Origin of the sequence: Streptomyces sp. L-9-10 (genome assembly GCF_004151105.1) — a bacterium.
GTDB lineage: Bacteria > Actinomycetota > Actinomycetes > Streptomycetales > Streptomycetaceae > Streptomyces.
The window spans coordinates 148,158-205,314 of the sequence record NZ_PHRF01000162.1 but is presented as its reverse complement, the minus strand read 5'-3'; the positions used below and the strand labels follow the sequence as shown (position 1 = coordinate 205,314).

Genomic DNA, 57,157 nt, shown 5'->3' with positions numbered 1-57,157 from the left:
CGCTTCAGGGAGTTCGCCAGTTCCGCCACGCTGCTACGCTCGTGCATGACAGCACAGAATAGCGCTACTCCCCCTGACTCGATATCAGTCGGCGGCCACGGCGAGGGCCGCATCGGCCGCGGTACCGGTAGCACGCCCGGCACGCCCCCCGCGTCCCCTGCGTCCCCTGCGTCGCCTGCGTCCGGCGCACCCGGCTCGACCCGTACCCAGGGCACCTCCGGCACACGCGGCGGCACACTCCTCGCCGTGCTGGGCGTCGTCGCCTTCTCGCTCACCTTCCCGTCCACCGTGTGGGGCCTGGAGAGTTTCGGCCCCTGGTCCCTCGTCGCCGTACGCAGCGCGCTCGCCGCGCTCATCGCGGGCTGCTTTCTGCTGGCTCTCCGCGTCCCGGTCCCCGCCCGCCGGCACTGGGCCGGGCTCGCGGTCGTCGGCGGCGGGGTCGTGGTGGGCTTCCCGCTGCTGACGACGCTCGCGCTGGAGACCTCCACCACCTCGCACGCGGCCGTGGTCGTCGGACTGCTGCCGCTCACCACGGCCGCGTTCGCCGCCGTCCGTACGGGAAGGCGCCCCTCCAGGGCGTTCTGGCTGGCGGCTCTCGCCGGCGCGGCCGTGGTGATCGCGTTCGCGGTGCGGCAGAGCGGCGGGGTCCTCTCCTCCGGGGATCTCTATCTCTTCGGCGCGCTGCTGGTGTGCGCGGCGGGCTATACGGAGGGCGGCAGGCTGGCGGGGGTGATGCCGGGCTGGCAGGTGGTGGGCTGGGCGCTGATCGGCTGTCTGCCGTTCGCGGTGACGGGCGCGGCGGTGGCACTGTCCTTCGAACCGGCGCGGCTGACGGCCCACGGCGTGATCGGACTCGGCTGGGTCGCCGCGGGCTCGACGTTCTTCGGTCTCTACGTCTGGTACCGGGGGATGGCGTCGATCGGCATCGCGAGGGCCAGCCAGCTCCAGCTCGCGCAGCCGGTCCTCACGCTGGTCTGGTCCGTACTGCTGCTGGGCGAACACCTCACCCCCGCGGCGCCGGTCGCGGCCGTCGCGGTGCTCGTCTGTATCGCCGTCACCCAGCGCGCCGGCACCTGACCGCGCCCGGACGAGCGGGCGAGGGATCAGCGCGCCCGGATGGGCACGCCCGCACGGGCGCGGCCGGACGACCGCGCCCCGCCGGGCGGGCCCGGGAGTCCGGCCGCGCCCGGCCCGTTCCGGCACGCGCTCGGCTCATTTCGCCGCGCGCTTCCCGTAATGGTCGGCCACCACCCTCGTCATCGCCCCGATCGGATCCGCGCCGACCTCCTTCGCCGAGAAGAAGCAGTGCCCGCGCGCTCCCGCGTACTTCTTGGCGAGGGTCAGATGACGGGACAGCTCGGCCGGGTCCTGCCAGGCGGCGGGCTGGGCCGGATCGCCCGCCTTGTAGAGGGCCTCGCCGAGGTACAGATCGACGCCCGTCCCCCGTACGACGCCGTCCCACCAGGCCAGCAGCTTCGCGTAGTCGGCGGCGGCGAAGCCGATGTTCCAGTACAGCTGCGGGGCGATGTAGTCGATCCAGCCCTTCTTGATCCAGCCCCGGGTGTCGGCGTACAGATCGTCGTACGTCTGCACCCCGGCCCGGGTGTCGGAGCCGAGCGGGTCCGTGGCGGCGTTGCGCCACACCCCGAACGGGCTGATCCCGAACCGCACATGCTTCTTGATCTTCTTGATCCGCTCGGCCGTCTCCCGCACCAGCCGGTCGGTGTTGTCCCGCCGCCAGGCCGCCTTGTCCGGGAAGCCCGCGCCGTACCGTTCGTACTCCGCGTCGTCGTCGAAGACCTGTCCGGCGACGGGGTACGGATAGAAGTAGTCGTCCCAGTGCACGGCGTCGATGTCGTAACGCCTGACCGCGTCGAGCATCGCGTCCTGGACGAACGTCCTGACCTCGGGCAGACCCGGGTTGTAGTAGAGCTTCCCGCCGTACGGCAGCACCCAGTCCGGGTGGACCCGGGCCGGATGTGTCGCGATGAGCCGCGAGGGGTCGGTGTGGTTGGCGACCCGGTACGGGTTGAACCAGGCGTGCAGCTCCAGTCCGCGCGCGCGTGCCTCCCGTACCGCCGTGCCCAGCGGGTCCCAGCCGGGGTCCTTGCCCTGGGTGCCGGTGAGGTACTGCGACCAGGGCTCGTACGGCGAGGGCCACAGCGCGTCCGCCGTGGGCCGTACCTGAAAGACCACGGCGTTCAGCCCGCGGGCGACCGCCGTGTCCAGATGCCGGAGCAGCTCGGCCTTCTGCCGGTCGGCGGTGAGACCCGGCACCGAGGGCCAGTCGCGGTTGGCGACGGTCGCGATCCACATCCCGCGCAGCTCCCGGCGCGGAGCGTGCCGCCGCGGTACGGACGCGGCCACGGCCGCCACGTCCCCGGCGGCGACGAGCGAGGTCACCACCGCTGTAGCCGCCGCCACGAACTCTCTTCTGCCGATCTGCCCCATGCGCCGTCCCCTGCGTCAGTCCGCGCGGCCGGGTCACCGGGACCCGGCCCGCCGTACGGGCTCAGCATGCCCGCCCCGGCACCCCGTCCACACACCCTGGCGGAGTAACGTCCTGTCCCGAGGCGGGCGCCGGAATCGCACGGGGGACCTGCCGGGACACGGACCAGCGAAAGGCACGATGTGACCGACACCCTGACCGATATCGCCCGCGTCGGAGTGGTGGGCTGCGGCCAGATGGGCGCAGGCATCGCGGAGGTCGCCGCGCGCAGCGGCCTGGAGGTCAAGGTCGCCGAGACCACCGGCGAGGCCCTGGAGATCGGCCGTACCCGGCTCCAGAACTCCCTCTCGAAGGCCGCGGAACGCGGCAAGATCACCGAGGCGGAGCGGGACGAGACGCTCGGCAGGCTCAGCTTCACCACGGACCTCGGGGAGTTCGCCGACCGCGATCTCGTCATCGAGGCCGTCGTCGAGAACGAGCAGGTCAAGACGGAGATCTTCCAGGTGCTCGATCAGGTCGTGACGCGTCCGGACGCGATCCTGGCCTCCAACACCTCCTCCATCCCGCTGGTCAAGCTGGCCGTCGCGACCTCACGTCCCGACCAGGTCATCGGCATCCACTTCTTCAACCCGGCCCCGGTGCAGAAGCTGGTGGAGCTGATCCCCGCGCTCACGACCTCCGACGAGACGATCAAGCGGGCCGAGAGTGTCGTCCAGGGGGTGCTGGGCAAGCACGCGATCCGCGCCCAGGACCGTTCCGGGTTCGTGGTGAACGCGCTGCTGATTCCGTATCTGCTCGCCGCGATCCGGATGTTCGAGTCGGGGATCGCGAGCCGCGAGGACATCGACAACGGGATGGAGCTGGGCTGCGCTCATCCGATGGGCCCGCTCAAGCTCTCCGATCTGATCGGTCTGGACACCGTGGCGTCGGTCGCCGATTCGATGTACGCCGAGTTCAAGGAGCCGCTGTACGCGGCGTCTCCGCTGCTCCAGCGGATGGTGGACGCGGGCAGGCTGGGCCGTAAGACGGGCGCGGGCTTCTACACGTACGAGTGACGGTCACAGAGGGTGAAGAAATTCGCACGGCGTGTGCGAAGGGTGCTCGCATATGCCATTCACACACCCTGCTGCCCCGCGCGTAAGGGGAGTTGACTCGGTTCCGCTTGGTCCCGGCACCACCGGGGCCCGGCGAAGAACCGTTGGACGACTTTCCCGAACAGGAGCGGATTCGTGACCACCCCCTCTGACCATTCCGTGGTCGGCGAAGAGTGCGCCGAGTTACGGCGCGGCCTCGACGTCGGTCTCGCCAGGACCGACGGCAGGCTGGCGTTACTGGCCCAGCGCAACGACCAGACCGACAAGGATGTGACCGATCTGGCCGCGCGCGTCGCGGCTCTGGAGCACGCCAGGTGGCCGCTGCCCGCCGTGGCGGCGCTCTGCTCGCTCGGAGCGCTGGCGGTGGCGGTCTGGCAGTCCCTGGGCCGCTAGCCGAGCCAGGGGCGTGTCGCCCTGGGGCATGTCGCCCTGGGGCATGTCGCCCTGGGGCATGTCGCCCTGGGGCATGTCGCCCTGGGGCATGTCGCCCTGGGGCATGTCGCGAAAGCGGCGCCGTCCGCCCGCAGTGCGGGCACGGCACGGCTTTCGCGACACCCCCTAGCCCAGCCTTAAGTGATGGAGCATCAGCAGCCCGGCCGTCATATTGGCGGCCGGGATCTCACCCCGGGCGATCATGTCGGGCACCAGCTTGAGCGGGACCCACTCCCGGCGCGAGGACTCGAAGTCGTCCTCGGGATGCCCGATGTACGTGGCGTCCTCCGTCCAGTAGAGATGGTGCCTTGCGTCGGTCAGGCCGTTGGACGGCTCGACCGTGAGCAGATGCCGGAGAGGTCCCGGGCGCCACCCGGTCTCCTCCTCCATCTCCCTGGCGGCCGCGGTCTCGATGTCCTCGCCGTCCTCGACGACCCCCGCGGCCAGCTCCCAGCCCCAGCTGTCGGTGATGAAGCGGTGCCGCCAGAGCATCAGCACCTCGTTGGCGGAGTTGACCGCGGTCGCCACGGCGACCGGGCGGAGCCGGATGAGGAAGTGGTCCAGATGCCGGCCGTCAGGGAGTTTGACGTCCGCGAGATTGACCCGGAACCAGCGGTTCTCGTACACGGTCTGTTCGCTAAGTTTCGTCCACTGCACGTTTCTGCCACCTTCCGACAAGTTGATGGCAATATCGCAGCAGCAGTCTCGGTGAACGGGAACGTGCCGGGGGCTCATAAAGGGGCTCACAGAGGAACGCGCAGCGCGCCTTCGATCAGCTCCGCCGTCTCCTCCGCGTCCGTGGATCCGCTGGCCACCAGCTGTTCTCGTACGGCGCGCAACCGGTCTCGCAGGCGCTGGGACTCCATCCCCCGCGCGCGCTCGGCCATTTCGGCCGCTGTCCTGGCGGCGCGGTCGGCCTCGCCCTGCCGCAATTCGATATGGCTGAGCATCGCCAGCCGGTGGACCCGGCCGCGATCGTGCGCCGGGGTGTCCACGGCCGCCGCCGCGTGCGCCCGCGCGGCCGCCAGATCACCGAGGCTGAGCAGCGCCTCCGCCACCTGTACGTTCACCAGGCCCGGCTGTACGTAGCCCGTCTCGTCCGGCTCGTGCCCCGGCCGGATGCGTTCCGCCTCCGTCTCGGCACGCCGGATACAGCCGAGCGCCCCGCTGCCGTCACCGAGATGCGCATACGACTTGGCCTGCATCGCGTACAGGTCCGCCGCGAGCGCCGGGGTGATCTGGCGCCCGGCCGTCCGCAGCGCCGCCTCGGCGAACGCCACGGCCTGGCGGTACTCCCCCATGTGCAGTGACTGGTTGACCAGCAGCGCGATCACATACGCGCCGAGGCCCCGGTCGCCGCTCGCCTTGGCCAGCCGCAGCGCCTGGTGGAAGTAGCGCTGGGCGAGCCCGTGCGCGTCCGAGTCATAGGCGCAGATACCGGCCACCGCCACCAGACCGCCGGTGGCGCGGTGCAGTTGGCGGCCCAGCGCGTCGCTGTACCCGCCGCGCAGCAGCGGAGCGGTCTCGGCGTTGAGGAAGCGCACGATCCTGGCGCGGGTGGCGACTCCGCCCGCCCGCCGGTACATCAGCTCGTAGTGCGCCCTGGCCGACCGCAGCAGCTTGATGTCGGCCGGGCCGACCTTGTTGCGGCCGCTGCGGGAGACATCGGCGTCCTCGGGAGGGTTCTCCCACTCCCAGACGGGCATCACGGCGGGCGTCCCGGTGACGGTGGGGGCGCCCACTATGTGCGGACGTTGCTGTTCGTCGCAGCGCCACAGCGCGGTGGCCCGCTCCACGAAACCGGAGAGCGGGGTGCCGTGCGGTACGAGCGACTCCCCCGTCACCCCGAGCCCGATGTCGTCCAGCGTGAGCGAGCGGTGCAGCCGCTCGCCCAGCACCGCGCAGATCAGGTCGGGCACTTGGCCGCGCGGCCGCTGTCCCTTCAGCCACCGTGAGACGGCGGTGTGTTCGTAGCGCAGGGCGAGACCTCTGGCCCGGCCGGCTTGGTTGACCCGCGCGGCGAGACCGGCATGGGAGATACCCGCCTCGTCGAGCAGGGAATCGAGCAGAGAATTGGGGTGCATGAGTGCCCCTCCGGTGGCTCGGCCGAACCAGCGTAGTGGAACGGGAAACGCACGGGGTGTGAACGTAATGCCCGGAAACGCGCCCCGTGCACCCTCCCGCCGGGAAAGCGGGACCTGTTGACTGAATCGCCTCGCAAAAGAGGCGCCGGGCCGCCGGCTCCCCCTCGTACAGTGCGGTGGCCCGCAACCGCGCCGTCCGCCCTGCCGACCTGCCCGACACTCCGCGGCAGAGTGGACGGCGCGTGTACGGGACCGCCCGTACGGGACCGCGTGTACGGGGCAGGGAGATCGCGAGGCCGGGCATCCGGCAGGGTCTTCCGGCAGGGAGCGTCCGACCGGGGGGAGCGTTCGACGGGGGGCGTTCGAGGGAGGGGATTCGCCGTCATCCCGGGCCGGGCGCGTGAGTGGTGGCCTCCCTCGCGGGGACCCACGTACGGCACAGGCCCGGTCCGCCGGGCTGCGCGGGCACACGCGAGGAATCGCCCACCGGTGGGCGGTCGTTGCGCAGCACGAGCAGCGCCATGTCGTCGGTGATCCGCCCGCCGGTGTGCCGCAGCAGCGCCGCGTGGACCGTGCGCACCACGGCGGCGGGCGCCAGGGGCGGGCCCGCGGCGGCCTCCGCGAGCGCTTCCTCCAGAGCGAAGAACCGTCCCGCGGAGTCCCGGGCGTCCTCCGCCCCGTCGGTGTGCAGGAACAGCGCCTCACCGGGCAGCAGCGGACCGCACTGATACGGCAGCAGATCGGCGGGCAGCGGAAAGGCGCCCAGCGGCGGCAGCGGCTCGCCCGACGCCAGCCGCGCGGCGCCGCGGCCGAGCCGATAGGGCCAGGGATGGCCGCAGTTGAGGGCCCGTACCTCCGCGTCGGCCCCGATCTCCAGCAGCAGTACGGTGACGAACTCCTCCGCCGACAGGGAGTCCGGCTCCTGCCCCGCGGCGGCGGGCGGCTCCTGGCGCGCCAGCTCCCGCAGATGGCGCTGGTGGGCCCGGTCGAGCCGGCGCAGGACGCCGTCGAGCCCGGCCTCGTCATGGGCCGCCTCCCGGAAGCTGCCGAGGACCGCGGCCACCGCCCCGATCGCGGGCAGTCCATGGCCGCGCACATCCCCGATGACGACCCGCACCCCGTAGGCCGTGGCCACCGCCTCGTACAGATCGCCGCCGACATCGGCACCGCGCGAGGCGGAGAGCTGGCGTGCGGAGAGCGCGAGACCGTCCAGCCGGGGCGGCAGGGTCCTGATCAGCACCTCCTGGGCGGCCCGCGCCACGGCCTTGACCTCCCGCAACTCCCGGGCCGCCCGCCGCCGTACGCGGATCAGCAGATACGCCACCACCAGCAGGAAGACGACGCAGGTCACGATGCGCGAGAGCAGGTCGTCGCGGTCCGCCGCCGGGCGGGTCAGCTCCCAGGTGATCACCGCTGTGAGCAGACCGCCCGGGATCGCGCATTCGACAAGGCCCCAGGAGGCCGGCGCTTCCGCCTGCGCGTCCTCTGTCGCCTTGGTCCGGTTCATCCGTCGGCCTCCCTCGGCCGTCCGGCCGCTAAGCCGTGGGGCGTACGTCGACCGTCTCGGCCGGATCGATTGTGTCGATCACGGAAGCCCCATGACGTGACACGCCAGGACTTCTCACCCGAATGAGTGAGGGGCGCATCCGATGATCCGGATGCGCCCCTCACGGGCCGAGAGCCAGTACAGCGACGGCGCGCGGCAGGGTGGTCACGCGCCGCGCAGGACCGCCCCGGTCCGTTCGGCGGCGAGCGCGACGGCCGCGTCACGGGCCGCCGTGGCCTCGTCGACCGTCAGTGTGCGGTCCGCCGCGCGGAAACGCAGGGCGTAGGCAAGGGACTTGTGCCCCTCGCCGATCTGCTCGCCGGCGAACACGTCGAACAGCCGCAGGGACTCCAGGAGTTCCCCGGCGCCCTCGCGCAGCGCCCGCTCCACCTCGGCGGCCGGCACCTCGCCCGGTACGACAAGCGCGACATCCTGCGTCGCCACCGGATAGGTGGAAATCCGCGGCGCCTTGATGACACCGGTGCCCGCGCGCTCCAGCAGGTCGAGATCGATCTCCATGGCGCAGCTGCGCTCCGGCAGGCCGAGCGCCTTCACGACGCGCGGGTGCAGCTCTCCGGCGTGGCCGAGGAGCGTCTCCTCACCGTCCACGGCGGCGAACAGCGCCGCGCAGCGGCCGGGGTGCCACGGCTCGTACTGCCCGGCCCGTACGGTCAGTTCGGCCCCGGCCTCGCGGGCGACGGTACGGGCGGCCTCGACGGCGTCCGACCACTGCGCGGGGCGTCCCCTGCCCCACCAGCCGGCCCGCTCGCGCGCCCCGGCCAGCACGACGGCGGCGTGCCGCGGCTGGCGCGGCAGCGCGGCGTCGAGCGCCGCCGCCTCCTCGTCGGTCGGCCGCCGGTCGACGGGCAGCCGTACCGGCACGGTCTCGTGGCCGGTGGGCAGGAAGACCAGTCCGGTCTCGAAGAGCGCCAGGTCGTGCGAACCGCGGCCGTCGTTGCGCCGCAGCGCCGTGAGCAGGCCCGGCAGCAGCGTGGTGCGCAGCGCGGGCTCCTCGTCGGAGAGCGGGTTGACGAGCGTGACCGTACGGCGCCGGTCGTCGTCGGCCGGCAGCCCGAGCGCGTCGAGCGCCGCGTCACCGAGGAACGGGTAGTTCAGCGCCTCGACATAACCGGCGCCGGCCAGGGCGCGGCCGACGCGGCGGTGCAGCCGCTGGCGCTCGGTGAGTCCGCGGCCGGACGGCGGGGTCGGCAGCGTCGAGGGGAGGTTCTCGTACCCCTCGAGCCGGATGACCTCCTCGGCGAGGTCATTGGGCTCGCCTAGGTCGGGGCGCCAGGACGGGACGGTGACGACCAGCTCGTCCTGGCCGTAGACGTCGCAGCCGATCTGCTGGAGCCGCCGTACGACGGTCTCCCTGCCGTAGGTGACACCGGCGACCCGGTCGGGGTGGTCGGCGGGCATGGTGATGGTGTGCGGCGCGGAGGGCGCGATGATCTCCGTGACGCCGGCCCCGGCGGAGCCGCCGGCGAGCAGCACGAGCAGGTCGACGGTCCGCTGCGCGGCGGCGGCCGCGGCCTGCGGGTCGACCCCGCGCTCGAAGCGCTTGGACGCCTCGGAGGCCAGCTTGTGGCGGCGCGCGGTACGGGCGATGGAGATCGCGTCGAAGTGCGCGGCCTCGATCACCACGTCGGTGGTGCCCTGGGTCTCGCCCGTTTCCGGGTGGGCCGTGGTGTCGGCGATCTCGGTGTTCGCGCCGCCCATCACGCCCGCGAGGCCGATGGGCCCGCGGTCGTCGGTGATGACCAGGTCCTGGGCGTCCAGCACCCGCTGGACGCCGTCGAGCGTGGTGATCCTCTCGCCGGCCCGTGCACGGCGGACGCCGATGGCGCCCTCCAGCCGGGAGCGGTCGTACGCGTGCAGCGGCTGGCCGAGCTCCAGCATCACGTAGTTGGTGATGTCGACAGCGAGCGAGATCGGCCGCATCCCGGCCTTCTGGAGCCGGCGGCGCAGCCAGATGGGGCTCTGCGCCTCCGGGTCGAGGCCGGTGACCGTACGGGCCGTGAAGCGGTCGCAGCCCCTCGGGTCGGCGACCTTCACCGGGTGGCCGTACGAGTTGGGCGCGGGCACGTCGAGCAGCGCCGGGTCCCGCAGGGCCAGTCCGTACGCGATGGCGGTCTCGCGGGCGACCCCGCGCAGCGAGAGGCAGTAGCCGCGGTCGGGCGTGACGGCGATGTCGAGGACCTCGTCCACCAGCTCCAGGAGCGCGATGGCGTCGGTGCCGGCCTCGTGCTCGGGCGGCAGCACGATGATGCCGCCCTCGCCCCAGCCGGAACTGCCGCCCATGCCCAGCTCGTCGCCGGAGCAGATCATGCCGTGGGACGTCCTGCCGTACGTCTTGCGCGCGGCGATCGCGAAGTCGCCCGGCAGGACCGCGCCGGGGAGGACCACGACGACCTTGTCGCCGACGGAGAAGTTCCGCGCGCCGCAGACGATCTCCTGCGGCTCGCCGGTGCCGTTGGCCGTGCCGACATCCACCGTGCAGAAGCGGATGGGCTTCTTGAAGCCCTCCAGCTCCTCGATGGTGAGCACCTTGCCGACGACGAGGGGGCCCTTGAGGCCCGCGCCGAGCTGCTCGACGGTCTCGACCTCAAGACCGGCGGAGACGAGCTTGGCCTGGACGTCACGGCCGGTCTCCGTCGCCGGCAGGTCGACGTACTCCCGCAGCCAGGAAAGCGGGACGCGCATCAGATCTCCATCCCGAACGGCCGGGTGAACCGGACGTCACCCTCGACCATGTCTCGCATGTCTTCGACGTTGTGGCGGAACATCAGCATCCGTTCGATGCCGAACCCGAAGGCGAATCCGCTGTACTTCTCGGGGTCGACACCGCAGGCGATGAGCACCTTGGGGTTGACCATGCCGCAGCCGCCCAGCTCGATCCAGCCCTCGCTGCCGCAGGTGCGGCAGGGCCGGTCGGGGTTGCCGACCGAGGCGCCGCGGCACACGTAACAGACCATGTCCATCTCGGCGGACGGCTCGGTGAAGGGGAAGAAGTTCGGACGGAGCCGGGTCTTCATGTCCGCGCCGAAGAGCGCCTGGACCATGTGGTCCAGAGTGCCCTTGAGGTCGGCCATGGTCAGGCCCTCGTCGACGGCGAGCAGCTCGATCTGGTGGAAGACCGGGGTGTGCGTGGCGTCCAGCTCGTCGGTGCGGTAGACCCGCCCCGGGCAGACGATGTACACGGGCGGCTCGCGGTCGAGCAGAGCGCGCGCCTGGACCGGGGAGGTGTGGGTACGGAGCACCACACCCGAATCGTCGCCTTCTGTGCCCTCGGGGCCCTGGACGAAGAAGGTGTCCTGCATCTGGCGCGCCGGGTGGTCGGGCACGAAGTTGAGCGCGTCGAAGTTGAACCACTCCGCCTCGGCCTCGGGGCCCTCGGCGACCTCGTAGCCCATGGCCACGAAGACATCCGCGACCCGCTCCATGAAGCCGGTCAGCGGGTGGCGGGCGCCGGGCGGGGTGCGGTCGTACGGCAGCGTGACGTCCACCGCCTCCTCGACCAGCACCCGGGCGTCCCGCTCCGCCTCCAGCTCGCTCTGGCGGGCGGCGAGGGCCTTGTTGACGGCGCCGCGGGCCTGGCCCACGCGCTTGCCCGCCTCGGCCTTGGCCTGCGGGGGCAGGGCGCCGATCTCCCGGTTGGCGAGGGCGAGCGGCGAGGTACCTCCGGTGTGCGCGGTCTTCTCGTGCGCGAGCGCGTCGAGATCACCGGCGGCGGCGAAGGCGGCGAGCGCCTCGTCCCGCATCCGCTCGATCTCTTCCGGTTTCAGTGCCTCGACCTCGACTGGGTCGTACGACTTGTTGGGTGCCGACATCTCTTCCGTACTTCCGTTTGGCTGGCGAAACGACCCTGCTCGATCACTGGGGAGCGCGAAGGCGCGCGAAGGTGCCAAAAGTCGAGTCTAAAGGTCGTACGAAGGTGAAGAAGCCCGTGGGCCGCTCAGGACAGGTAGGCCGGAGCGCCGACGGGCAGGATAAACCGGAACTCGGCACCGCCGCCGGGTCCCCGGCCGACGGTGATCGTCCCGCCGTGCGCCTCGACGATGCCCTTGACGATATACAGGCCGAGGCCGGTCCCGCCGCGCTTGCTCCCCCGCCAGAAGCGGGTGAAGACGCGGCCCATCGACTCCTCGGGGATGCCGGGACCCTCGTCGCACACGGTGACGGCCGTTCCCTTCTCTGGCTCCGTCTCGGTTTCCGGCCGCGCCGCGTGGCTGAGCGTCGCGGCGGCCACCTCGATGGTGACGGTTCCCTCGCCGTGGCGCACCGCGTTTTCCAGCAGATTGCCGAGCACCTGATCGATCTTGTCGGGATCCGCCCACAGATCGGGCAGCGGCTGCTGTATCCGTACGAGGAACCGGTCCGGCGACTGGCCCGCGGCGGTGTGCGACTGGACGTGGCGTCCCACGGCCGCGCCGATGTCCACCGGCTGCCGGCGCACCTCCAGCCGGCCCGAGTCGATCCTGGAGATGTCCAGCAGTTCCGCGATCAGCCGGGTGACCCGGTTGGCGTCGGCGTCGACGGTCTCCAGCATCAGCCGCTTCTGGTCGTCGGTGAAGCGCTCCCATTTGGCGAGCAGCGTCGCCGTGAACCCCTTCACGGAGGTGAGCGGGGAGCGCAGCTCATGGGCGACGGTCGCGATGAGTTCGGCGTGGCTCAGTTCGGTACGGCGTCGCGCCTCCGTGCCCCGGATGGAGATGACCAGCCGGCGTACCGGTCCGGTCGGGTGCGCGCGGACGTAGCGGGCGGAGACCAGGACCTCCCGGCCGCCCGGCAGCAGCAGATTGCGCTCGGGCTGGCCCACCCGGGTGGCGAGCCCGCCGTACGGGTCGGTCAGCGCCCACCAGCGGCGGCCCTTCAGGTCCTCCAGCGGCAGCGCCCGTTCCAGCGGGCGGCCGAGGGCGTCGGCGCACGGGACGGCGGTGATCCGGGCGGCGGCGGCGTTGAAGCAGATCACCTTGCCGGTCTCGTCGGCGACGACCAGCCCGTCGGGCAGTTCGTCGGGGTGGATCCCCCAGTCGCCCGTGCCGATCCGCTCGTCCACACCGGTCCGCTCGTCCGCGCCGGGCGGCTCACCCGCGCCGGTCCCGTACGGGGGCGGTAAGGCTCCCTGGACCGCGGCGGGTCCGCTCGCCCCGACACTCATCCCCGCATCCCACCTCTTCCGCGTAGCTCAGTGGGCCCCAGAAAGCGCAACAGTACTAGCTGAACGTGACGGAGCGGGACCCCCTCAGCACGTACCGCGCACGCGCTGGGCGCGCGCCGAGGCATAGAGACATACGGCCGCGGCCGTCGCGAGGTTCAGACTCTCGGCCTTTCCGTGGATCGGCACCCGTACCACCGCGTCCGCGAGGGCGCGGGTCTCGGCCGGCAGCCCCCAGGCCTCGTTGCCGAAGATCCAGGCGGTGGGCCCGCCCATGGTGCCCGCGTCCAGTTCGTCGTCCAGGTCGTTCTCGCCCGCGCCGTCGGCGGCGAGGATCCGTACGCCCGCGTCCCGCAGCCCCCGGACGGCCTGCTCGACGGGGACGCCGACGGCGACCGGCAGATGGAAGAGCGAGCCGACGGACGCCCGGACCGATTTGGGGTTGTAGAGATCGACGGAGGCGTCGGTGAGGACGACGGCGTCGGCGCCCGCCGCGTCGGCGCAGCGCAGCACCGTACCGGCGTTCCCGGGGTCGCGGACATGCGCCAGTACGGCGACGAGCTGGGGCCTGGCGCGCAGGATCTCCTCGAAGGGCGAGTCCAGGAACCGGCACACCCCGAGCAGCCCCTGCGGGGTGACGGTCTGGGACACCTCGGCGAGTACGGCGTCGGGCGCGAGGTGCACCCGGGCCCCGGTGGCGCGCGCGGCCTCGACGATGTCGGCGTACCGCTCGGCGGCCTCGACGGTGGTGAACAGCTCGACGAGCGTGGGCTCGCCGCCGTCACCGCGATGGAGCACCGCTTCCCGTACGGCCTGCGGCCCCTCGGCGATGAACCGGCGTTCCTTGCCGCGGAAGGCGCGCTTGGCGAGTCTCCTGGCGGCCGTGACGCGCGGGGAACGCGGGGAGATCAGCTCGGGGGTGCCCATGGACGGCGTTATCTCACTTCTCGTATGAGGACGTACGGGTACGGGCGACGTACCGGACGCCGGGGTCCGGACGGACGCGGAGGGAGGTGCGGAACGCGCCGGACCCGCAGGCGCGATGCCTGCGGGTCCGGCGGGAAGTACGGCGGCCTTGACGGGATCAGGCGGCGGCCTTCGGGGCGTTGACGTCGCTCGGGAGGGCCTTCTGGGCCACCTCGACGAGCGCGGCGAACGCGCTGGAGTCATTGACGGCCAGCTCGGCGAGGATCTTGCGGTCCACCTCGACGTTGGCGGCCTTCAGACCCTGGATGAAGCGGTTGTAGGTGATGCCGTTGGCGCGGGCAGCGGCGTTGATCCGCTGGATCCACAGCTGACGGAAGTCGCCCTTGCGCTTCTTGCGGTCGTTGTAGTTGTAAACGAGGGAGTGGGTGACCTGCTCCTTCGCCTTCCGGTACAGACGCGAGCGCTGGCCGCGGTAACCGCTGGCCGCCTCGAGGATTGCCCGGCGCTTCTTGTGGGCGTTGACTGCCCGCTTGACGCGTGCCACGTGTTAACTCCTTGTAGCTGGGTCACGGGTGGTGGCGTGACCCAAGAACGGCATGGTTCCTGCAGGTGTCCCGGCCCCGCGCTGCGGCGGGACGCGCGGACTACAGGCCGAGAAGCTTCTTCGCCTTGGCGGCGTCGCCCGGCGCGAGCTCGACGGTGCCGGCGAGGCGGCGCGTCAGCGTCGAGGGCTTGTGCTCCAGGTAGTGGCGACGGCCGGCGCGCTGCCGGAGCACCTTGCCCGAGCCGGTCACGCGGAAGCGCTTCTTTGCACCGCTGTGCGTCTTGTTCTTCGGCATGGCGCCGCTCTCTCCTCGTCAGTGGCGCTCCCAGCCGGCCTGCTCGGCCGGTACTCGGGAGCGTCATATCTCTGGTGTGTGGTTCCGGACCGGATCCGAGGCGCCGCCTGTCGGCGCCCCCCGGATCACGCTTCGGAAGATGCCTCGGCCGGAGCCTCGGCCGCGGTGTCCGCGGATTCCTCGGTCGGGTACCCCTGACGCTCCGCCTTGCGGGCGGCCTGCGCCTCACGGGCCTCGGCCATGGCCTCGGTCTTCTTCTTGTGCGGGCCAAGAACCATGATCATGTTCCGGCCGTCCTGCTTCGGGTTCGACTCGATGAAGCCGAGCTCCTCGACATCCGAAGCGAGACGCTGGAGCAGTCGGAAGCCCAGCTCGGGGCGGGACTGCTCACGACCACGGAACATGATCGTGATCTTGACCTTGTCCCCCTGCTTGAGGAACCGGACGACATGACCCTTCTTGGTGTCATAGTCGTGCGGGTCGATCTTCGGCCGGAGCTTCATCTCCTTGATGACCGTGTGCGCCTGGTTCTTGCGCGCCTCACGGGCCTTCATGGCCGACTCGTACTTGAACTTCCCGTAGTCCATGAGCTTGCACACGGGCGGACGGGCGTTCGCCGCGACCTCGACCAGGTCCAGGTCGTACTCCTGCGCAAGCTCTAGGGCCTTGGCGAGCGGGACGATGCCCACCTGCTCGCCACTGGGACCGACAAGTCGCACTTCGGGAACGCGAATCCGGTCGTTGATGCGGGGCTCGGCGCTGATGGATCCTCCTCGGTAGCACCACACGACTGCCTGGCAGACAGCCGCGTAACGTCTGTGTATGCAGACCAACCGCGGCGGAACATCAAAAATGCCCCGGACGGCACACAGGCAGGAGCTCCTCGAATACCGGAGCACCGCCGCGCGAATGCCACGGGGCGCATCGGGCGGTTCCATCGTCCGTACGGAACGATGGGCACCACCTGACCGGTGACCCGCCGCCCCTGAGGAGCAGCCAGGTGGGAGATCGGAGCCTCCACTTGTGGGCCGGGCACACACGTGTCCGACCGGTCGTTACACAAGGTTAGCAGCTCCTCGGGGGTGGTGCGAACCCCGCGTACCAGTCCGCTCCCGCGGCCGGGGCCACTCGGGCGTACGCCTATCGTGTGGGCATGAGCGACGCGACCTCTCCCCAGGAAACCCCCGGCTATGACGCCATGGCCCGCGACATCGCGGAAGTCCCCGCCGTCGAGGTGATCGTCACGGTCGCCGTGAATCTGATGAGCGCGGCCGCCGTCAAGCTCGGGCTGACCGAGGAGGGCGACGAGCACAAGGACCTGGACGAGGCGCGCAAGCTGGTCCACGCGCTGGCCGGGCTGATGGACGCGAGCGCGACGGAGATCAGCTCCTTCCACGCGGCTCCGCTGCGTGACGGGCTGAAGTCGCTCCAGCTGGCGTTCCGCGAGGCGTCGCTCGTGCCGGACGAGCCGGGGCAGGGTCCCGGCGAGAAGTACACGGGGCCGGTCTACGGCTGATCCGTCTCCGTCACGTCCCGCGCGCTTTTGAGCGCGCCCGTTTGAGTGCGGACGTCACACGCGGACGAAAAGGGGCTCGCCGGGTGGTGTGGCCTCGGCCGGCAGCAGGGCCAGGTCGAGTCCGCGTACCAGGCGGGCCCTCAGTACGTCATCGGCCGCGAGGGCCTCGGCGATCCTGCGGGCCGTCTCGGCGGGACGCGCGGCCGGATCCAGCACGAGCGCGAGCGTCCCGTCCGCGCTGCCGGGGCCGAGATGCGCACGGAGCACGGCGGGCTCGGCGGCGACGGCGGACCGCACCGCCGCGCCGACGGCGGGGTCCGCGAGCGGATCGGTGCTGGTACGGCCCTCGGCGAGGGCCAGCAGCGCGGGTCCGGTGAGCTGGTACGTGACGGGGCCCGCGAGGTCGATCACGACCGTGTCCGCCCGCTCGTGCGCGGCGGCCCGGAGCGCCTGGTGCAGCGGTACGGCGACGGGCCGGGCCTCCGGGTCCCAGCGGGCCAGCGCCGCGACGGAGGTGAAGGCGGGCAGCGCGCGGCGGTCGCCCGCCCGGAGCGTCGGGACGGCCATGTCACTGGTCTTCTCGCGGCGCAGGCCGCTCTCCTCGTCCTCCTCCGTCTCTCCGAGCACCGCGACCACGGGGACCAGCAGCCGGGCGTCCTTGAGCGCCGCCAGGACGCGCGGTTCGGCCGACCGGTCTCCGGCCCAGGCCGCGAGCGCGGCCGTCAGCTCGGGCGCGGCGGTGCCGTCGTCGTCGGAGAATCCGGAGTCGGGGATATTCTTGAGGGCCACGGGACGAGCCTAAGGGGCCCGGTGGGACGTACGGTCGTCGGGTGGATCTCTCGGTCGCGGTGTACGACCTCGCAGGCGGGGGCGAGTGGGCGTCCGGCGAGGACCGGACGTATGTCACCGCGAGCATCGTCAAGGTCGCGGTCCTGGCGGCGCTGCTGCTGCGGGCGCGGGACTCGGGGCGGTGGCTGACGGCCGGTGAGGAGCGCCTCGCGGGGGCCATGATCGAGCGCAGCGACAACGAGGCGGCGACGGCGCTGCGGGCGGCGGCCGGGGGCGTGGCGGGACTGGACGCGGCGCATGCCCGGCTCGGGATGACCCGGACGTCGGCGGCGCCCGCCTGGGGGCTCACCCGCACCACCGCGCGCGACCAGCTGACGCTGCTGAGGGCGGTGTTCGCCGGCGCGGATCCGGCAACGCCCCTCGTTACCGGGTCAGCGGCGCCCGCCGTTCTCGACGAGAGGTCGCGTCGCTATCTGGCGGGGCTGATGGGGCGAGTGGTGCCCGGACAGGACTGGGGCGTCTCCGCGGCGACGGCGGACGGCGACTGGGCGCTGAAGAACGGCTGGCTGCCGCGAAGCGACAGCGGTCTGTGGGTCGTCCACTCGGTCGGGCGGGTACGGAACTGTCTGGTCGCCGTCCTGTCCGACGGGCACACGGCGAAGGACACGGGGATCGCGCGGGTCGAGGAGGCGGCCGTCAGCGCCGTACGCCGGTTCGCCTGAGGCCGCCGCGCCACAGCAGCACCGCGCAGGCCAGCAGCAGGGCCCCGGCCCCGCCCACCGCGGGCGCGAGCCAGGCGGCGGGTTCCGAGTCCGCGCGCGGGGCGTCGGGGCCGCTGCCGAAGTACCGCTTGTCGTACCCGTCGGCGCCCGCGGCCTCGCTCTTCAGATCCGTACGGGACAGTTTCGCCCCGGCCTTGATCGCGGCGGCAGGATCGACGAGCCCGTGCCCACGGGCGTCGTCATGGCCGTCCTTCGGCGCGTCGCGGGCGGTGTCCGCGAGGAGCTTCTTGATCTGCGCCGGGGTGAGATCGGGGTGGGCGGAGCGTACGAGCGCGACGGCGCCGGAGACGAACGCGGCGGCGGCGCTGGTGCCCCACCCCTCGTAGTAGCGCCGGTCGGGATCGGCGATGACCACATTGACGCCCGGCGCGCTGACGGTGGCGTACCAGCGGCGGGTGGAGAACGCGGCGCGCGTCCCGTACTCGTCCACGGCCGTCACCGCGATCACCCCGGGATAGGCCGCGGGGTACGAGACATGGTCGCCCTTCTCGCCGCCGTTGCCCGCCGAGGCGACCACGACGGCGCCCTTGGCCAGCGCGTACTGGACGGCCGCGTCCTCCCCGGGTTCCGGATGGGCGGACTCGCTGTCGTCGCCGAGGGAGAGGTTGATGACGTCGGCGCCCTGGTCGGCGGCCCAGCGGATGCCCTCGGCGAGGGCGCCGCCCTTGGAGGAACGGGCCTTGGAGCGGGCGGGGTCGGTGCCTTCGAGGATGACGCGGACCGGGAGGATCTTCGCCTCGGGCGCGATCCCCAGGACTCCGTCCGCGCGATTGGCGCCATGGCCGTGTCCGGCGATGATGCCGGCCATGGCGGTGCCGTGACGGGCCCAGGCACGGTCACCGCTGCGAGCCCCGAAACCGATCAGGTCCCGGCCGGGGAGCACCTGGCCCTCCAGGTCGGGATGGGTGGCGTCGACGCCGGTGTCCAGGACGGCGACGGTGATGCCCCGGCCCTGCGCGGTGCGCCACGCCTCCTCGGTGTGCATGGCGTCGAGGGCCCACTGCTGCGCCCGGATCGCGTCGGCGTGCGCCGGAGAGGCGGGGACGAGCAGCAGGACGGACGCGGCGGCGAAGATGGCGGCGAGACGGTGGCGGCGAGACGGACGGCCGGAAGGCGCCGGACGGCCGGAAGGTCGCGAGGTCGTCGAGGAGTCGGTCGCGGTCATTGAGGAGCCGCCGTTCGGGCGCCCACGGTCTTGCGCAGCCCTCGTTCTATCCGGTCCGCGATGCCCTTGGCCTCGTGACCGAGACCGGACTGCGCGGGCGCGGTCGTGGCGCCCTTGGCCATGGCCTTGCCGACGGGCTGGGGAGTGGGGACCGGCCGTCCGTCGGCGAAGCCGGAGACGGCGAACACGACGACAGGCGCGTCGGTGAGCACATTCACCGTCCAGCTCGCGCGCTGAGCGTCACCGAAGCCGCCCGCGACGGTGCCCTTGACGGGGAACGTACGGGGCATCAGATCGGTGCGTTCGGCGAGGCGCTCGTCACGGAACCGGATGCGCAGGGTGTCCATCGCGAGGGCGTCGGCCTGGGTGAAGACCAGACCGACGGTGGTGACGTTGCTCGACGTGGCGTCGGCGTAGGTGGCGCGCAGCACGCGCGCGCAGCCGACCGGGCGCAGCGTGCCGAGCAGCAGCGGGTCGAGGGTGCCGGTACAGCCGCTGTCGGGTGCGACGCCGATCCTGGTCCACTCACGGTCCGCGCCGCCGGGTCCCGCGCCGTCCCCCACGAGGGTGCGGGGGAAGAGGGTGTCGACGGGCACGTTGTGCCAGAGGCCGCGCGCGGTGGCGAAGGTGTCCCGGGCGGCGGGCTCGGCGGCCGAGTCCCCGGTCAGCCAGCTCCCGGTGGCGGCGCCGCCGATCAGTCCGAGCCCGAGCACGACGCAGGCCAGGGCGGCGGCGACCCTGAAGGGGTGCTGCCGGGAGGGAACGGGGCGCAGCCTGGTGGTGGTCTCGTGCGGCGTCTCGGGACGCTGCCCGCCCCAGGGGTACGGCGGCGGGGCCGGGAAACCGGGCGGGCGCAGCGGCGGCCCGGCGGATACGGGCGGCGTCGGCGGCGGCGCGGAAGGCGGGGGCGGCATGCGCGGCACCGCCGGCGGTACGCGCGGCATCGCTCCGGCGGGGGCCGGGGGCACCGGCCGGAGGCGGGTGGTGGTCTCCACGGGCGTGGGGGGTGCGGCGGCGGGCGGGGCCGGAGCCGGGGCTGTTGGCGGGGGCGGCGCCGGGGGGCGGGCCGGCACCACGCCCGGGGCCGGACCGGCAACCGCGGCCGGGGACTTGGCCGCGGGCGGAGCGGGAGGTCCGGACGGCGGTGGTGGTATCCGTACCGGCTCGGGCGGGGGCAGCAGCGCGTCGGAGATCCGTGATCTCGGCGGACGCGGGGCGTCGGCCGACGCGTCCTCCCCGGTCCCGGCCGTCCCGGACTCCGGCGCGGTCGGTGGTGTCGCCGGGCGGGGTGGTACGGGAGCGCGTCGCGCTTCGGTACTCATCCGTCCCCCTGTGCCACCTGTGCAGACCGGTCCCACCGCGTCGATCGCCGTACGGGACAGGCCCGTTCGACGCGGCGTGTGCGTCACTCTACGGGGTGGAGCGGGCCCGGCGGGAACGACCGCGAAGGCCCGTGGTGATCTGCCCAGATCATCCCCCTACCGTGCGGTAATCCCGTCTGGCAAGCTCGGTGCATGACTCCGCGCGCCACTGACCGGGCACGGTACGACCGCGCCACCGCTCACCTCGACGCCCCGCTCGCCCTCGTCGATCTCGAAGCGTTCGACGCCAACGCGGACGACCTCGTCCGGCGGGCGGCGGGCAAGCCGATCCGGGTGGCGAGCAAGTCGGTGCGCTGCAGGGCGCTGCTGGAACGTGTGCTGGGGCGCGACGGCTTCGCGGGGATCATGTCGTTCACGCTGGCCGAGTCGCTGTGGCTGGCGCGGGCCGGGTTCGAGGACGTACTCCTCGCCTATCCGTCGGCGGACCGCGCCGCCTACGCGGAGCTGGCCGCCGATCCCAAGCTCGCCGCCGCCGTCACCGTGATGATCGACGACCCGGCGCAGCTGGACCTCATCGACGCGGCGCGGGACGGCGGACGTGAGGAATTCCGGATCTGTCTTGAACTGGACACGGCCTTGCGGCTGTTCGGCGGGCGGGTCAGGATTGGTGCACTGCGCTCCCCGCTGCGCGAGCCGGCCCAGCTGGCCGAGCTCGCCAGATCGATAGCCCGACGCCCCGGATTCCGGCTGGTCGGGCTCATGGCATACGAAGGGCATGTGGCCGGGGTAGGGGACGCCCTGGCAGGACGGCCGCTGCGGTCGCGCGCGATCCGGCTGATGCAGTCCGCGGCCCGCAGAGAGCTGGCGGAGCGACGCGCGGCGGTGGTGCGCGCGGTGCGGGCCGTCGCGCCGGAGCTGGAGTTCGTCAACGGCGGCGGCACGGGCAGCGTCCAGCACACGGCGGCCGAGGAGGCGGTGACGGAGATCGCCGCGGGCTCGGGGCTCTACGTACCACGGCTCTTTGACAACTACACATCGTTCACGGGCCGTCCGGCGGCGCTCTTCGCCCAGCCCGTGGTGCGCAGGCCGGGGGTCGGAGTGGTGACCGTGCTCGGCGGCGGCTATCCGGCGTCGGGGGCGCCGGGCGCCGACCGGCTGCCCGTGCCGTATCTGCCCGAAGGGCTGCGCTACGACGGGCAGGAGGGGGCCGGCGAGGTGCAGACCCCGCTGCTGGGGCCGGCCGCCGACGACCTGCTGCTCGGCGACAAGGTGTGGTTCCGGCATGCCAAGGCGGGTGAAATGTGCGAGCGCTTCGACACGTTGCAGCTGGTGGAGGGCGACCGGGTGATGGCGGCCGTGCCGACCTACCGGGGTGAGGGCCGCACGTTCCTCTGAGGCTCGCTCCTCATGAACGTGCCCCCGGTGCCCGCTCTCCCCACCACGAGGACGGTCCCCGCGTCGAGCGGTCGGGGGTACCCGGTCCAGGAAGTCCCCTCCCACCGGCGTTCGATGGTGGGGACACCCGGACCGGGATACCAGCCCGAGGTGGCCGCATGGCCGGACCGGGTCTAGACGGGCGTGACGTACGCCCCCGAGATGCCTCCGTCGACGAGGAAGTCCGTGGCGTTCACGAACGAGGAGTCGTCACTGGCGAGGAAGGCGACCGCCGCAGCGATCTCGTCGGCCTCGGCGAACCGGCCTACCGGAATGTGCACGAGCCGGCGTGCGGCGCGCTCCGGGTCCTTGGCAAACAGTTCCTGTAGCAGCGGGGTGTTGACGGGCCCCGGGCACAGGGCGTTCACCCGGATCCCCTCGCGGGCGAACTGCACGCCCAGCTCACGGGACATCGCGAGCACCCCGCCCTTGGACGCGGTGTACGAGATCTGGGAGGTCGCCGCGCCCATGCGCGCCACGAACGAGGCGGTGTTGATGATCGAGCCCCGGCCCTGCCGCCGCATATAGGGGATGGCCGCCTTGCAGCACAGATATACGGAGGTGAGGTTGACCTCCTGGACCTTCCGCCAGGCGTCCAGGCCGGTGGTGAGGATCGAGTCGTCCTCGGGGGGCGAGATGCCCGCGTTGTTGAAGGCGATGTCGACGCTGCCGTAGGTCTCGTGGGCGATCCTGAACAGGGCGTCGACCTCGTCGGCGTCGGTCACGTCGACGCGTACGAAGGTGCCGTCGACCTGTTCGGCCGCGGCCTTGCCCGCGGTCTCGTCGATGTCGCCGCAGACGATGTACGCGCCCTCGGCGGCGAGCCGGCGGGCGGTGGCCAGGCCGATGCCGCTGCCGGCACCGGTGATCACGGCGGTGCGGCCGACAAGCCGGCGGCAGATGACGTCGTTGGTAGGGGCGGTCATGATGGCTCAGGCCTCCGTGCTGATGAAGACGTTCTTGGTTTCGGTGAAGGCGGCCAGGGCGTCGGGGCCCAGTTCGCGGCCGAGTCCGGACTGTTTGTAACCGCCGAACGGTGTCCCGTACCGGACGGCGCTGTGCGAATTGACGGAGAGGTTGCCGGCGGCGACGGCGCGCGAGACCCGCAGGGCGCGGCCCACGTCGCGGGTCCAGATCGACCCCGCGAGCCCGTAGTCGGTGTCGTTGGCGAGCCGGATGGCGTCCTCCTCGTCCTCGAAGGGCAGGACGACCGCGACCGGGCCGAAGACCTCCTCCGTGGCGACCGGGGAGTCGGCGTCGGAATCGGTGAGGACGGTCGGCGGGAACCAGAACCCGGGCCCTTCGGGCGCGGTGCCGCGGATGCCCTTCGCGCCGTCGGGGACGTACGACCGTACGCGCTCCAGCTGGACCGCCGAGATCAGCGGGCCCATCTGGGTCTTCTCGTCGGACGGGTCGCCGACGACGACCGACTCGATGGCCGGGGCGAGCAGTTCCAGGAACCGGTCGTGGACCTCGCGCTGGACGAGGATGCGGGTACGGGCGCAGCAGTCCTGCCCGGAGTTGTCCAGGAAGGCCATCGGGGCGGTCGCGGCGGCCAGGTCCAGATCGGAGTCGGCGAAGACGATGTTGGGGCTCTTGCCGCCGAGTTCGAGGGTCACACGCTTCAGCAGCGTGCTGCCCTTCGCCATGATCTGCTTGCCGACGCGGGTGGATCCGGTGAAGACGATCTTGGCGACGCCCGGATGTTCGACCAGCGCGTTGCCCGCGATATCGCCCGCACCGGGCAGGACCTGGAAGAGATGCTCGGGAAGGCCTGCTTCCAGGGCGAGTTCGGCCAGCCGGAGCGCGGTGAGCGGGGTGGTCTCGGCGGGCTTGAGCAGCACCGCGTTGCCCGCCGCGAGCGCGGGGGCGGTGCCCCAGGCGGCGATCGGCATGGGGAAGTTCCACGGGGCGATCACGCCGACGACGCCGAGCGGTTCCAGGAGGGTGACGTCGAGTCCGCCGGCGACCGGGATCTGCCGGCCGGTCAGCCGCTCCACTCCCCCGGCGCTGTAGTCCAGGAGATCGCGGACGTTCCCGGCCTCCCAGCGGGCGTTGCCGAGGGTGTGGCCCGCCTCGCGGACCTCCAGCCGGGCCAGTTCCTCGTTGTGTTCGTCGACGACGACGGCGAAGCGGCGCAGCAGCCGCGCTCGGTCGGCGGGGGCGGTCGCCGCCCAGCCGCGTTGGGCCGCCGCGGCCCGGCGTACCGCCGTGTCGACCTCCGCGGCGGTCGTCGCGGCGACCGTGGCGATGGTCTCGCCGGTGGCGGGGTTGAGGATCTGATGTCCGGCGGCGTGGTGTTCGTGCACGTCGTTCCTCACAGGCGTTCGAAGGAGCGGCGAAGCTCCCAGTCGGTCACCGCGGCGTCGAAGGCCTCGACCTCGACGCGCGCCATATTGCGGTAGTGCGCCACGACCTCGTCGCCGAAGGCGGCGCGCGCGATGGGGCTGTTCTCCCAGAGCTCGGCGGCTTCGCGCAGGGTGGTCGGGACCTGTTCGTAGGCGGACGCGTAGGCGTTCCCCGCGCAGGGTTCGGGGAGCTCCAGCTCGTTCTCGATGCCGTACAGACCGGCGGCGACCAGGCCCGCGACGGCGAGATGCGGATTGACGTCGCCGCCGGGGAGTCGGTTCTCGAAGCGCAGGGACCGGCCGTGGCCGACCACCCGCAGCGAACAGGTGCGGTTGTCATAGCCCCAGGCGACGGCGGTGGGGGCGAAGGATCCCGGCTGGAAGCGCTTGTACGCGTTGATCGTGGGCGCGTACAGCAGGGAGAAGTCCCGGAGCGCGGCGAGCTGGCCCGCCAGGAAGTGGCGCATCACGGGCGACATCCCGCCGGGTCCGTCCCCGGCCATGACATTGGTGCCGTGCTCGTCCTGGAGCGAGAGATGGATATGGCAGGAGTTGCCCTCGCGCTCGTTGTACTTGGCCATGAAGGTGAGCGAGACACCCTCCTGGGAGGCGATCTCCTTGGCGCCGTTCTTGTAGATGGCGTGCTGGTCGCAGGTGACGAGGGCTTCGTCGTACTTGAAGGTGATCTCGTGCTGGCCGGGGTTGCACTCGCCCTTGGCGGACTCGACGGTCAGTCCGGCCGCGGCCATCTCCTTGCGGATCCGGCGCAGCAGCGGTTCGACACGTCCGGTGCCGAGGACGGAGTAGTCGACGTTGTACTGGTTGACGGGAGTCAGCCCGCGGTAGTGGCTGTCCCAGGCCTGCTCGTAGGTGTCCTTGAAGACGATGAACTCCAGCTCCGTGCCGGCGTACGCGGTGAAGCCGTGTCCGGCGAGGCGCTCCAGCTGGCGGCGGAGGATCTGGCGGGGTGCGGCGACGACGGGTGTGCCGTCGTTCCAGACGAGGTCGGCGATGACCATGGCCGTGCCCTCGTTCCAGGGAACGCGGCGCAGGGTGGCGAGGTCGGGGCGCATCGCGAAGTCGCCGTAGCCGCGGTCCCAGGAGGACATCGCGTATCCGTCGACGGTGTTCATCTCGGTGTCGACGGCGAGGAGGTAGTTGCAGCCCTCGGTACCGTGCTCCAGGACGTCGTCAAGGAAGAACTGCGCGGCGAACCGCTTTCCCTGGAGTCGGCCCTGCATATCGGGGAAGGCCAGGACGACCGTGTCGATCTCGCCGCTCTCCACGAGGACGCGCAGCTCCTCGGCGCGGAGCGGGGGTGTGCGGTCTGCCACGGGATTACTCCTCCTTCGGTCAGCCGGAAGCCATAAGGTATTCCTGAAGACCTTTGGTTGGGAAGGGGAAACGGCCACGTGGCGAAGACGAACGAGCCGATGGACCCGCCGCCGGACGCGGACCCGCTGACGCCGGTGCTGCGGCCCGTGCGGGCGGGAAACGGTTTCGAGGAGGCACTGGAGCAGATCCTCCAGGTGGTACGGCTCGGGCTGGTGGCGGGCGGTGAGCGGCTGCCCGCCGAGCGGGAGCTGGCGGAGCGGCTGGGGATCAGCCGGGTCGCGCTGCGCGACGTTCTGAAGGTCCTCCAGGACCAGGGGCTGCTGGAGAGCCGGCGCGGCAGATACGGCGGCACATTCGTACGACAGCGGCCCGACGCACCGGTCAGCGGGGTCGAGGAGGAACTGCGGCGCCGGGTGTCGGGCGTGGACATCGAGGACGTACTGCGCTTCCGTGAGGTCCTCGAGGCCGGCGCGGCGGGGCTGTGCGCGGCGCACGGACTCACCGGTGAGCAGCCGCGGCGGCTGCGCTCCGCGCTGGCGGCGACACGGGACGCGCCGCTGGCCGAGTACCGCAGGCTGGACACGATGCTGCATCTCACGCTCGCCGAGCTGTCCGGCTCCGCGACCCTGACCGCGCAGTACGCGGCCGTGCGGGCGACCGTGAACGATCTGCTGGACTGCATCCCGCTGCTGGTGCGGAATCTGGAGCACTCGCAGCGGCAGCACACGGCACTGGTCGAGGCGGTGCTCGACGGCGACGCGGACGCGGCGCGCGAGATCGCGCGCGAGCACTGCGGCGGCACGGCGGCGCTGCTGCGCGGCTTCCTGACCTGAACCGGCGGCCGGAGCCCGGAGCGCGCCGAACGGCTCGCCAGGGGCTTTCCCGATCCGTAACAGCCGTTTTACGCATGGGGCTTGCGCCGCGTCGCTCGTGGAGCAATGGTATGGCCCCACACCATTACTCCGAGGCAGGAGCGGATCATGTCCGAAGGCACGGACTCGCGCGTCCCACCGGCCGACGCGGCCGACGGCGCCGCCGAGCGGGGCACACCCCAGGGGGACGCCGAGTATCTGCGACGGCGCACGCTGCGCCGGGGCAGCGCGGGCTGGCTGCTGCTCACCGGCCTCGGGGTCGCCTATGTCGTCTCCGGGGACTTCTCGGGGTGGAACATCGGACTCTCCGAGGGGGGCTTCGGCGGTCTCGCGATCGCCACGCTTCTGATGGGGGTGATGTACGCCTGTCTGGTCTTCTCGCTCGCCGAACTGTCCGCCATCCTGCCCACCGCGGGCGGCGGTTATGGCTTCGCCCGGCGCGCGCTCGGCACCTGGGGCGGCTTCCTGACCGGTACGGCCATCCTCATCGAGTACATCCTCGCGCCGGCCGCCATCTCCATCTTCATCGGCGAATATGTCGAGTCCCTCAATCTCTTCGGCCTGACGGCCGGCTGGCCGGTCTATCTCGCCTGCTTCGTGATCTTCATCGGAATCCATCTCTGGGGCGTGGGCGAGGCGCTGCGCTTCAGCCTGGTGGTGACGGCGATCGCGGTGGCCGCGCTGCTGATCTTCGCGGTCGGGGCTTTCGCCGAGTTCGACGCCAGTGGCCTCAACGACATCCCCGTCGACCAGGACGCGTTCGGCTCCGGCTCCTGGCTGCCGTACGGAGTCCTGGGCATCTGGGCGGCCTTCCCCTTCGGCATGTGGTTCTTCCTGGGGGTGGAGGGCGTGCCGCTGGCCGCAGAGGAGGCCAAGGACCCGGTCCGGTCGATGCCGAAGGCGCTGTCGATCGCCATGGGCGTGCTCGTACTGCTCGCGCTGATCACCTTCTTCGCGGCGACGGGTGCTCGCGGTTCGGCCGCCGTCCAGGACGCGGGCAATCCGCTGGTGGTGGCGCTCCAGGGGGACGGGGATCCGACCGCGCTGAGCCGGTTCGTCAACTACGCGGGTCTCGCGGGTCTCGTCGCCTCCTTCTTCTCCCTCATCTACGCCGGGTCGCGGCAGCTGTTCGCGCTCTCCCGCGCGGGTTATCTGCCCCGATTCCTGTCCCTCACGAGCGGTCGCAAAGCCCCCTATCTGGGTCTCCTGATCCCGGGCGCGATCGGTTTCGCCCTCGCGGCGGGCACCGGCGACGGCGGCCGGATGCTCAATGTCGCGGTGTTCGGCGCGACGATCTCGTACGCGCTGATGGCGCTGTCCCATCTCGTGCTGCGCCGCCGTGAGCCGGAGCTGCCCCGCCCGTATCGCACGCCCGGCGGCATGCTCACCTCCGGTGTCGCCTTCGTCCTCGCGCTGTCGGCGCTGGTCGCGACATTCCTGGTGGACAAGGACGCGGCGTTCATCGCGCTGGGCGTCTATGTCGTCGCCCTCGCCTACTTCACCTTCTACAGTCGGCACCGGCTGGTCGCGGCGGCCCCGGAAGAGGAGTTCGCGGCGCTGGCCGCGGCCGAGGCCGAGCTCGAACGAGACTGACGCGAGCGCGTACGTGTCCGAAAAGGCACGAACGATGAACGACGAACGACGAATGGCGAACGACGGAGGCCGGATCAATGAAGCCGCTCATCGGCGTCAGCACCTATCTGGAGGAGTCCGCCGCGTGGGGGGTCTGGAACCTGCCCGCCGCGCTGCTGCCGGCCGGCTATCCCCGGCTCGTCCAGCGCGCGGGCGGGCTGGCCGCGATGCTGCCGCCGGACGCCCCGTCGGCCGCGGCCCGGATGGTGGCGCGGCTCGACGGGGTGGTGATCGCGGGCGGTCCTGATGTGGAGCCCGTACGGTACGGAGCCGAGCCGGATCCCCGTACCGGACCGCCCGCCCGGGAGCGGGACGCCTGGGAACTGGCCCTGATCGAGGCGGCGCTGGCCTCCGGCACTCCCCTGCTGGGCATCTGCCGGGGGATGCAGCTGCTCAATGTGGCACTCGGCGGGACGCTCCGTCAGCATGTGGACGGCCATACCTCACCGGTGGCCGGCGCCTTCGGCGAGCATCCGGTGACGCCGGTGGCGGGCACCCGCTACGGGGCCCTGGTGCCGGAGGAGTTCGCCGTACCGACCCACCATCACCAGACGGTGGACCAGCTCGGGAAGGGGCTGACCGTCTCGGCGGTCGCGGCGGACGGCACGGTCGAGGCGGTCGAACTGCCGGGACCGCGCTGGGTCCTGGGCGTTCAGTGGCACCCCGAGATGGCCGAGGACACCCGCGTCATGACCGCCCTGGTCGAAGCGGCGGGTGACCAGGACGGGGGCTCCAGGTCCTGACGGCGGCGGGAGGAGGACCGGCCGTTCAGTCCCGGGCTCCGCGTGTCAGGGACAGCAGGTCGCGGGCCGGGCCCGCGGGGCGGTTGCCGACCGGCCAGACCGCGCGCAGATCGCGGCGGAGCCGGATGCCCTCGACCGGCACCCTGACGAGCCGGCGGGCCGCCAGTTCCTCGCCGACCGCGAGTTCGCTCAGCACGCAGGGACCGGCCCCGCTGACCGCGGCGGCCTTCAGCGCGGTCGTGGAGGCGAGTTCGAGCAGTGGTTCGGCGAGACCGCCGTACGCGCTGAGTCCGGCGTCCAGCACCTGACGGGTGCCCGAGCCGGGTTCGCGCAGGATCAGCGGGGTCGCGGCCAGTTCCGCCGGGTCGAGCGGGGTACGGCGGCGGGCCCAGGGATGGCCGGGGGCCGCGACCACCAGCAGCCGGTCATGGCCGATGACGGCGGAGTCGAGCCCCTCCGGCGCGGCCACGCCCTCGACGAAACCGAGGTCCGCCTCGTGGCTGAGCAGCCGTTCGGCGACCGCGGCGGAGTTGCCCGCGTGCAGCGAGACGGCGGTGTCCGGCCGGGCCCGGCGGAGCGCTATCAGCCAGCCGGGCAGCAGATACTCGGCGATCGTCATGGAGGCGGCGACACGCAGCCGTGAGTCCCGGCGGTCGCGCAGCGCCTGCGCTCCCGCGTCGAATGCCTCGGCGGCCTCCACCACGCGCCTCGCCCAGTCGGTGACGAGAGTGCCGGCGTCGGTGAGCCGGGAACCGCGCGGTGAACGGTCCACCAGCGAGACCCCGAGCAGCCGTTCCATGGCCCGGATCCGGCTGCTGGCGGCGGGCTGGGAGATCCCGAGCTCGCGGGCGGCCCGGCCCAGACTGCCGAGCCTGGCGACGGCGAGCAGCAGCTCCAGCGCACCGAGGTCGGGCACCCGGCGCGCGAGCTGGACGGCGGGCGAAACCGCGGAGGGCGGTCCGGCGGAGGGAGCGGCGAGCGGTACATCGGCCATAAACCCAGGTTATGACCTCATAGGGACAACGGGGCTGGTGGGGGCCGTACACGACCCCGAGGCTGGAAGCCATGACCACCCTCGCGCACCCCGCCGCCGCCCCCGCCTCGCGCGTCACCGCGCGCGTACGGCCGCCGGCGCTCCGGCAGTTCGGGCCCAACTGGTACGCGACGGTGATGGGCACGGCGATCGTGGCGAGCGCGGGTGCCGGACTGCCGCTGGAGATACCGGGGCTGCGGGCCGCCAGTGTCGTGGTGTGGGCGCTGTCGGCGGTACTGCTCGCCGTCGTCCTCGTCGCCCGCGCCGGACACTGGCTGCACCACCGTGACCGGGCGCGCGCCGATCTGCTCGATCCCGCCGTGGCGCCGTTCTACGGCTGCGCGGCCATGGCGCTGCTGGCCGTCGGCGGCGCGACGTTGCTGGCGGGGCGCGATGTACTGGGCGAGCGGGCCGCGGTCGCCGTGGACGCGGTGCTGTTCGGGGCGGGGACGCTGCTCGGTCTCGTCGTCGCCGTGGCGATCCCGTATCTGATGGTCGTACGCCACCGCGTCGGGCTCGCGGACGCATCGCCCGTCTGGCTGCTGCCGGTGGTGCCCCCCATGGTCTCGGCGGCGGTCGGCCCGCTGCTGGTGCCGCATCTGGCGCCGGGCCAGGGGCGCGAGGCGCTGCTGCTCGGCTGCTACGCCCTGTTCGGGATGAGTCTGCTCGCGACGCTGATGATCCTGCCGCTGGTCTTCGGCCGGCTGGTGGCGCGGGGCCCGCTCCCGCTCGCGCTGACCCCGCTGCTCTTTCTGGTGCTCGGCCCGCTGGGACAGTCGACCACCGCGGCCGGCCAGCTGGCCGATATGGCGCCCGGGGCGATCGGCGCTCCGTACGCGGGGGCGCTGGGCGCGTTCGCCGTGGTGTACGGCGTGCCGGTGATGGGGTTCGCCCTGCTGTGGCTGGCGCTGTCCGCGGCGCTGGTGATACGGGCCGTACGGCGCGGGATGCGGCTCACGATGACGTGGTGGGCGTTCACCTTCCCGCTCGGTACGTGTGTGACGGGCGCGGCGGGGCTGGGCCGGCACACCGGACTGACGGCCCTGGAGTGGCTGGCGGTCGGGCTGTTCGCGCTGCTGGTGGCGGCCTGGTCCGCGGCCGGGTGGTACACGCTGCGCGGAGTGTTCAGCGGAGCGCTGCCCGCAGCGCCGCCGGCGCCTCGGCCAGTGACGGTCCGTACCAGGTGAGGTACCGTCCGTCGACAAGCGCGGCGGGCAGTCCGGGGAAGGCTTCGGGCCCGTCGTCGGCGGTGAAGCGGTACGGCTCGTCGGGCAGCACGACCAGGTCGGCTCCGGCGGCCCGCAGTTCGTCGAGCGGGATGCGCGGATAGCGCTCGGGGTGGCTTCCGTACACATTGACCACGTCCAGCCGGGCCAGCAGGTCCCCGGCGAAGGTGTCGCGTCCGAGCACCATCCAGGGGCGACGCCAGACCGGTACGACGGCCCGGCGCTGCCCAAGCTGCCCTTGCCGCCCGTGTTGCCCGTGTTGCCCGTGTGACGCGGGCGGGGGCGCTTCCCAGGCGGTCCTGGCGTCGGCCAGCCAGCGCGGCGTCCGCACTCCGCATCCCGTCACGAGCACCCGTTCCAGCTCGGTGAAGGCCTGGTCCAGCGTCCTGACCTCGGTGACCAGCACGTCGAGCCCGGCGCCCCGCAGCGCGGCGAGATCCGGGGCGCGGTTCTCCTCCTCGTTGGCGACGACCAGACCGGGCCGGAGCGCGATGATCGCCGCCACATCGGGGTTCTTCGTGCCGCCGACACGGACGACGTCGAGGCCGGCCGGACGCACGCACCAGTCGGTGGCGCCCACCAGCAGTCCGGGCGCGCTGACGGCGATCGCTTCGGTGAGCGAGGGAACGAGCGAGACGACGCGCGGACCGCGCTCGCGCCCGGCGGACACGGCGTACCCCTCAGCGCGGCGGGTCGATGGTCGCGTCGATGTGTTCGGCGACGGCGACGACCAGGATGCGGGTGCCGGGTTCGGTGGCGCGCCAGCGGTGCCGTACGCCACCGGAGAGATACAGCGTGTCACCACGTTCCAGCCGGTACGCCCTGCCCTCGGCCTCGACCTCCGCGGCGCCGTCGGCGATGTACATCACCTCGTCGTTGCGGTGCTGGTACTCCCGTCCGGTGTCCTGCTCGCCGGTGAATTCCTTGGCGTTCAGCTGATGGCCACCGCGCACCACGCGGCGGACCCCGGGACCAGGGGCGGGGGCGGCTCGTACGACATCGACGGTCCGGGCCGAGTCCGCGGCGGCGTGCAGCTGGGCGGGGGTCGTCTCCAGGGCGTCCGCCACCCGCTCAAGTGAGCGGATGCTCGGCCTGGCGCGCTCATTCTCGATCTGGCTGAGGAACGGCACGGACAGTCCGCTTCGGCCGGCGACCGCCGCCAGCGTCAGGCCCAGGGACCTGCGCCTCCTGCGGACGGCCGCGCCCACCCTGAGCGCTTCCTTGTCGTCCATGACTGGCTCCCTCCCGCCCGGATCGTCATCCTCTCAGAGTTGACGCCCGGACAAGAGCTGTCCTGCCTCACCCGGTGCCGGACCCGGCGAATCCGCCGTCCGTGCGTACACGCGAGCGAAAAGGGACGTGTTGCCCCTGGATCAATCATGCGCGCGAGCGGGCCGAACCGGAACGTGGAGGAGGGATGGGCTTCGCACCAGGCGCTGCCCATCCCTCCCACGCACGTGCCTCCACGAACGCGTCTCCGCGAGAACGCCTCCACGGAACACCTCCGTGCACGCGCTCCCGCGAACCGCTCCCGCTACAGCGGGGCCATGGTGTCCGCGATGCCAGGATTATCCGCCATCCAGGCCTTCACCGCCTCTTCCTCATGTCCCGTACCGCGCTTCTGGATCTCGTTCTCCAGACCGCCGAGCTGCTCCTCGCTCAGCTTGAAGTCCTTGAACCACTTGGTCAGCCGCGGGTAGTTCTCGGGGAAGTCCTTGTTGGTGACGGTGGTGAGCTGGTCGCCCTCACCGAAGGCCTTCTTCGGGTCCTTCAGTTTGGTCAGGTCGTACTCGTTGTAAGCCCAGTGCGGGGTCCAGAGCATGACCGCGATCGGCTCCTTCTTCGCGTACGCCCGCTTCAGTTCGGCGAGCATGCTGGGCGTGGAGCTGTCGACGACCTCGTAGGACTTGTCGAGCCCGTACTCCGGCAGGACCTTGTCCTTGAGGATGTTCATGGTCTCCGTGCCGGCCTCGATCCCGACGATACGGCCCTTGAACTCGTCCTCGCGGCCCTTGAGGTCATCGAGGGACTCGACGCCCTTGACATACGAGGGGACGGAGATCTCCAGCGAGGTCGGGCCGTACCAGGACCCGAGGTTGTGCAGACTCTCGTGGTACTTGTCCCAGTATCTCTTCTGCGTGTTGGGCAGCCAGCCGTCGAACTGGACATCGATCTGGCCGCGGGACATCGCCGCGTACATCGGACCGACCTCGAACTGCTTGAGGTTCATCGTGTACCCGCGCTCCTCCAGGACCGCCTTCCACAGATAGGTGGCGGCGATGTCCTCCTCCCACGGGAACCACGCGACCTGCAAGGGACGCTCGCGTTCGTCCTTGCCGTTCGCGGCCTTGGCGGCGTTCCCGGCCTGGGCTACCGGGGTCCACTTGTCGGCGACACCGGGGTTCTCCTTGAGCCAGGCGCGGACGGCGTCCTGCTCCTTGCCCTTGCCGGTTACCTGGATCTTGGCCTCAAGGCTGGTGAGCTGCTTCTCGCTCATCGAGAAGTCCTTGAGCCACTTGGCCACCTGCGGGTTGTCGTCCGAGAAGCCCTTGCGGGCCAGGGTGTGGACGCCGTCGCTCTCCGCGCCGAAGGCCTTCTTCGGGTCCGCCAGCTTGGTCAGGTCGTAGTCGTTGTAGGCCCAGTGCGGGGACCAGAGCACGACCGCGATCGGCTCCTTCTTCGCGTACGCCCGCTTCAGCTCGGCGAGCATGCCGGACGTCGAGCCGTCGATGAGTTCGTACTCGGTGTCGAGGCCGTACGCCTTGAGGACCTTGTCCTTGAGCAGGCCCATCTCGCCCGCGCTGGGCTCGATGCCGACGATCCGGCCCTTGAAGGTGGAGGACTTGCCCTTCAGGTCGGCCAGGGAGTTGACGCCCTTGACGTACGAGGGCACGGAGATCTCCAGGGAGGTCTTGTCGTACCAGGCCCCCATGTCCTCCAGCTTGTCCTTGTACTTGGCCCAGTAAGTGGCGTGGGTGACCGGCAGCCAGGAGTCGGTCTGGATGTCGATCTGACCCGCCGCCTGGCCGGTGTAGAGCGAGCCGGCCTCGTACTGCCGCGCGTCGACCTCGTAGCCGCGCTGCTCCAGCAGCTCCTTCCAGAGGAAGGTGGACGCGATGCCCTCGTCCCAGGGGATGTAGCCCATGCTGATCTTCTTGCCCTGGCCGACGTTCTTCCCGTCGGCGGCGGTGCCACCGGACGAGGAGCCGCCGAACAGGCCGATGCCGCCCGCGACGAGCGCGAGGACGACCACACCGGCGATCGCGACGACGGGCTGGGGACGGTGGTTCCAGATCTTCGGTCCGCCGGTCAGCTCCTTCGCCTTGGCCAGCGCGCGGCGGCCGACCGGGGAGACCTGGAGGCTGAGCGAGCCGGTGATCCGGTCCAGGTACACGGCCAGGATGACGACGGAGAGACCCGCCTCGAAGCCGAGACCGATGTCGATGTTGCCCAGGGCGCGGTAGACGGCGCCACCGAGGCCGCCGCCGCCGACCATGCCGGCGATGACCACCATGGACAGGCCCAGCATGATGACCTGGTTGATACCCGCCATGATCGTCTGGAGGGCCAGCGGCAGCTGGACCCGCAGCAGAGTGTTGCGCGGGGTGGTGCCGAACGCCTCCGCGGCCTCGACCAGTTCCCCGTCGACCTGCCGGATACCGAGCTCGGTCATCCGGACGCCGGGCGGCAGGGCGAAGATGATCGTGGCGATGATGCCGGGCACCACGCCGATCCCGAAGAAGACGACGCCCGGGATCAGATAGACCATCGCGGGCATGGTCTGCATCAGGTCCAGCACCGGCCGGACGATGGAGCTGACCGTCTTGGACCGCGCGGCCCAGATGCCCAGTGGTATCGAGATGACCAGCACGATGATCGTCGCCACGAGCACCAGCGAGAGAGTCTCCATCGACTCGTCCCACAGCTCGATCGAGTCGATCAGCGCGAAGCCGGCGAAGGTGAGGACACCGGCGGACAGGCTGCGCAGCCACCAGGCGAGCACGGCCAGAATGCCCGCGAGAAGCAGCGGCTCAGGGGCGGAGAGCACCGCGTTGATGCCGTCGTACATGCCCGAGACGATCGAACCGATCGCGTCGAACAGCCAGGAAAGGTGGTTCTGGAGAAAGTCGACCGCGCTGTCGACCCAGTCGCCGAGAGGGAGCCTAGGCACTGGCTACCGCCTTGTCGGTGCTGGTCTTCGAGACGGTGGTCCCGGCGGGCTCGTCCACGAGGACCGAAGGCGTCATCGGCTCGCCCAGGACGGCCAGCAGCCTGGCGCGCGGGACGACTCCGACGAGCTCGCCCGTGTCGTCGGTGACGGCCACGGGAACCGCGCTGGTGGAGCAGGGCGTGAACAGCTCGATGATCGGGGTGGACTCGGCCACCCTGGCGGGCGCCGCGTCGAGCACCTCCCGCGCGGTACGCAGTTCCTTGCCACCGTCCGCACGGGCGCCGAAGGCGGTCTCCGGGTCGGCCATGATCGCACCGGCGGTGAGCACCCGGGAGCGGTCGACGTCCTGGGTGAAGGAGGCGACGTAGTCGTTGGCCGGGGTGACGAGGATGTCCTCGGCGCTGCCCTGCTGGACGATCGCGCCGTCGCGCATGACCGCGATCCGGTCGCCGAGGCGCATGGCCTCGTTGAGGTCGTGGGTGATGAACACGATGGTCTTCTTGAGCCGCTTCTGGAGCTGGAGCAGCTGATCCTGCATATCGCGGCGGATCAGCGGGTCGAGGGCGCTGAAGGACTCGTCCATGAGCAGCAGATCGGCGTCGGTGGCGAGCGCGCGGGCGAGGCCGACGCGCTGCTGCATACCGCCGGAGAGCTCATCGGGCCAGGACGCCTCCCAGCCGCCCAGGCCGGTGAGTTCCAGCGCCTCGGCGGCGCGCTTCTCGCGCTCGGCCCGGGGCACGCCCTGCACTTCGAGGCCGTACCCGGCGTTCTCCAGAACGCTGCGGTGCGGGAAGAGCGCGAAGTGCTGGAAGACCATGCTGATCTTGGTGGAGCGGACGCGGCGCAGCTCCTGCGGGCTCAGGGCGGTCAGGTCCTGGCCGTCGAAGAGCACCCGTCCCGAAGTGGGGTCCAGCAGTCCGTTGAGCATGCGCAGCAGCGTGGACTTACCGGATCCGGAGAGACCCATCACCACGAATATCTGCCCGGGCTCGACCGAGAACGAGGCGTCGATCACCGCTGCGGTCGTACCGTCGGCGCGAAGCTCGTCACGGTCCGTACCGTTTTCGAGCTTCGTCACGGCTTCGTCTGGTCGTCTGCCGAATACCTTGTACAGGTGTTCGGCTTGCAGCCTGGACACATACACCTCACGCGTTGAACGGAAAACGGCCCGTCACCCCCGCGGGCGGGCCGTGGAGCGGGCGGATTCTGTCCGCTGACAGGACACGGTGGGTGACACCGCGACCTGGTTCGCTCCAGTCGCGCGCCTGCCCGCGCTTACACCGACCAAACAAAAAGGTGTCCCAGGTCACTCTCCTGAGGGAACACTTCGACCTGAAAGGCTCTTTCCGAGACGGACCGATCACCGTCGGTCACCGCGCGCGCCCGTCCGCCCGATGCGGTCCGCGAGCCCGTCCACCCCGATGCGGCCTGCGTGCCCGTCCGCCCCGATGCGGTCTCGGGGATGCGGTACGGGGGCGATGTCAGTGGCCTGGGGCATCATCGGGGTGTGACGCGACGCCTGATGCTCCTCGACACCGCCTCCCTCTACTACCGGGCCTACTTCGGGGTTCCCGACTCCGTACGGGCCCCCGACGGCACCCCGGTCAACGCGGTGCGCGGTCTGCTGGACTTCATCGGCCGGCTGGTCCAGGACCACCGCCCGGATGAGCTGGTGGCCTGCATGGACGCCGACTGGCGGCCCGCGTGGCGGGTGGAGCTGATCCCCTCCTACAAGGCCCACCGCGTGGCACAGCCGCATGAGCAGGGGCCCGACGAGGAGGACACCCCGGACACGCTGGCGCCACAGGTCCCGATCATCGAGGCGGTGCTCGACGCGCTCGGCATCGCCAGGGTGGGTGTCGCGGGCTACGAGGCGGACGATGTGATCGGCACGCTCGCCGGCCGGGCGACGGGCCCGGTCGACATCGTCACCGGCGACCGCGATCTCTATCAGCTGATCGACGACAAGCGCGGCGTGCGGGTGCTCTACCCCCTCAAGGGCGTGGGGTCGCTGCATCTCACGGACGAGGCGGCGCTGCGGGAGAAGTACGGGGTCGACGGCCCCGGCTATGTCGATCTGGCCCTGCTGCGCGGGGACCCGAGCGACGGGCTGCCCGGGGTGCCGGGGATCGGCGAGAAGACCGCGGCCAAGCTGCTCGACGCCTTCGGCGATCTGGCCGGGATCATGGCGGCGGTCGACGATCCGCGTGCGAAGCTCACGCCGTCCCAGCGCAAGCGGCTGGACGAGGCCCGGGACTATGTGGCGGTCGCGCCCACGGTGGTCCGGGTGGCCGGTGACGTACCGCTGCCGGTCTTCGACCCGGCGCTGCCCACTGCGCCGCGCGATCCGGCCATGGTCGACGCGCTCGCCACCCGGTGGGGGCTGGGTGGCGCCCTGCGGCGACTGCTCGCCACCCTCCAGCCGTGAGTGTTAGCTTAGGTAAACCTAAGCAGCGCAACCGTCAGGGAGACCGCCGTGGCAGAAAAGCCGGCCCGCACGTCGCCGAAGGCCCATGAGGGGCAGGTCGTACGTACCGAGTGGATCACCCCGCACATGGTGCGCGTGGTCCTGGGCGGTGAAGGGCTGGCCGCGGTGGAGTGCGGCGAATTCAGCGATCACTACGTCAAGGTGCTGTTCGCCCCCGAAGGGGTGAGCTATCCCGAGCCGTTCGACATCGAGCGCATCCGCGCGGAGTTCCCGCGCGACCAGTGGCCCGCCAACCGCACATACACGGTGCGCGGTTGGGACCCGGCGGCGCGCGAGCTGGCCATCGACTTCGTCGTGCACGGCGACGAGGGGCTGGCGGGTCCGTGGGCGGCGCGTGCGCGGCCGGGCGAGACGGTGCGTTTCCTCGGCCCCGGCGGTCTCTACGTACCGGACCCGGCGGCGGACTGGCATCTGCTGGTGGGGGACGAGAGCGCCCTGCCCGCGATCGCCGCGTCGCTGGAGCGGATGCCGGCCGGTGCTCTCGTCCACGCCTTCGTCGAGATCTCGGGCGCCGAGGAGGAGCAGAAGGTCACGACGCCCGACGGGACCGGGATCACCTGGCTGCACCGCGGGGAGCGTCCGGTGGGCGAGTCGCTGGTCGCCGCCGTCCGCGGCCTCGACTTCCCCGCGGGGGACGTCCACGCGTTCGTACACGGCGAGGCGGGCTTCGTGAAGGAGCTGCGCCGCCATCTGCGGCTGGAGCGGAACGTCCCGCGCGAGCGGCTCTCGATCTCGGGGTACTGGCGGCTCGGCCAGACCGACGAGGCCTGGCGGGCCGTCAAGCGCGAGTGGAACGAGCGGGTGGAGCGCGAGCAGGAGACCCCGGCCGCCTGAGCGCGGCCCCTCCCCTTCGGCCCCTGTCGCGCCTTCGGCCCCTGCCACGCGTGCGAGCAGGGGCCGAAGGGTGCGAGCGAGGGCAAGGGACCGGGCTCTGGCTCTAAACGGACTTCTGGTACGAGCGGAACGTACGGGTCGACAGCCAGACCGCCACCACCGCCAGGGCCAGCAGCGCGCCGCCCCTGGTCAGTACGTCGCCCCAGTCGGGTGTGGCCGCCAGCGCGGAACGTCCCGCGACCATCGCCCAGTTGACCGGGTTGAAGTCCGCGATCGTGGCCATCCAGGACGGCATCTGGGCGGGCGCCATGAAGGCGGAGGAGAGAAACGTCAGCGGCAGCAGCAGGAACGTGTTGATGCCGATGATCGACTCACGCTCGCGCACCAGCATGCCCAGCGCGTTGGAGAGCGCCCCGAAGACCGTACCGAGCAGGATCGAGGCGGCGACCAGCACGATCAGCCCGCCCGCCCCGCCCGGGTAGCGGGCCCCGCCGAGCAGCCCGAGCAGCACGATGATCACCGACTGGCCGGCCGTACTGATGCCGTTCTGCACGACATTGGCGTGCATGAGGGCGCTACGGCTGACCGGGGTGGTCAGGAAGCGGTTGAGCGTGCCGCGTTCGATCTCCTCCAGCGTCCCCATCCCGGCCCACATGCTGGAGCCGAGCGCGCTCATCACCACGATGCCCGGGACCAGATAGTCCAGATAGGTCGTGGTGCCGAAGCCGCCCAGCTCGACGACTCTCTTGAAGAGATTGCCGAAGAGGAACAGCCAGATCACCGGCTGGATCAGTGAGATCAGCAGAAAGACGGGCTGGCGCACGATCGCCATCAGCTGACGCTGCGTCATGTACCAGGTGTGGGCGAGGGTTTCGGTGCTCACCGGGCACCTCCGTCGGCGGCCTGGCCGGAGGTACCGGCCCCGGCGCTGTCCGCCTGGGCCTCGGCCTCGGAGAACCGGCGGCCCGCGTACCGCAGATAGACGTCGTCCAGGGAGGGGCGGGCCACGGTCGCGGCGGCCACGGCCGCTCCGGCACGCTCCAGCGCGGCGAGCAGGACGGGGACGGCGGCGGCGCCGTCGTCGGCGCGGACACTGACCCGGCGGCCGTCGACCGCCAGGTCGTGCAGACCGGCCAGCCCGGCGAGTACGCCGGTGAGAGCCGCCCTGTCACCGTCGGCACGCAGCTCCAGATGGACGGCGTCGCCGCGCAGTTCACCCTTGAGCGCGTCGGGGGTGCCCTCGACCACGATCCGGCCGCGGTCGACGATCGCGATGCGCTCGGCGAGCCGGTCGGCTTCCTCCAGATAGTGCGTGGTGAGCAGGATGGTCAGACCCTCGTCACCGGAGAGGCGGGTGATCTCGTCCCACATGGCGGTACGGGCCTCCGGGTCGAGCCCGGTCGTCGGCTCGTCCAGGAAGAGCACCTCGGGCCTGTGGACCAGGCCGAGCGCCACATCGAGCCGGCGCCGCATACCGCCGGAGTACCCCTTGACCAGCCGCCGCGCGGCGTCGCTGAGAGCGAACCGGTCCAGCAGTTCGTCGACGCGGCGGTTGAGTTCCGCCCCTCTGAGGCCGTACAGCCTGCCCTGGAGGACGAGGTTCTCCCGGCCGGTGGCGGCGGGATCGGCGCCGGACTTCTGGGCGACGACGCCGATCGCACGGCGTACCCGGCCGGGGTGGCGCAGCACATCGTGGCCGGCGACCGTGGCCGTGCCGCTGTCGGGGCGGGCGAGGGTGGTGAGGATCTTGACGGTGGTGGACTTGCCGGCGCCGTTGGGGCCGAGCAGTCCGAGGACGGTGCCGGCCTCGACGGTCAGGCCCAGGCCGTTCAGGGCGGTGACGCCGCCGGGATAGGTCTTGACCAGACCGTCCGCCCGTACGACGGGCGTTCCGGTGCCCGTCGGTCCGTCGCCGGTCGGTCCGGTACGCGTGGATCCGGTACTCATGGTTCCCATACTCGTGCTCGTGCTCACGACTGAGCTCTCCTGTGGTTGAGCGGGTGGCTCGGGGCCGTCCGTGCCTGAGCGGGTTGCTCAGGCCGGTCCGGGCCGGTCCACGCGAAGAGCGCCGGGCTATCCTGGGCGTGCCGCGCCTCGATCGCCGGGCGCCTTCGCGGTGGTCCGGTCCGGGGTGAGAGACCCCGGCGGGGGCTGCTGCAACAGCGACCGCCGGGGTCGTTTCCGTTGAGGGCCGGAGTCGGCCGGGTCAGGGTTTCCGGGAGTGGTCCTCCTCCCCCGCGGTGTCCAACGGCCGCTCATGCTCCAGCTCCTGCCACTCCGGTGGCGGCCGGCCGGTTTCGTGCAGGGTCCGCCAGCCGTCGAGACCGGAGAGCGATCCCTCGCCGATCTCCTTGAGGAACCCCTGGATCCAGGCCTCCTCGGCCTCGATCATGTGCAGCTGGAACTCGGTCTCCACGACGAAGAGCCGCGGCAGCGTCTCGTAGAGCCGCTCCAGCACGCCCCGCATACCGGCGGCCCGGACGCGCAGCGCCGAGACCCGGTCCTCCAGCAGCGCGGTCACCTCGTCCGGCGGCAGGACACCCATCAGCGAGAGGGCCGTCTCGAACAGCGGGAACTCACGGGCGGGGACGGCCAGCAGATCCGCCATCCACTCCAGCATCTCCTCGTACCCGGTGGAGGTGAGGCCGTACAGCGTGCGCTCAGGCCGGTTGCCCTGCCGCTGCACCTCCGCCACCTCGACGAAACCGTGCTTCTCCAGGTTCTGGACGACGGTGTAGAGCGATCCGAAGTTGATCTTGACGCTGTTCTCCTTGCCGCGCTGCCGCAGCGTCTGCGCGATCTGGTACGGGTGCATCGGCCGCTCCGAGAGCAGCGCCATCACCGCGAGCGCCAGCGGATTGCTCAGCTTGCGCCGTTTCGCCCCCATCGCGCCTCTCTCACCCTCGTCACTCCACCCCGAATACTCGTCTGCGAACATATCGCGAGGCCTCCATGTCCGTCAATCGCGATACATCGCAATTCTTCCGCGCCATCCGGTGCGGGATCAATCCCCGGGACGGACCAATCCATCGGTGTCCCCGCTCCGAATACACGGTGACGTCTGGTCGGATGGCCGGACGGGATGATGCCGGACGAGCGGGTCGGCTCCGTCCGCTCCGTGGAGGAAAGCCGCGTGAAAGAAGCTGTACACATCGGCGGGCCCGCTGCGGCGGGGCCCGATCTGCAGGAACTCCTCGGCCAGGTGGCCAGGGGCGACCAGGAGGCGTTCTCCCGTGTCTACGACCAGGTCTGCGGCCCCGTCCTGGGGCTGGTGCGCTCCGTACTGCGCGACCCGGCCCAGTCCGAGGAGGTGGCACAGGAAGTGCTGCTGGAGGTCTGGCGCACCGCCGCGCGCTTCCGGCCCAGCCGGGGCAGCGCCATGACCTGGGTGCTGACGCTCGCCCACCGCCGGGCGGTGGACCGGGTGCGCTCGGCGCAGGCGGCGGGCGACCGTGAGCACAGGGCCGCGCTGCTCGACCGTACCCCCGCCTTCGACCAGGTCACCGAGCAGGTCGAGGCCACCCTCGAACGGGAGCAGGTGCGCCGCTGTCTGCGCACGCTCACCGAACTCCAGAACCAGTCCGTGACCCTGGCGTACTACCGGGGCCTGTCCTATCGCGAAGTGGCGGAACTCCTCTCGGTCCCGCTGGGCACGGTCAAGACACGACTTCGCGACGGCCTCATCCGGCTGCGCGACTGCCTGGGGGTGAACGCGTGACCACCGCGGATCTGCACACGCTGACCGGCGCGTACGCGCTGCACGCCCTGGAGCCCGGTGAGCGCGCCGAGTTCGAACGGCACAGGGCGGTCTGCCCGGCCTGCGACCAGGAGGTACGCGAACTGGTCGCCACGGCGGCCCGGTTGGGAAGGGCGGTCACCGTGACTCCACCGGCCGCGCTCAAGGAGCAGGTGCTGCGCAGGATCGCCACCGAACGGCAGGAGCCGCCGGAGGTCGCCCCGCGGCCCCGCCCCGGAGGCGGAACCGCCCGGGGGCGCGCGCTCTCCCGGTTCGCCCTGGCGGCGTGCCTGGCCGCGGCGGCGTTCGGAGGGGTCGCGGTGTGGCAGCACCAGGAGGCACGGGACGCGCACCAGCGTGCGCGCGCATCGGAACAGCGGTCCGCGGAACTGGCCGCGGTCCTCGGCGCCCCGGACGCCAAGATCGCCGGCGGCAGGCTGCCGGACGGCGCGACCGGCACCGTGGTCGTCTCCCGTAGCCGCGACAAGGCCGCGTTCATCGCGTCGGGGATGCCGAAACCACCGAAGGGCAAGGTCTACCAGCTCTGGTACGACGACGGAGGGACGATGCGCTCCGCCGGCCTGATGGACCCCACGGGCGGCTCGGACGCCGTCCTGATGGCCGGCCGGGTGGGCGCGGCGTCGGGAATGGGCATCACGGTGGAACCGTCGGGCGGCTCCGTGCGGCCGACATCGCCGCCGCTGGCCCAGATGAACTTCCCGGCCGCTTAGGGCAACGTCGGGAACGCGCGCGGACACGACGTGCGCGGACGGACGGGCAGTGAGGCAGCGAGGAACAGGGACATGAGCGTTGCGGTGGTGCTCTTCACCTCGGATCTGCGGGTGCACGACCAGCCGGTGCTGCGCGCCGCCGTGGACGGGGCCGAGGAGGTGGTGCCGCTCTTCGTCCGCGATCCCGGGGTGGCGGCGGTGGGCTTCGACGCGCCCAACCGCCGTGCCTTCCTGGCCGACTGCCTGGCCTCGCTGGACACCGCCCTGCGCGAGCGAGGCGGCCGGCTGGTCATCCGTTCGGGTGATCCCGTCGAGCAGGTCTGCCGGGTCGTGCGCGAGAGCGGCGCCCGGCAGGTCCATGTGGCGGGCGGCGTGAGCCGGTACGCGGCGCGCCGGGAGGAGCGGCTGCGTACGGAGCTGCCTGCCGCGGGAGCCGCCCTGACCGTGCACGACGCGGTGGTCACGGCGGTGCCGCCGGGGCAGATCGCCCCGGCGGGCAGGGACCACTTCGCGGTCTTCACCCCGTACTTCCGCCGCTGGGAGGAGACGGGCCGGCGCGCGGTGACGGCCGCGCCCGGGAGCGTACGGGTGCCACGGGTCGACGGCGAGCCGCTGCCCGCGCGCGGTGCGGTCGCGGGGGTCTCGCCCGGTCTGGCCGAGGGCGGCGAGGCGGTGGCGCGCGAGCGGCTGGCGGCCTGGCTGGCCGACGGGATCGCGTCGTACGAGGACCGTCACGACGACCTGTCCGGCGACGCGACCTCCCGGCTCTCGCCGTACCTCCACTTCGGCTGTCTCTCACCGGTGGAGCTGGTGCTACGGGCGCGGCGCCGGCGCGGTCCGGGGGCGGCGGCGTTCGTACGGCAGCTGGCCTGGCGGGACTTCCACCATCAGGTACTGGCGGCGCGCCCCGCGTCGGCGTGGTCCGACTACCGGACGCGCGGGGATCACTGGCGTACGGACGAGAAGGAGATCAGCGCCTGGCGGGAGGGACGCACCGGCTACCCAATCGTCGACGCGGCCATGCGCCAGCTGTCCCACGAGGGCTGGATGCACAACCGGGGACGGCTGCTGGTGGCGAGCTTCCTGACCAAGACGCTGTACGCGGACTGGCGCGTCGGCGCGCGGCACTTCCTGGATCTGCTGGTGGACGGCGACCTCGCCAACAACCAGCTCAACTGGCAGTGGACGGCGGGCACCGGCACGGACACCCGCCCCAACCGCGTCCTCAACCCGCTCACCCAGGCCAAGCGCTTCGATCCCCACGGCGACTACGTACGGCGCTGGGTGCCGGAGCTGGCCGGGGTGGACGGGGCGGCCGTCCACCAGCCGTGGCTGCTGGACGCCCGGGACCGGGGCCGGCTCGACTATCCGGACCCGATCGTGGACCTCGCCGAGGGCCGGGACCGCTTCTCCCGGGCCCGGGGCCTCGGCTGACCGTCCCCGTGAGGGCGGGCCCTGCTCCCGGCGCGCGCGGTCCGGTCCCCGGCATGCGCTGTCCCGGGCGCTGTCCCCCGCGTGCGCTATCCCCGGGAGCGCGCGCCCCGGCGCGGCGGCAGTGGGAAGAAGCCGCTGGTACGGGCCGCGTACACGGCCCAGCCGGGGCGGTCCGCCATACGCCGCTCCAGCAGGCGCTTCCCGCTGCCGCCGATCAGCAGGAAGCTCATCACCAGCGGACCGGCCACGGTCGCGGCGGCCACCACCGGTTCGTCGCAGACGATCAGGAACAGCCCCCACCACACGCAGAAGTCGCCGAAGTAGTTCGGGTGCCTGGTCCAGCTCCACAGACCCCGGTCCATGATCCGGCCCTCGCTCGCCGGGTCCGCCTTGAAGCGGGCGAGTTGGCGGTCCCCCACCGCCTCGAAGAACAGCCCGGCCGCCCAGAGAGCGCAGCCGGCGTAGGCGGCCGGGCCGAGCGCTCCCGGCAGATACTGCGCGGCCTGCACGGGCAGCGAGACGAGCACCACCAGCACGCCCTGGAGCAGATAGACCATGCGCAGCGCGTAGAGGCTCCGGCTGCCCGGCGCCCTGGCGAGCAGCGCCTCGTACCGGGGGTCCTCGCCGTGCCCCCGGCCCCGCGCGGCGATATGACCCGCCAGCCGCAGCCCCCATACGGCGGTCAGGACGGTGACGAGCAGCCGCCGTCCGTCGTTCCCCTCCCCCGTCGACATCGCGTACGAGACGAGCGCGACCGCCGTGAAGGCGATGCCCCAGGCGATGTCGACGATCCGGTGGAGCCGCTTGGCGACGGCGAACGCGAAGGTGACGAGCATGACGGCGAGGGCCGTGGCCAGGGCGGGGCCGATGCCCAGCCCGAACCGCGCCCATGGATAGCCGCTCACCGGACGCCGTCCCGCCGCCGCGCGTCCCGGGCGCGCGCGTCCTGTGCGTACCAGTCGCGCTGCGTGGCGGGCATCCCGCTCCCACCCGCCGCCGTCGGACGCACGGCGAGGATCTGGTCGACGCCCATACGGCGTTCCTCGAAGGCCAGCGCCCCACCCACCAGATAGAGCCGCCAGACGCGCGCGGTCTCCTCCCCGACGAGCGCGACGAACTCCGGCCAGCGCTCCTCCAGCGTGCGGTGCCAGTCGCGGACCGTACGGGTGTAGTGCTCGCGCATCGACTCCACGGCCCGCACCTCCAGGCCCGCGCCCTCCAGCAGCGAGACGGTGTCACCGAGCGGTCGCATATGCATGTCGGGAGCGATGTACGACTCGATGAAGGCCCCGCCGCCCGGTGCCGTCGCCCCCCGGGACATCTGCTGGACCAGCGCCCTGCCCCCGGGCCCGAGCACGCGGTGCAGGGCCGCGGTGAACGCGGGGTATTCGGCGTCGCCGACGTGCTCGCCCATCTCGACGGCCGACACCGCGTCGTAGCCGCCGCCGGTGAGATCGCGGTAGTCGCGGTGCCGTACCTCGACCAGTGCGCCGAGGCCGCGCTCCTCGACCCGCGCGCTCACATACGCGGCCTGTTCCCGGGAGAGCGTGACGGCGGTGACCCGGGTCCTGTACCGCTCGGCCGCGTAGAGCGTGAGCGACCCCCAGCCGCAGCCGATGTCCAGCAGCCTGGCGCCTTCGCGCAGCCCGAGCTTGCGGCAGATCAGCTCCAGCTTGTCGCGCTGCGCGTCCGACGGTCCGTAGCCGGGCTCGTCGCTCGTCCAGTAGCCGCAGGAGTACGCCATCGTCGCGTCGAGCAGCAGCGCGTAGAAGTCGTTGGACAGGTCGTAGTGATGGCTGATGGCCGCACGGTCGCGGGCCTTGCTGTGCCGGGCGCCCGTCAGCCGCGCCTCGGACACGGGCGCGGGGAGCCGCGGTCCGACGGCGCCGAGGCGCAGCGCGGTGGCCAGCGCCCTGGCCCGGTCGCCGAATGTGAGCCGCGGCGGGCGGAGGCCGCGCTCGCGCACGGCGCCCCAGACGGCCCGCAGCCCGTCGGTGAGATCTCCCTCGAAGTCGAGTTCGCCGGTGATGTACGCCTGGGCGAGGCCGAGTTCGTCGGGCCGCCGGACGAGTCTGCGCAGGGCGCGCCGGGAACGGAGCACGACGACGGGGGCGCCGTCGGGACCGGCCGTCGATCCGTCCCAGGCGCGCAGCCGCAGCGGCAGGGAGCCGCCGAGAAGCTGTTCGGCGAGCGGGAAGAGGTGCTGGGCGGCGCCGGTTCGCGGCCGGGGCTTCAGCTGGGGACCCGTCATCCGCAGGTCTCCTCCTTGGTGAGTGTCAGCTGCTGGACATCGAGATAGCCGGAGCGGAAGCCCGCTTCGGAGTAGGCGAGGTAGAAGGTCCACAGCCGGCGGAACGTCAGGTCGAAGCCGAGGGCGTCGACCCGCGGCGCCTGCTCGGTGAAGCGCTCCCGCCAGAGGCGGAGGGTTTCGGCGTAGTGCGGGCCGAAGCCGTCCCGGCCGGCCACGCGCAGCGCCGTGTGTTCCGCGGTGATGTGTTCGATCGCCTCGACGGACGGCAGGAATCCGCCGGGGAAGATGTACTTCTGGATCCAGGTGAAGGTGTCCTTGGTGGCGAGCATCCGGTCGTGCGGCATGGTGATCGCCTGGAGGGCGACGCGTCCGCCGGGGGTGAGGAGCCGGTCGAGCGCGGTGAAGTACTCCGGCCAGAACTCCGCCCCGACGGCCTCGATCATCTCGACGCTGACGATGGCGTCGAAGGTGCCGTCGACCGCGCGGTAGTCGAGGAGTTCGACCCGGACGCGGTCTTCGAGGCCCGCCGCGCGGATCCGTTCCCGCGCCAGCTCCCGCTGTTCCCGGGAGAGCGTCACGGTCCGTACCCGCGCCCCGCGCGCCGCCGCCCGGATCGCCAGCTCGCCCCAGCCGGTACCGATCTCCAGCAGTTCGGTGCCGGGGCCGACCGCCGCCCGGTCGAGCAGCCGGTCGATCTTCCGGTGCTGGGCGGCGGCCAGCAGCGAGCGGTCGGCCGGGAAGCCGCGGAAGAGGGCCGAGGAGTAGGAGAGGGTCTCGTCGAGGAAGAGCGCGAACAGTTCGTTGGAGAGGTCGTAGTGCCGGCTGATGTTGCCCCGCGATCCCTCGGGGGTGTTGCGCTGTGCCTCGGGATGTTTCGGTGCCCAGCGGGCACGCAGCCTCTGGAGCGGCTCGGGGACGAGGTCGGCGGCCCGCCCGGCCAGGACGGTCAGGACGCCGACCAGATCGCGTGCCTCCCACTCGCCGGCCATGTAGGACTCGCCGAAGCCGATCAGTCCGCCGGCGCCGATCCGCCGGAAGAACGCCCCGGGGTCGCGCACCTCCATCAGCGGGCCGCCGCGCCCGAGCGTCTCGGTGCCGCCGAGGCGGACTCGGAGCGGCAGCCCGTCGAGGGCGTGCCGGACGATCCGCCCGGCCAGGGCGGTACGGAGCCATGAGGCGCGCGGCTGATGAGCCACGTCGGGCCAGCGGCGGGGGTCGGCCGGCGCGGACGGCGACGGGGACGCGCACGGCGAGGACGGCCCGGGGGACACCGGGGAGACGGACACACTCACTTCACACCCTCCTGGGGCCTGTGACGGGGACGGGGCTGTACGGGCAGTCCGCGCAGCAGGAGCCGGACGCCGTGCAGCCGGATGCCAAGAGAGACGGCGGCGGTGGACCAGGGGTGGCGCAGCGCGGCGCGCACCAGGGTCCGGACGGTGGCGGGGCGGCGTTCGCCCCGTACGGTCGCGGTGAACGGGCCGCTTCCCGGCTGGTCCAGACGCACTGTCAGCGCGAGCCGTTCGCCCGGTTCCGGCAGCCGCATGGTGTAGGCGCCGTCGACCGGGAAGAACGGTGAGACATGGAAGTCCTTGTCCACCGAGGCCCGGTGGGTGTCGTCGGGCCGCAGCAGATAGCAGTGCCGTTCGCCGTAGGTGTTGTGCACCTCGGCGACGACGCACAGCGGCTCGCCGCCGGGTGCGCGGCACCAGAACAGGGTGAGCGGGTTGAAGACATGGCCGAACACCCGCGCGTGGGCGAGCATCGTCACCCGCACCCCGGCCGGTTCGACGCCGCGCGCGGCGAGGAAGGCGTCCAGGCCCGCGCGGATCGTGGGCAGGGTGCCGCCGAAGTGGTCACGGGCGTCGAAGCGGGCCAGCGGACGCAGCGGCCGGGGCAGCACCGGCGGCCGGTCGGGGTCGATCAGCCACAGATAGGTGCGGTGGCGCAGGGTGTACCGGCGGGGCGTGGTCCTGACATGGCCGATCACACAGGTGTAGAGCGCCGGGACGGTACGCGAGGCGGGCGTCGCGGTGTTCACCACGCCACCCCCAGCGCCGCCGCGGCCTCGACGCCCGAGCGGCAGCCGTCCTCGTGGAACCCCCAGCCGTGGTACGCCCCGGCGAACGCGGTGACGGGACCGCTGAGCGCGGGCAGCCCTCGCTGGGCCGCGACGGACTCCGGTGTGTAGACGGGGTGTTCGTACACCATGCTCGCGAGGACCCGCCGTTCGTCCACCCGGCCGGCGCCGTTCAGCGTGACCACGAAGGTCTCCGGGGCGTCGATCCGCTGTAGCCGGTTCATGTCGTAACTGACGCGTACGGCGTCGGCGCCCGCGTCGCAGGACGGCATCAGGTAGTTCCACGACGCGCGGGCGTGCGCGGCCCGTGGCAGCACGCTCGTGTCGGTGTGCAGCTGGGTGGGGTTGCGGGAGTAGCGGAACGCGCCGAGGACGTGCCGCTCCGCCTCGGTGGCGTCGGCGAGCAGCCGCAGCGCCTGGTCGGGGTGGACGGCGATGACCACGGAGTCGTACCGCTGGGCGGTGCCGTCCTCGGAGGTGATCTCGACGGCCCCCGGCCCCCGTGGGCCACGGCGCACGGCCCGTACCGGAGTGGCGGTACGGACGGCGTCGAGACGCTTGCCGACACGCTCGACGTACGCGCGTGAACCGCCGCTCACCGTCCGCCAGGTGGGAGAGCCGTTGATCGCCAGCATGCCGTGGTGGGCCATGAAGCGGAACAGATAGCGGGCGGGGTAGCGCATGGCCGTGCCGGCGTCGCAGGACCAGACGGCCGAGACGACCGGGGTCATGAAGTGGGAGGTGAAGTACGGCGAGAAGCGGCCCGCCGTGAGGAACTCGCCCAGCGTCGGGCCGGCGCCCGGCTCGCGTCGGGCGCCGTTCCCGGCCGCCAGCAGCCGACGGGCCAGCCGGTGGAAGCGGGGGACCTCGCCGAGCAGACGCAGATAGGCCGGTCGCAGCGCGTTGCGCGGCCGGGCGAACAGCCCGGCCGGGCCGCGCGCTCCGGCGTATTCGAGCCCGCAGCCCTCGCACCGCACGGACATGCTCATCTCCGACTCCCGCGTGGTGACGCCGAGTTCCACGAAGAGCCGCAACAGATACGGATACGTCCGCTCGTTGTGCACGATGAAGCCGGAGTCGACGCGGTGCACCCGGCCGTCGGCCGACGCCACGTCATGGGTGTGCGCGTGACCGCCGAGCCGGTCCTCCGCCTCGTACAGCGTCACCTCGTGCGCGTGCCGGAGTACGTACGCGGCGGTCAGTCCCGCGACTCCACCCCCCACCACGGCCGTGCGCCGACGCTCCCCGCTCATACCGCTCCCTCACATCCAGCCGCGTCCGGATCCCGTCCGGATCACGTCCCGTCACGGGCGGTGGCCCCTGTACGTGAGGTATTCGAAGCGGCGTGGGCCGGGGATTGGTGGCCGGTGCGATCTCTTTCCGGGTGGTGGGAATTTTCAACTCCTTCGAGTCGATGACCAATCCGCCGTCGTTCCGGTTCCGAATGGCGACTGTGAGCGAAGATCTGAAGGTCCCGACGCCGGAGGGTGGTTCGCCCGGCCCCGCGGCACGACTGGTGCGTGCCGCCCTGGGGGCGCTGAGCGGGCTGGTCACGGGCGCCTCGGCGCTGGCGGTGGCGGAGCTGGTCGCGGCGGCCGTCCGGCCCGAGGCCGGTCCCGTCAACGCCGTGGGCGGCGCGTTCATCGACCGCACCCCGCCCTGGCTGAAGGACTTCGCCGTCCGGAACTTCGGGACCAACGACAAGCTGGTGCTCCAGCTCGGCATCCTGGCCCTCCTGGCGGTCTTCGCCATGGCGGTCGGAGTGGTCGCGCTGCGGCACCGGCCCGCCGGTTTCGCGGCGGTGCTGGTCTTCGGCGCGGTCGGCGCGGTGGCGGCGGTCGAGCGGCCCGGTGGGGGTCCGCTAGACGCCCTGCCCTCCGTCGTGGGCGCCGTGTCGGCCTGCGGAGTGCTCCAACTGCTGGTCGGCAGGCTCACGTTCCGTCCGTCCCCGGCGGCTGAGGGGGCGGACGGAACCCCGGACGGAACGGAGGGAACGAACGGAACGGACGGGCCCCCGGACGGATCGTTCGACCGGCGTGGCTTCGTGATCGCCGCGACCGCGGCGGTCGCCGCTTCGGCCGGTATCGGTGCGCTGGGCAGCCGGCTCAACGGATCGGGCGCGGCCGAGGCCGCCGCCTCGCGCGCCGCCATCGTGCTGCCCGCACCGGCGTCACCGGCCCGCCCCGTGCCGGCCGGGGCGGAGTTGAGGGTCCGGGGTCTGGGGCCGTTCACCACCCCCACCAAGGAGTTCTACCGGGTCGACACCGCTCTGGTGGTCCCGAGGATCGATGCCGGTGGCTGGCGGCTGAGGATCCACGGAAAGGGCGTCACCCGCCCCCTGACGGTGAGCTTCGACGATCTGCTCCGCCGCGAGCTGATCGAGCGGGACATCACCCTGACCTGTGTCTCCAACGAGGTCGGCGGCCCGTACGTCGGCAACGCCCGCTGGATCGGCGTACGGCTGGCCGATCTGCTGCGCGAGGCCGGGGTGGAGCCGCCCTCGAAGGGCGGGCCCGCCGACCAGCTGGTGGCGCGCTCGGTGGACGGGATGACCATCGGGTCGCCGGTCGAGACCGTGATGGACGGCCGCGACGCGCTGCTGGCGCTGGGCATGAACGGCGAACCGCTGCCGTTCGACCACGGCTTCCCGGTACGGATGGTGGTGCCGGGGCTCTACGGCTATGTCTCGGCCTGCAAGTGGCTCCAGGACCTGGAACTCACCACGTTCGCCGACTACGACGCGTACTGGGTGAAGCGGAGCTGGTCCCGGCGGGCGCCCGTCAAGACCGAGTCGCGGATCGACACCCCGCGCCCGTTCGCCTCTCCGAAGGCGGGCGTCGTGCCCGTCGCCGGAGTGGCCTGGGCCCAGCACCGGGGAATCGCCCGGGTCGAGGTACGGGTCGACGGCGGCGACTGGCACACGGCGCGGCTGGCGGCCCAGGACACCAGGGACACCTGGCGCCAGTGGGTGTGGGAGTGGCGGGCCCCCACCGGCAGCCACACCCTCGAAGTCCGCGCCACCGACCTGCACGGCTACACGCAGACGGAGAAGCGCGTCGGGACCGTGCCCGACGGCGCAACCGGCTGGCACTCGGTGGTGGTCGCCGTGACCTGACGATCCGGCGAGCGCCACCGGCGCGCCGCACGCGAACCACCGCACCGGCCCTCAACAGACCTTTGCCGCACCACCTTTGCCGCACCGCTTCTCAGCACATTCCTCAAGGAGATTCCAGATGAACACCACCCGTTTCCGCCGTGCCGCCCTCGCCGTCGCCGGTGTCGTCGTACTCCCGCTGGCCCTCACCGCCTGCGGCGACGACGGCAAGGACAACAAGGACAGCAAGGACTCGGCGGCCTCTGCCGCGGCTCCCCAGGAGTCCGAGAGCACGACGGACGACGCCCCGGGCGCGGGTGACCAGCCGTTCGGTACGGCGTGTGCGTCCGTTCCCGCGTCCGGCGCCGGCAGCTTCGACGGCATGTCAAAGGACCCGGTGGCCACCGCCGCGTCCCATAACCCCGACCTCTCCACCCTGGTCACGGCGGTGCGGAAGGCGGGCCTGGTCGACACCCTGAACAACGCCCAGAACATCACGGTCTTCGCGCCGACCAATGACGCCTTCGCCAAGATCCCGAAGGCCGACCTGGACAAGGTCCTCAGCGACAAGGCCACCCTGACGAAGATCCTCACCTACCACGTCGTCGGCGAGAAGCTGGCCCCGGCGCGGCTGGCGAGCGGCACCTACCCGACCCTGGAGAAGAGCACCCTGACCACGGCGGGTTCGGGCGAGTCGTACACCGTCAACGACTCCGCCAAGGTCGTCTGCGGCAATGTGTCCACCTCCAACGCCACCGTCCACATCATCGACACGGTCCTGATGCCGAAGATGTAGTCAGAAGATGTAGTCAGAGGTCCTCGCACGGCTGCGGGGCGGCTTCCCGCCCCGCAGCACCCGGACAAGGCCGGAACGCGTACGGCCGCCCCGCCGGAGATCGCCCGGCGGGGTGCCGTACGCACGATTCCCGGACCGGCCGTCAGCCGGCCGGGCACGGTTCCCGGCCCGGCCGTCAGCCGACCGAGCTGTACGCCACCACCCCGCGCAGCACCGACTCGACCGCCTTGCGCGCGTTCTTCGCGACCGTGCTGTTCTCTCGCGGCGCGGCGGCCGCGATCTGGCCGAGCACGTCGATGACCTGCTTGGACCAGCGCACGAAGTCACCGGCCGGCATCTCCGCCTCGCGCAGCACCTCGTCCAGCCCCTTGCCCGAGGCCCACATATAGACCGCCCAGGCGAAGCCGAGGTCGGGCTCGCGCTGCCCGACGCCTTCCGCCTGGCTGATCTTCAGATCCTCCTCCAGGGCGTCGAGCCGGCCCCAGATACGGACCATCTCGCCCAGCGCGGCCTTCGCCCCGCCCGAGGGGACCTTGGGCGCCACCGCGTCGTCCGACTGCCTGGCCTCGTACACCAGCGCCGAGACACAGGCGGCCAGCTCGGCCGGGGAGAGCCCTTCCCACACCCGGTCGCGCAGGCACTCGCTCGCCAGCAGATCCAGCTCGCCATAGAGCCTGGCCAGCCGCCTTCCGTGCTCCGTGACCTCGTCCCCGCGCAGATAGTCCAGCTCGGTGAGGAGCGCGACGATCCGGTCGAAGGTACGGGCGATGGTGTTCGTCCGCCCCTCGATCCTGCGCTCCAGCTGCCGGGTGTCCCGCTGGAGCCGGTGGTAGCGCTCCGCCCAGCGGGCGTGGTCCTCCCGCTCGTCGCAGCCGTGGCAGGGGTGGGCGCGCAGCTCCGTACGGAGCCGGGCGATCTCCCGGTCGTCCGCGGCGGCGGCGCGCTGCTTGCGGTGCCGCTCGGGCACGATGTGCCCGGCCTTCGTCCGCAGCACGGACGCCAGATCGCGGCGCGACTGCGGGGAGCGCGCGTTGAACGACTTGGGGATGCGCATCCGCTCCAGCGCCTCCACCGGAACCGGGAAGTCCATCGAGGCGAGCCGCTTGACCTGCCGCTCGGCGGTCAGTACGAGCGGCCGTGGCCCGTCCTGGTACTCCAGTCCGCGATGGCCGTTGGCGCGGCCGGCCGGCAGCCCGGGGTCGAGTACCAGCGCGAGACCGGAGAACTTCCCGGTCGGCACATGGATGACATCGCCCGGCTTGAGCTTCTCCAGCGACGAGGCCGCGGCGGCCCGGCGCTGCGCCGCGCCCTGCTTGGCCAGCTCGGTCTCGCGGTCCTTGAGGTCGCGCCGCATGCGCGCGTACTCCTCGAAGTCCCCGAGATGGCAGGTCATGCCCTCCCGGTAGCCGTCGAGCCCCTCCTCGTTGCGCTGGACCTGCCGGGAGATCCCGACGACCGACTTGTCGGCCTGGAACTGGGCGAAAGAGGTCTCCAGCAGCTCGCGCGAGCGATGCCTGCCGAATTGCTGCACGAGATTGACGGCCATGTTGTACGAGGGCCGGAAGCTGGAGCGCAGCGGATAGGTACGCGTCCCGGCGAGTCCGGCGAGCGCGCCCGGGTCCATACCTCGCTGCCAGAGCACCACGGCGTGGCCCTCGATATCGATCCCGCGCCGCCCCGCCCGCCCGGTCAGCTGGGTGTACTCACCGGGGGTGATGTCGGCGTGCTGCTCGCCGTTCCACTTGACGAGCTTCTCCAGCACCACGGACCTGGCGGGCATGTTGATGCCGAGCGCCAGGGTCTCGGTGGCGAAGACCGCCTTGACCAGACCGCGGACGAACAGCTCCTCCACGACCTCCTTGAAGGTCGGCAGCATTCCGGCGTGGTGCGCGGCGATGCCACGCTCCAGGCCCTCCAGCCACTCGTAGTAGCCGAGGACATGGAGGTCCTCCCCGGGGATCGAGGCGGTGCGCTCCTCGACGATCTCGCGGACCCGCCGCCGTGCCTCGTCGTTGTTGAGCCGGAGCCCCGCGTACATGCACTGCTGTACGGCGGCCTCGCAGCCGGCCCGGCTGAAGATGAAGGTGATCGCGGGCAGCAGCCCTTCGGCGTCGAGGCGCTCGATGACCTCGGGTCTGCCGGGCGTCCAGATCCGGGAGCGCTGGCGGCGCTCGCGCTCCCGGTCCGCCTCGCGGATCATCTTCCCGCGCCGGCGCTCGCGCGGGTTGTACGTGCGCTGGTTCTCCATCCGGGCCAGCCGGACGAGATCGGGGTTGACCTCGCGCTTGCCCGCACCACGGCCGCCGTGGTCGGTCTCCTCCTCGAAGAGGTCGTACATCCGGCGCCCGGCCATCACATGCTGCCAGAGCGGCACGGGCCGGTGCTCGGAGACGATCACTTCGGTGTCACCACGGACGGTGTCCAGCCAGTCACCGAACTCCTCGGCGTTGGAGACCGTCGCCGAGAGCGAGACCAGCGTGACCGACTCGGGAAGATGGATGATCACCTCTTCCCAGACGGCGCCCCGGAAGCGGTCGGAGAGGTAGTGCACCTCGTCCATCACCACATAGCCGAGTCCGGTGAGCGCCTGGGAGCCCGCGTAGAGCATGTTGCGCAGCACCTCGGTGGTCATGACGACCACCGGGGCGTCCGCGTTGACGCTGTTGTCCCCGGTCAGCAGGCCGACCTTGGCGGCGCCGTAGCGCTTGGCCAGATCGGCGTACTTCTGGTTGGACAGCGCCTTGATGGGGGTGGTGTAGAAGCACTTGCGGCCCTCGGCCAGAGCCAGGTGCACGGCGAACTCGCCGACGATCGTCTTGCCCGAGCCGGTGGGCGCGGCGACCAGCACGCCCTTTCCCGCCTCCAGGGCCTGGCATGCCTCGATCTGGAAGGGGTCCAGGCCGAAGTCGTACATCTCGCGGAAGGGGGCGAGCGCCGTGGCCTGCTCGACGGCGCGCATCCGGGAAGCGGCGTAGCGCTCGGCTGGTGAGAGGTCCTCTGTCATCTTGAAGTCGAGCCTACCCGCCACCTCTGACAGTCAGCCCGATCTTTAATCGCCCTTGGACAGCCCCCGGCGCGAGCAGCGCGATCCGCGCCGGGGGTATGCGATCAGGTGATGTCGTCGTAACCGTTCAGTCGCTTCGTACCGGCGCTGTCCGACTGCGCGGGAAGAGCGGGCGGCGTCGAGACGGGCTCGATCTCCCCGACGGCCTCCGGGGTCAGATCCAGGTCCGAGGCCTCGTCGTCATCGGGTCCCAGCGCATCGCGCCGTGCCTTGCGGCGGTCGTTCAGGAGCGAGATCGCCGTGGCGACGAAGTACAGCACCCAGATCGGCACGGCCAGGGCCATCATGCTCAGCGGGTCGGTGCTGGGCGTGGCCACCGCGGCGAAGACCGTGATGCCCATGATCATGGCGCGCCACCAGCCGGCCATCCGCTTGCCGGTGATCACCCCGCCGAGGTTGAGCATCACCAGCAGCAGGGGCAGCTCGAAGGCGAGACCGAAGACGACGACCATGCGGGTGATCAGATCGAGCAGGTCGTCGAGCGGAAGCTGGTTGTCCAGGTTGGCGGGCGAGAATTCGAGCAGGACCTTCGCCATCGTCGGCAGCGTCTTGTACGCGAAGAAGCCGCCGGCCAGGAAGAGCGGGAAGCCCGCCGCCACGAAGGCGAGCGAGTACTTCTTCTCCGCCCTGTGCAGCCCTGGGGCGACAAAGGCCCAGAGCTGGTAAAGCCAGATCGGTGAGGAGACCACGACACCGGCCATCAACGAGACCTTGAGCGCGAGCGTGAACGGCGTCAGCAGACCGTTCAGGACGATGCGGGCACAGGTGCCGTCCTGCCGCTTGGCCAGTTCCGCGAAGCTCGACTCACATCCGACCGACCTCAGTACGGGGTCGGTGAAGAACTCGATGATGTCCTTGTAGAAGAACGCGGCGACGAGCGTCACGACGACGATCGCCACCAGCGCTTTGGCGAGCCGGTTGCGCAGCTCACGCAGGTGCTCCACCAGGGGCATCCGCCCCTCGGGATCGGTCTCCTTCTTGCGGGCAGACTTAAGCAACCCACGTCCTCATCTCGTGCGGCGGGCGGCCCGCGACAGCGGCACCCGCTTCGGCCCAGGTGTCAGCGCTTGGTGGTCGAGTCCGTCGGCTCGGTCACCGGACGCGCGCTGGTCACGTCACCGGGCGCGGCCTGGATCGTACGCGGCACGACGTGGTCCTGAGCGGTCTCGTCACCCTTCGGCTCCGCCGGGGCCGTCTGCTGGCCCTCCGACTTCATCGCCTTGGCCTCGCTCTTGAGGATGCGGGCCGACTTGCCGAGCGAACGCGCCATGTCCGGAAGCTTCTTCGCGCCGAACAGCAGGACGATCACGACGAGGATGAGAATGATCTCGGTGGGACCGAGCCTTCCGAACATAAGCTTTTACCTTCTCACCGAGGCGGCATGGGAGGGGCCTGCGCAGTTTCGGCCGGACTCGTGTCCGACCTGCTTGCGCAGCGATCGTAACGCGCAGGGGTGAACACGGGGCAATCCCTGTGCGTACTTCCGTCGGCGGCCCGCGCCTCGCTGCCGGGGCCGCGTTCAGCAGCGTACCCCGCTCTTTCCCTGGTGAGCAGGGGGCGTCGCTACCTCAACGTGTCACCCGTGGCGGCCAGCCGGGTGGCCGCCCGCTCCAGGTCCTCGGCGGCCCGGTTGATCGTCTCCGTGGTGGCGGCGACCTGCCGGCCGAGCCGCTGGGCTTCCACGAAGACGCGGACGGCCAGCACACCGAGCACGGCGATACCGCAGAAACCCAGGGCGATGGCGAGCATGGG

At 71.6% G+C, this 57,157-nt stretch carries 52 protein-coding genes (2 of these 52 only partly in view); 17 read left to right on the top strand and 35 right to left on the bottom strand.

Translation table 11 applies throughout. The annotated features are described in order from the left end of the window. Positions 1-47: the 5' portion of a PLP-dependent aminotransferase family protein gene (locus CU044_RS34385; protein ID WP_129772662.1), read on the bottom strand. It extends 1,390 nt beyond the left edge of the window; 47 of the gene's 1,437 nt are visible here — the first part of the coding sequence; it begins with the start codon at positions 45-47; the stop codon falls past the left edge of the window. On the opposite strand from CU044_RS34385, the gene CU044_RS34380 reads away from it, so the two are divergent. Further along, on the top strand, positions 46-1,077 hold the full coding sequence (locus tag CU044_RS34380) for a DMT family transporter (protein WP_129772661.1): 1,032 nt from the start codon (positions 46-48) through the stop codon (positions 1,075-1,077). The genes CU044_RS34385 and CU044_RS34380 overlap by 2 nt on opposite strands. 135 nt (positions 1,078-1,212) lie before the next feature. Here the strand turns inward: CU044_RS34380 and CU044_RS34375 are convergent, their stop codons facing one another. Further along, on the bottom strand, positions 1,213-2,451 hold the full coding sequence (locus tag CU044_RS34375; RefSeq protein WP_129772660.1) for a family 10 glycosylhydrolase: 1,239 nt from the start codon (positions 2,449-2,451) through the stop codon (positions 1,213-1,215). A 192-nt stretch (positions 2,452-2,643) separates the two neighbouring features. Between CU044_RS34375 and CU044_RS34370 the strand changes: the two genes are divergently transcribed. Further along, a complete protein-coding gene (locus CU044_RS34370; protein ID WP_129772842.1) occupies positions 2,644-3,504 on the top strand; it encodes a 3-hydroxybutyryl-CoA dehydrogenase in 861 nt (286 codons plus the stop codon). Between the two features lie 174 nt (positions 3,505-3,678). Continuing rightward, complete coding sequence (locus CU044_RS34365) at positions 3,679-3,936, top strand: hypothetical protein (RefSeq protein WP_129772659.1); 258 nt, start codon at positions 3,679-3,681, stop codon at positions 3,934-3,936. A gap of 165 nt (positions 3,937-4,101) precedes the next feature. On the opposite strand, the gene CU044_RS34355 is transcribed toward CU044_RS34365, so the two are convergent. The 10 genes from CU044_RS34355 to infC all read right to left on the bottom strand — a co-directional run bounded on the left by CU044_RS34355 (position 4,102) and on the right by infC (position 15,317). After that, positions 4,102-4,632 (bottom strand): NUDIX hydrolase, encoded by a 531-nt coding sequence (locus tag CU044_RS34355; protein WP_129772658.1) that lies wholly within the window; start codon positions 4,630-4,632, stop codon positions 4,102-4,104. Between the two features lie 86 nt (positions 4,633-4,718). Continuing rightward, positions 4,719-6,059 carry a transcriptional regulator gene (locus CU044_RS34350; RefSeq protein WP_129772657.1) on the bottom strand — a complete coding sequence of 447 codons (1,341 nt, stop codon included), beginning with the start codon at positions 6,057-6,059 and terminating at the stop codon, positions 4,719-4,721. 382 nt (positions 6,060-6,441) lie between these two features. Beyond that, positions 6,442-7,566, bottom strand: coding sequence for a PP2C family protein-serine/threonine phosphatase (locus tag CU044_RS34345; protein ID WP_129772656.1), 1,125 nt, complete (start codon positions 7,564-7,566; stop codon positions 6,442-6,444). Positions 7,567-7,770: 204 nt separating this feature from the next. Next, positions 7,771-10,308 (bottom strand): phenylalanine--tRNA ligase subunit beta, encoded by a 2,538-nt coding sequence (pheT, locus tag CU044_RS34340; RefSeq protein WP_129772655.1) that lies wholly within the window; start codon positions 10,306-10,308, stop codon positions 7,771-7,773. Next, entirely contained in the window at positions 10,308-11,435 is a 1,128-nt protein-coding gene (gene pheS, locus CU044_RS34335; RefSeq protein ID WP_129772654.1) for a phenylalanine--tRNA ligase subunit alpha, read from the bottom strand. Before pheS ends, pheT begins: the two co-directional genes overlap by 1 nt. 125 nt (positions 11,436-11,560) lie before the next feature. Continuing rightward, the gene (locus CU044_RS34330) at positions 11,561-12,766 is read right to left on the bottom strand and encodes an ATP-binding protein (protein ID WP_129772653.1); all 1,206 of its coding nucleotides are present in this window, start codon (positions 12,764-12,766) and stop codon (positions 11,561-11,563) included. 84 nt (positions 12,767-12,850) lie between these two features. Then, on the bottom strand, positions 12,851-13,690 hold the full coding sequence (locus CU044_RS34325; RefSeq protein WP_129772652.1) for an RNA methyltransferase: 840 nt from the start codon (positions 13,688-13,690) through the stop codon (positions 12,851-12,853). 157 nt (positions 13,691-13,847) lie between these two features. Next, the gene (gene rplT / locus CU044_RS34320) at positions 13,848-14,234 is read right to left on the bottom strand and encodes a 50S ribosomal protein L20 (RefSeq protein WP_030355332.1); all 387 of its coding nucleotides are present in this window, start codon (positions 14,232-14,234) and stop codon (positions 13,848-13,850) included. Positions 14,235-14,334: 100 nt separating this feature from the next. After that, a complete protein-coding gene (gene rpmI, locus CU044_RS34315; RefSeq protein WP_030355333.1) occupies positions 14,335-14,529 on the bottom strand; it encodes a 50S ribosomal protein L35 in 195 nt (64 codons plus the stop codon). A 125-nt stretch (positions 14,530-14,654) separates the two neighbouring features. Further along, complete coding sequence (gene infC / locus CU044_RS34310; RefSeq protein ID WP_129772651.1) at positions 14,655-15,317, bottom strand: translation initiation factor IF-3; 663 nt, start codon at positions 15,315-15,317, stop codon at positions 14,655-14,657. Positions 15,318-15,682: 365 nt separating this feature from the next. Between infC and CU044_RS34300 the strand changes: the two genes are divergently transcribed. Next, entirely contained in the window at positions 15,683-16,045 is a 363-nt protein-coding gene (locus CU044_RS34300) for a DUF1844 domain-containing protein (RefSeq protein WP_129772650.1), read from the top strand. Positions 16,046-16,099: 54 nt separating this feature from the next. Here the strand turns inward: CU044_RS34300 and CU044_RS34295 are convergent, their stop codons facing one another. Beyond that, positions 16,100-16,834: an SseB family protein gene (locus CU044_RS34295; RefSeq protein ID WP_129772649.1), complete on the bottom strand. Its 735-nt coding sequence runs from the start codon at positions 16,832-16,834 to the stop codon at positions 16,100-16,102. A gap of 41 nt (positions 16,835-16,875) precedes the next feature. On the opposite strand from CU044_RS34295, the gene CU044_RS34290 reads away from it, so the two are divergent. Further along, positions 16,876-17,556 carry a serine hydrolase gene (locus tag CU044_RS34290; RefSeq protein WP_129772648.1) on the top strand — a complete coding sequence of 227 codons (681 nt, stop codon included), beginning with the start codon at positions 16,876-16,878 and terminating at the stop codon, positions 17,554-17,556. Here CU044_RS34290 and mycP read toward each other — a convergent pair. Together mycP and CU044_RS34280 are read right to left on the bottom strand one after the other, a co-directional pair. Continuing rightward, the gene (mycP, locus tag CU044_RS34285; RefSeq protein WP_129772647.1) at positions 17,531-18,781 is read right to left on the bottom strand and encodes a type VII secretion-associated serine protease mycosin; all 1,251 of its coding nucleotides are present in this window, start codon (positions 18,779-18,781) and stop codon (positions 17,531-17,533) included. The genes CU044_RS34290 and mycP overlap by 26 nt on opposite strands. After that, positions 18,778-19,695 (bottom strand): hypothetical protein, encoded by a 918-nt coding sequence (locus CU044_RS34280; RefSeq protein WP_240046004.1) that lies wholly within the window; start codon positions 19,693-19,695, stop codon positions 18,778-18,780. The genes mycP and CU044_RS34280 overlap by 4 nt, the downstream gene beginning before the upstream one ends. A gap of 600 nt (positions 19,696-20,295) precedes the next feature. Between CU044_RS34280 and CU044_RS34275 the strand changes: the two genes are divergently transcribed. Further along, complete coding sequence (locus CU044_RS34275) at positions 20,296-21,498, top strand: amino acid deaminase/aldolase (RefSeq protein ID WP_129772646.1); 1,203 nt, start codon at positions 20,296-20,298, stop codon at positions 21,496-21,498. Between the two features lie 173 nt (positions 21,499-21,671). Here the strand turns inward: CU044_RS34275 and CU044_RS34265 are convergent, their stop codons facing one another. From CU044_RS34265 to CU044_RS34255, 3 genes are read right to left on the bottom strand one after another with little or no spacing between them, the layout of a single operon-like run. Continuing rightward, positions 21,672-22,463: a 3-oxoacyl-ACP reductase gene (locus tag CU044_RS34265; protein WP_129772645.1), complete on the bottom strand. Its 792-nt coding sequence runs from the start codon at positions 22,461-22,463 to the stop codon at positions 21,672-21,674. A 6-nt stretch (positions 22,464-22,469) separates the two neighbouring features. Then, positions 22,470-23,846, bottom strand: coding sequence for an aldehyde dehydrogenase family protein (locus CU044_RS34260; RefSeq protein WP_129772644.1), 1,377 nt, complete (start codon positions 23,844-23,846; stop codon positions 22,470-22,472). A gap of 8 nt (positions 23,847-23,854) precedes the next feature. Further along, entirely contained in the window at positions 23,855-25,219 is a 1,365-nt protein-coding gene (locus tag CU044_RS34255) for a glutamine synthetase family protein (protein WP_129772643.1), read from the bottom strand. 99 nt (positions 25,220-25,318) lie between these two features. Here CU044_RS34255 and CU044_RS34250 point away from each other — a divergent pair, with 99 nt between their 5' ends. The 3 genes from CU044_RS34250 (at position 25,319) to CU044_RS34240 (ending at position 28,467) form a co-directional block, all read left to right on the top strand. After that, positions 25,319-26,053 carry an FCD domain-containing protein gene (locus CU044_RS34250; RefSeq protein WP_129772840.1) on the top strand — a complete coding sequence of 245 codons (735 nt, stop codon included), beginning with the start codon at positions 25,319-25,321 and terminating at the stop codon, positions 26,051-26,053. A gap of 147 nt (positions 26,054-26,200) precedes the next feature. Further along, complete coding sequence (gene eat / locus CU044_RS34245; RefSeq protein WP_129772642.1) at positions 26,201-27,685, top strand: ethanolamine permease; 1,485 nt, start codon at positions 26,201-26,203, stop codon at positions 27,683-27,685. A 77-nt stretch (positions 27,686-27,762) separates the two neighbouring features. Next, entirely contained in the window at positions 27,763-28,467 is a 705-nt protein-coding gene (locus CU044_RS34240) for a gamma-glutamyl-gamma-aminobutyrate hydrolase family protein (RefSeq protein WP_129772641.1), read from the top strand. A gap of 25 nt (positions 28,468-28,492) precedes the next feature. Here CU044_RS34240 and CU044_RS34235 read toward each other — a convergent pair whose 3' ends face one another. Beyond that, on the bottom strand, positions 28,493-29,461 hold the full coding sequence (locus tag CU044_RS34235; protein WP_129772640.1) for a LysR family transcriptional regulator: 969 nt from the start codon (positions 29,459-29,461) through the stop codon (positions 28,493-28,495). A gap of 71 nt (positions 29,462-29,532) precedes the next feature. Between CU044_RS34235 and CU044_RS34230 the strand changes: the two genes are divergently transcribed. After that, positions 29,533-30,687 (top strand): TDT family transporter, encoded by a 1,155-nt coding sequence (locus tag CU044_RS34230; protein ID WP_129772639.1) that lies wholly within the window; start codon positions 29,533-29,535, stop codon positions 30,685-30,687. Here CU044_RS34230 and CU044_RS34225 read toward each other — a convergent pair. The 4 genes from CU044_RS34225 to CU044_RS34210 form a co-directional block, all read right to left on the bottom strand. Next, positions 30,626-31,396: a helical backbone metal receptor gene (locus CU044_RS34225; RefSeq protein ID WP_129772638.1), complete on the bottom strand. Its 771-nt coding sequence runs from the start codon at positions 31,394-31,396 to the stop codon at positions 30,626-30,628. The genes CU044_RS34230 and CU044_RS34225 overlap by 62 nt on opposite strands. Before the next feature lie 10 nt (positions 31,397-31,406). Further along, entirely contained in the window at positions 31,407-31,958 is a 552-nt protein-coding gene (locus CU044_RS34220) for a helix-turn-helix domain-containing protein (RefSeq protein WP_129772637.1), read from the bottom strand. A 302-nt stretch (positions 31,959-32,260) separates the two neighbouring features. Next, a complete protein-coding gene (locus CU044_RS34215; RefSeq protein ID WP_129772636.1) occupies positions 32,261-34,897 on the bottom strand; it encodes an ABC transporter permease/substrate binding protein in 2,637 nt (878 codons plus the stop codon). Next, positions 34,890-36,035, bottom strand: coding sequence for a glycine betaine/L-proline ABC transporter ATP-binding protein (locus CU044_RS34210; protein WP_193564139.1), 1,146 nt, complete (start codon positions 36,033-36,035; stop codon positions 34,890-34,892). The genes CU044_RS34215 and CU044_RS34210 overlap by 8 nt, the downstream gene beginning before the upstream one ends. Before the next feature lie 384 nt (positions 36,036-36,419). On the opposite strand from CU044_RS34210, the gene CU044_RS34205 reads away from it, so the two are divergent. Together CU044_RS34205 and CU044_RS34200 are read left to right on the top strand one after the other, a co-directional pair. Beyond that, positions 36,420-37,325: a 5'-3' exonuclease gene (locus CU044_RS34205; RefSeq protein WP_129772839.1), complete on the top strand. Its 906-nt coding sequence runs from the start codon at positions 36,420-36,422 to the stop codon at positions 37,323-37,325. A 48-nt stretch (positions 37,326-37,373) separates the two neighbouring features. Further along, positions 37,374-38,219 (top strand): siderophore-interacting protein, encoded by an 846-nt coding sequence (locus CU044_RS34200; protein WP_129772634.1) that lies wholly within the window; start codon positions 37,374-37,376, stop codon positions 38,217-38,219. Between the two features lie 103 nt (positions 38,220-38,322). On the opposite strand, the gene CU044_RS34195 is transcribed toward CU044_RS34200, so the two are convergent. From CU044_RS34195 to CU044_RS34185, 3 genes are all read right to left on the bottom strand, one after another. Beyond that, on the bottom strand, positions 38,323-39,069 hold the full coding sequence (locus tag CU044_RS34195; RefSeq protein ID WP_129772838.1) for an ABC transporter permease: 747 nt from the start codon (positions 39,067-39,069) through the stop codon (positions 38,323-38,325). A 29-nt stretch (positions 39,070-39,098) separates the two neighbouring features. After that, positions 39,099-40,166, bottom strand: coding sequence for an ATP-binding cassette domain-containing protein (locus tag CU044_RS34190; protein ID WP_129772633.1), 1,068 nt, complete (start codon positions 40,164-40,166; stop codon positions 39,099-39,101). 259 nt (positions 40,167-40,425) lie between these two features. After that, the gene (locus CU044_RS34185) at positions 40,426-41,106 is read right to left on the bottom strand and encodes a PadR family transcriptional regulator (RefSeq protein WP_129772837.1); all 681 of its coding nucleotides are present in this window, start codon (positions 41,104-41,106) and stop codon (positions 40,426-40,428) included. Positions 41,107-41,352: 246 nt separating this feature from the next. Between CU044_RS34185 and CU044_RS34180 the strand changes: the two genes are divergently transcribed. The 3 genes from CU044_RS34180 to CU044_RS34170 all read left to right on the top strand — a co-directional run bounded on the left by CU044_RS34180 (position 41,353) and on the right by CU044_RS34170 (position 44,120). After that, positions 41,353-41,937, top strand: coding sequence for a sigma-70 family RNA polymerase sigma factor (locus tag CU044_RS34180; RefSeq protein WP_129772632.1), 585 nt, complete (start codon positions 41,353-41,355; stop codon positions 41,935-41,937). Further along, positions 41,934-42,686 (top strand): anti-sigma factor, encoded by a 753-nt coding sequence (locus CU044_RS34175; protein ID WP_129772631.1) that lies wholly within the window; start codon positions 41,934-41,936, stop codon positions 42,684-42,686. The genes CU044_RS34180 and CU044_RS34175 overlap by 4 nt, the downstream gene beginning before the upstream one ends. A 72-nt stretch (positions 42,687-42,758) precedes the next feature. Next, entirely contained in the window at positions 42,759-44,120 is a 1,362-nt protein-coding gene (locus CU044_RS34170; RefSeq protein ID WP_129772630.1) for a deoxyribodipyrimidine photo-lyase, read from the top strand. A gap of 86 nt (positions 44,121-44,206) precedes the next feature. Here CU044_RS34170 and CU044_RS34165 read toward each other — a convergent pair whose 3' ends face one another. From CU044_RS34165 to CU044_RS34145, 5 genes are read right to left on the bottom strand one after another with little or no spacing between them, the layout of a single operon-like run. Then, complete coding sequence (locus CU044_RS34165) at positions 44,207-45,025, bottom strand: DUF1295 domain-containing protein (RefSeq protein WP_193564138.1); 819 nt, start codon at positions 45,023-45,025, stop codon at positions 44,207-44,209. Further along, complete coding sequence (locus CU044_RS34160; protein ID WP_129772629.1) at positions 45,022-46,371, bottom strand: cyclopropane-fatty-acyl-phospholipid synthase family protein; 1,350 nt, start codon at positions 46,369-46,371, stop codon at positions 45,022-45,024. The genes CU044_RS34165 and CU044_RS34160 overlap by 4 nt, the downstream gene beginning before the upstream one ends. Next, positions 46,368-47,642: a cyclopropane-fatty-acyl-phospholipid synthase family protein gene (locus tag CU044_RS34155; protein ID WP_240046020.1), complete on the bottom strand. Its 1,275-nt coding sequence runs from the start codon at positions 47,640-47,642 to the stop codon at positions 46,368-46,370. Before CU044_RS34155 ends, CU044_RS34160 begins: the two co-directional genes overlap by 4 nt. 17 nt (positions 47,643-47,659) lie before the next feature. Continuing rightward, positions 47,660-48,412 carry a DUF1365 domain-containing protein gene (locus CU044_RS34150; RefSeq protein ID WP_205124135.1) on the bottom strand — a complete coding sequence of 251 codons (753 nt, stop codon included), beginning with the start codon at positions 48,410-48,412 and terminating at the stop codon, positions 47,660-47,662. Continuing rightward, positions 48,409-49,704 (bottom strand): FAD-dependent oxidoreductase, encoded by a 1,296-nt coding sequence (locus CU044_RS34145; RefSeq protein ID WP_129772627.1) that lies wholly within the window; start codon positions 49,702-49,704, stop codon positions 48,409-48,411. Before CU044_RS34145 ends, CU044_RS34150 begins: the two co-directional genes overlap by 4 nt. Positions 49,705-49,967: 263 nt before the next feature. Between CU044_RS34145 and CU044_RS34140 the strand changes: the two genes are divergently transcribed. Both CU044_RS34140 and CU044_RS34135 read left to right on the top strand, forming a co-directional pair. Then, positions 49,968-51,566 (top strand): molybdopterin-dependent oxidoreductase, encoded by a 1,599-nt coding sequence (locus tag CU044_RS34140; protein WP_129772834.1) that lies wholly within the window; start codon positions 49,968-49,970, stop codon positions 51,564-51,566. A 118-nt stretch (positions 51,567-51,684) separates the two neighbouring features. Next, the gene (locus tag CU044_RS34135) at positions 51,685-52,341 is read left to right on the top strand and encodes a fasciclin domain-containing protein (RefSeq protein ID WP_129772626.1); all 657 of its coding nucleotides are present in this window, start codon (positions 51,685-51,687) and stop codon (positions 52,339-52,341) included. 175 nt (positions 52,342-52,516) lie between these two features. Here the strand turns inward: CU044_RS34135 and CU044_RS34130 are convergent, their stop codons facing one another. From CU044_RS34130 to CU044_RS34115, 4 genes are all read right to left on the bottom strand, one after another. Beyond that, positions 52,517-55,345, bottom strand: a complete 2,829-nt coding sequence (locus CU044_RS34130) for a DEAD/DEAH box helicase (protein ID WP_129772625.1) — start codon at positions 55,343-55,345, stop codon at positions 52,517-52,519. Positions 55,346-55,449: 104 nt separating this feature from the next. Continuing rightward, positions 55,450-56,403, bottom strand: coding sequence for a twin-arginine translocase subunit TatC (tatC, locus tag CU044_RS34125; protein ID WP_129772624.1), 954 nt, complete (start codon positions 56,401-56,403; stop codon positions 55,450-55,452). 62 nt (positions 56,404-56,465) lie between these two features. Beyond that, positions 56,466-56,759, bottom strand: coding sequence for a Sec-independent protein translocase subunit TatA (gene tatA / locus CU044_RS34120; protein ID WP_129772623.1), 294 nt, complete (start codon positions 56,757-56,759; stop codon positions 56,466-56,468). Between the two features lie 209 nt (positions 56,760-56,968). After that, positions 56,969-57,157, bottom strand: partial view of a hypothetical protein gene (locus CU044_RS34115; protein WP_129772622.1) — the 3' portion only. Its footprint extends 9 nt past the window's final position; 189 of the gene's 198 nt are visible here — the last part of the coding sequence; its start codon lies beyond the right edge, outside the window; its stop codon occupies positions 56,969-56,971.

Bases quoted from the DNA above. Each gene is read 5' to 3' on its own strand.
- CU044_RS34380 (WP_129772661.1), top strand. From the start codon at position 46: ATGACAGCACAGAATAGCGCTACTCCCCCTGACTCGATATCAGTCGGC.
- CU044_RS34375 (WP_129772660.1), bottom strand. From the start codon at position 2,451: ATGGGGCAGATCGGCAGAAGAGAGTTCGTGGCGGCGGCTACAGCGGTG.
- CU044_RS34350 (WP_129772657.1), bottom strand. From the start codon at position 6,059: ATGCACCCCAATTCTCTGCTCGATTCCCTGCTCGACGAGGCGGGTATC.
- CU044_RS34345 (WP_129772656.1), bottom strand. From the start codon at position 7,566: ATGAACCGGACCAAGGCGACAGAGGACGCGCAGGCGGAAGCGCCGGCC.
- pheT (WP_129772655.1), bottom strand. From the start codon at position 10,308: ATGCGCGTCCCGCTTTCCTGGCTGCGGGAGTACGTCGACCTGCCGGCG.
- pheS (WP_129772654.1), bottom strand. From the start codon at position 11,435: ATGTCGGCACCCAACAAGTCGTACGACCCAGTCGAGGTCGAGGCACTG.
- CU044_RS34330 (WP_129772653.1), bottom strand. From the start codon at position 12,766: ATGAGTGTCGGGGCGAGCGGACCCGCCGCGGTCCAGGGAGCCTTACCG.
- CU044_RS34325 (WP_129772652.1), bottom strand. From the start codon at position 13,690: ATGGGCACCCCCGAGCTGATCTCCCCGCGTTCCCCGCGCGTCACGGCC.
- rpmI (WP_030355333.1), bottom strand. From the start codon at position 14,529: ATGCCGAAGAACAAGACGCACAGCGGTGCAAAGAAGCGCTTCCGCGTG.
- CU044_RS34300 (WP_129772650.1), top strand. From the start codon at position 15,683: ATGAGCGACGCGACCTCTCCCCAGGAAACCCCCGGCTATGACGCCATG.
- mycP (WP_129772647.1), bottom strand. From the start codon at position 18,781: ATGACCGCGACCGACTCCTCGACGACCTCGCGACCTTCCGGCCGTCCG.
- CU044_RS34280 (WP_240046004.1), bottom strand. From the start codon at position 19,695: ATGCCGCCCCCGCCTTCCGCGCCGCCGCCGACGCCGCCCGTATCCGCC.
- CU044_RS34275 (WP_129772646.1), top strand. From the start codon at position 20,296: ATGACTCCGCGCGCCACTGACCGGGCACGGTACGACCGCGCCACCGCT.
- CU044_RS34265 (WP_129772645.1), bottom strand. From the start codon at position 22,463: ATGACCGCCCCTACCAACGACGTCATCTGCCGCCGGCTTGTCGGCCGC.
- CU044_RS34250 (WP_129772840.1), top strand. From the start codon at position 25,319: ATGGACCCGCCGCCGGACGCGGACCCGCTGACGCCGGTGCTGCGGCCC.
- eat (WP_129772642.1), top strand. From the start codon at position 26,201: ATGTCCGAAGGCACGGACTCGCGCGTCCCACCGGCCGACGCGGCCGAC.
- CU044_RS34240 (WP_129772641.1), top strand. From the start codon at position 27,763: ATGAAGCCGCTCATCGGCGTCAGCACCTATCTGGAGGAGTCCGCCGCG.
- CU044_RS34235 (WP_129772640.1), bottom strand. From the start codon at position 29,461: ATGGCCGATGTACCGCTCGCCGCTCCCTCCGCCGGACCGCCCTCCGCG.
- CU044_RS34230 (WP_129772639.1), top strand. From the start codon at position 29,533: ATGACCACCCTCGCGCACCCCGCCGCCGCCCCCGCCTCGCGCGTCACC.
- CU044_RS34220 (WP_129772637.1), bottom strand. From the start codon at position 31,958: ATGGACGACAAGGAAGCGCTCAGGGTGGGCGCGGCCGTCCGCAGGAGG.
- CU044_RS34205 (WP_129772839.1), top strand. From the start codon at position 36,420: ATGCTCCTCGACACCGCCTCCCTCTACTACCGGGCCTACTTCGGGGTT.
- CU044_RS34195 (WP_129772838.1), bottom strand. From the start codon at position 39,069: ATGACGCAGCGTCAGCTGATGGCGATCGTGCGCCAGCCCGTCTTTCTG.
- CU044_RS34190 (WP_129772633.1), bottom strand. From the start codon at position 40,166: ATGAGTACCGGATCCACGCGTACCGGACCGACCGGCGACGGACCGACG.
- CU044_RS34185 (WP_129772837.1), bottom strand. From the start codon at position 41,106: ATGGGGGCGAAACGGCGCAAGCTGAGCAATCCGCTGGCGCTCGCGGTG.
- CU044_RS34170 (WP_129772630.1), top strand. From the start codon at position 42,759: ATGAGCGTTGCGGTGGTGCTCTTCACCTCGGATCTGCGGGTGCACGAC.
- CU044_RS34160 (WP_129772629.1), bottom strand. From the start codon at position 46,371: ATGACGGGTCCCCAGCTGAAGCCCCGGCCGCGAACCGGCGCCGCCCAG.
- CU044_RS34145 (WP_129772627.1), bottom strand. From the start codon at position 49,704: ATGAGCGGGGAGCGTCGGCGCACGGCCGTGGTGGGGGGTGGAGTCGCG.
- CU044_RS34135 (WP_129772626.1), top strand. From the start codon at position 51,685: ATGAACACCACCCGTTTCCGCCGTGCCGCCCTCGCCGTCGCCGGTGTC.
- CU044_RS34130 (WP_129772625.1), bottom strand. From the start codon at position 55,345: ATGACAGAGGACCTCTCACCAGCCGAGCGCTACGCCGCTTCCCGGATG.
- tatA (WP_129772623.1), bottom strand. From the start codon at position 56,759: ATGTTCGGAAGGCTCGGTCCCACCGAGATCATTCTCATCCTCGTCGTG.